44 protein-coding genes, 5 tRNA genes and 1 pseudogene are annotated in these 50,080 nt (G+C 64.8%); 18 read left to right on the top strand and 32 right to left on the bottom strand.

Features of this window, described 5'->3' with window-relative positions:
* Positions 1-245: 245 nt before the first annotated feature.
* The 6 genes from AB4061_RS33065 to AB4061_RS33040 form a co-directional block, all read right to left on the bottom strand.
* A complete protein-coding gene (locus AB4061_RS33065; RefSeq protein WP_441640399.1) occupies positions 246-1,976 on the bottom strand; it encodes an ABC transporter substrate-binding protein in 1,731 nt (576 codons plus the stop codon).
* A 147-nt stretch (positions 1,977-2,123) separates the two neighbouring features.
* Entirely contained in the window at positions 2,124-2,432 is a 309-nt protein-coding gene (locus tag AB4061_RS33060) for a DUF2160 domain-containing protein (protein ID WP_441640397.1), read from the bottom strand.
* Positions 2,433-2,444: 12 nt separating this feature from the next.
* Positions 2,445-3,278 (bottom strand): carbohydrate ABC transporter permease, encoded by an 834-nt coding sequence (locus AB4061_RS33055; RefSeq protein WP_441640396.1) that lies wholly within the window; start codon positions 3,276-3,278, stop codon positions 2,445-2,447.
* On the bottom strand, positions 3,271-4,164 hold the full coding sequence (locus AB4061_RS33050; protein ID WP_043347729.1) for a carbohydrate ABC transporter permease: 894 nt from the start codon (positions 4,162-4,164) through the stop codon (positions 3,271-3,273). Before AB4061_RS33050 ends, AB4061_RS33055 begins: the two co-directional genes overlap by 8 nt.
* Complete coding sequence (locus AB4061_RS33045; protein WP_441640395.1) at positions 4,161-5,267, bottom strand: ABC transporter ATP-binding protein; 1,107 nt, start codon at positions 5,265-5,267, stop codon at positions 4,161-4,163. Before AB4061_RS33045 ends, AB4061_RS33050 begins: the two co-directional genes overlap by 4 nt.
* A 1-nt stretch (position 5,268) precedes the next feature.
* Positions 5,269-6,369: an ABC transporter ATP-binding protein gene (locus tag AB4061_RS33040; protein ID WP_441640394.1), complete on the bottom strand. Its 1,101-nt coding sequence runs from the start codon at positions 6,367-6,369 to the stop codon at positions 5,269-5,271.
* Between the two features lie 156 nt (positions 6,370-6,525).
* Here AB4061_RS33040 and AB4061_RS33035 point away from each other — a divergent pair, with 156 nt between their 5' ends.
* Complete coding sequence (locus AB4061_RS33035; protein WP_441640393.1) at positions 6,526-7,293, top strand: DeoR/GlpR family DNA-binding transcription regulator; 768 nt, start codon at positions 6,526-6,528, stop codon at positions 7,291-7,293.
* Between the two features lie 115 nt (positions 7,294-7,408).
* On the opposite strand, the gene purU is transcribed toward AB4061_RS33035, so the two are convergent.
* On the bottom strand, positions 7,409-8,275 hold the full coding sequence (gene purU / locus AB4061_RS33030) for a formyltetrahydrofolate deformylase (RefSeq protein ID WP_043347737.1): 867 nt from the start codon (positions 8,273-8,275) through the stop codon (positions 7,409-7,411).
* Between the two features lie 29 nt (positions 8,276-8,304).
* Complete coding sequence (locus AB4061_RS33025; RefSeq protein WP_441640392.1) at positions 8,305-9,171, bottom strand: DUF4743 domain-containing protein; 867 nt, start codon at positions 9,169-9,171, stop codon at positions 8,305-8,307.
* A 102-nt stretch (positions 9,172-9,273) separates the two neighbouring features.
* Between AB4061_RS33025 and glpK the strand changes: the two genes are divergently transcribed.
* The 3 genes from glpK to AB4061_RS33010 all read left to right on the top strand — a co-directional run bounded on the left by glpK (position 9,274) and on the right by AB4061_RS33010 (position 13,116).
* The gene (glpK, locus tag AB4061_RS33020; protein WP_441640391.1) at positions 9,274-10,836 is read left to right on the top strand and encodes a glycerol kinase GlpK; all 1,563 of its coding nucleotides are present in this window, start codon (positions 9,274-9,276) and stop codon (positions 10,834-10,836) included.
* Positions 10,837-10,930: 94 nt separating this feature from the next.
* On the top strand, positions 10,931-12,535 hold the full coding sequence (locus AB4061_RS33015; RefSeq protein WP_441640390.1) for a glycerol-3-phosphate dehydrogenase/oxidase: 1,605 nt from the start codon (positions 10,931-10,933) through the stop codon (positions 12,533-12,535).
* A gap of 194 nt (positions 12,536-12,729) precedes the next feature.
* Complete coding sequence (locus AB4061_RS33010; protein ID WP_441640389.1) at positions 12,730-13,116, top strand: hypothetical protein; 387 nt, start codon at positions 12,730-12,732, stop codon at positions 13,114-13,116.
* Between the two features lie 296 nt (positions 13,117-13,412).
* Here AB4061_RS33010 and AB4061_RS33005 read toward each other — a convergent pair whose 3' ends face one another.
* Both AB4061_RS33005 and AB4061_RS33000 read right to left on the bottom strand, forming a co-directional pair.
* Positions 13,413-13,697 (bottom strand): hypothetical protein, encoded by a 285-nt coding sequence (locus AB4061_RS33005; RefSeq protein WP_043347749.1) that lies wholly within the window; start codon positions 13,695-13,697, stop codon positions 13,413-13,415.
* Positions 13,698-13,825: 128 nt separating this feature from the next.
* Positions 13,826-14,053: a hypothetical protein gene (locus AB4061_RS33000; RefSeq protein ID WP_441640388.1), complete on the bottom strand. Its 228-nt coding sequence runs from the start codon at positions 14,051-14,053 to the stop codon at positions 13,826-13,828.
* A gap of 218 nt (positions 14,054-14,271) precedes the next feature.
* Here AB4061_RS33000 and AB4061_RS32995 point away from each other — a divergent pair, with 218 nt between their 5' ends.
* The gene (locus tag AB4061_RS32995; protein ID WP_441640387.1) at positions 14,272-15,543 is read left to right on the top strand and encodes a serine hydrolase domain-containing protein; all 1,272 of its coding nucleotides are present in this window, start codon (positions 14,272-14,274) and stop codon (positions 15,541-15,543) included.
* Positions 15,544-15,634: 91 nt separating this feature from the next.
* On the opposite strand, the gene AB4061_RS32990 is transcribed toward AB4061_RS32995, so the two are convergent.
* From AB4061_RS32990 to AB4061_RS32970, 5 genes are all read right to left on the bottom strand, one after another.
* On the bottom strand, positions 15,635-15,919 hold the full coding sequence (locus tag AB4061_RS32990) for a hypothetical protein (protein WP_043347757.1): 285 nt from the start codon (positions 15,917-15,919) through the stop codon (positions 15,635-15,637).
* Between the two features lie 429 nt (positions 15,920-16,348).
* Positions 16,349-16,552 (bottom strand): hypothetical protein, encoded by a 204-nt coding sequence (locus AB4061_RS32985; protein ID WP_043347764.1) that lies wholly within the window; start codon positions 16,550-16,552, stop codon positions 16,349-16,351.
* Between the two features lie 82 nt (positions 16,553-16,634).
* Positions 16,635-17,876 (bottom strand): CaiB/BaiF CoA transferase family protein, encoded by a 1,242-nt coding sequence (locus tag AB4061_RS32980; RefSeq protein WP_441640386.1) that lies wholly within the window; start codon positions 17,874-17,876, stop codon positions 16,635-16,637.
* A gap of 170 nt (positions 17,877-18,046) precedes the next feature.
* The gene (locus AB4061_RS32975) at positions 18,047-19,024 is read right to left on the bottom strand and encodes a Bug family tripartite tricarboxylate transporter substrate binding protein (protein ID WP_441640385.1); all 978 of its coding nucleotides are present in this window, start codon (positions 19,022-19,024) and stop codon (positions 18,047-18,049) included.
* Positions 19,025-19,089: 65 nt separating this feature from the next.
* The gene (locus AB4061_RS32970) at positions 19,090-20,247 is read right to left on the bottom strand and encodes an acyl-CoA dehydrogenase family protein (RefSeq protein ID WP_441640384.1); all 1,158 of its coding nucleotides are present in this window, start codon (positions 20,245-20,247) and stop codon (positions 19,090-19,092) included.
* A gap of 204 nt (positions 20,248-20,451) precedes the next feature.
* On the opposite strand from AB4061_RS32970, the gene AB4061_RS32965 reads away from it, so the two are divergent.
* Together AB4061_RS32965 and AB4061_RS32960 are read left to right on the top strand one after the other, a co-directional pair.
* Positions 20,452-21,234, top strand: a complete 783-nt coding sequence (locus AB4061_RS32965; RefSeq protein ID WP_441640383.1) for an IclR family transcriptional regulator — start codon at positions 20,452-20,454, stop codon at positions 21,232-21,234.
* The gene (locus AB4061_RS32960; RefSeq protein WP_441640382.1) at positions 21,234-22,070 is read left to right on the top strand and encodes an IclR family transcriptional regulator; all 837 of its coding nucleotides are present in this window, start codon (positions 21,234-21,236) and stop codon (positions 22,068-22,070) included. Before AB4061_RS32965 ends, AB4061_RS32960 begins: the two co-directional genes overlap by 1 nt.
* A gap of 21 nt (positions 22,071-22,091) precedes the next feature.
* Here AB4061_RS32960 and AB4061_RS32955 read toward each other — a convergent pair whose 3' ends face one another.
* The 4 genes from AB4061_RS32955 to acs form a co-directional block, all read right to left on the bottom strand.
* Positions 22,092-22,472 (bottom strand): DUF5594 family protein, encoded by a 381-nt coding sequence (locus AB4061_RS32955; protein WP_441640381.1) that lies wholly within the window; start codon positions 22,470-22,472, stop codon positions 22,092-22,094.
* 506 nt (positions 22,473-22,978) lie between these two features.
* Positions 22,979-23,068 (bottom strand) — tRNA-Ser (locus tag AB4061_RS32950).
* A 62-nt stretch (positions 23,069-23,130) separates the two neighbouring features.
* Positions 23,131-25,182: a VC_2705 family sodium/solute symporter gene (locus tag AB4061_RS32945; RefSeq protein WP_441640380.1), complete on the bottom strand. Its 2,052-nt coding sequence runs from the start codon at positions 25,180-25,182 to the stop codon at positions 23,131-23,133.
* A gap of 93 nt (positions 25,183-25,275) precedes the next feature.
* Positions 25,276-27,258 (bottom strand): acetate--CoA ligase, encoded by a 1,983-nt coding sequence (gene acs / locus AB4061_RS32940; protein ID WP_441640379.1) that lies wholly within the window; start codon positions 27,256-27,258, stop codon positions 25,276-25,278.
* A 398-nt stretch (positions 27,259-27,656) separates the two neighbouring features.
* Between acs and AB4061_RS32935 the strand changes: the two genes are divergently transcribed.
* From AB4061_RS32935 to murI, 3 genes are all read left to right on the top strand, one after another.
* Positions 27,657-28,592, top strand: a complete 936-nt coding sequence (locus AB4061_RS32935) for a DMT family transporter (RefSeq protein WP_441640378.1) — start codon at positions 27,657-27,659, stop codon at positions 28,590-28,592.
* A 401-nt stretch (positions 28,593-28,993) separates the two neighbouring features.
* Positions 28,994-30,517, top strand: a complete 1,524-nt coding sequence (locus AB4061_RS32930) for a fumarate hydratase (RefSeq protein ID WP_183035092.1) — start codon at positions 28,994-28,996, stop codon at positions 30,515-30,517.
* A 96-nt stretch (positions 30,518-30,613) separates the two neighbouring features.
* Positions 30,614-31,426 carry a glutamate racemase gene (gene murI / locus AB4061_RS32925; protein WP_441640377.1) on the top strand — a complete coding sequence of 271 codons (813 nt, stop codon included), beginning with the start codon at positions 30,614-30,616 and terminating at the stop codon, positions 31,424-31,426.
* 21 nt (positions 31,427-31,447) lie between these two features.
* Here murI and AB4061_RS32920 read toward each other — a convergent pair whose 3' ends face one another.
* Positions 31,448-33,748 carry an AAA family ATPase gene (locus AB4061_RS32920; protein ID WP_441640376.1) on the bottom strand — a complete coding sequence of 767 codons (2,301 nt, stop codon included), beginning with the start codon at positions 33,746-33,748 and terminating at the stop codon, positions 31,448-31,450.
* A 448-nt stretch (positions 33,749-34,196) separates the two neighbouring features.
* Between AB4061_RS32920 and AB4061_RS32915 the strand changes: the two genes are divergently transcribed.
* The 4 genes from AB4061_RS32915 to AB4061_RS32900 all read left to right on the top strand — a co-directional run bounded on the left by AB4061_RS32915 (position 34,197) and on the right by AB4061_RS32900 (position 36,613).
* The gene (locus AB4061_RS32915) at positions 34,197-34,853 is read left to right on the top strand and encodes an energy transducer TonB (RefSeq protein ID WP_441640375.1); all 657 of its coding nucleotides are present in this window, start codon (positions 34,197-34,199) and stop codon (positions 34,851-34,853) included.
* A 29-nt stretch (positions 34,854-34,882) separates the two neighbouring features.
* Positions 34,883-35,620 carry a MotA/TolQ/ExbB proton channel family protein gene (locus tag AB4061_RS32910; protein ID WP_150983190.1) on the top strand — a complete coding sequence of 246 codons (738 nt, stop codon included), beginning with the start codon at positions 34,883-34,885 and terminating at the stop codon, positions 35,618-35,620.
* Positions 35,621-35,649: 29 nt separating this feature from the next.
* Entirely contained in the window at positions 35,650-36,063 is a 414-nt protein-coding gene (locus AB4061_RS32905; RefSeq protein WP_441640374.1) for an ExbD/TolR family protein, read from the top strand.
* Positions 36,064-36,280: 217 nt separating this feature from the next.
* Positions 36,281-36,613 carry a hemin uptake protein HemP gene (locus AB4061_RS32900; RefSeq protein WP_441640373.1) on the top strand — a complete coding sequence of 111 codons (333 nt, stop codon included), beginning with the start codon at positions 36,281-36,283 and terminating at the stop codon, positions 36,611-36,613.
* Positions 36,614-36,859: 246 nt separating this feature from the next.
* On the opposite strand, the gene AB4061_RS32895 is transcribed toward AB4061_RS32900, so the two are convergent.
* The 3 genes from AB4061_RS32895 to AB4061_RS32885 all read right to left on the bottom strand — a co-directional run bounded on the left by AB4061_RS32895 (position 36,860) and on the right by AB4061_RS32885 (position 38,345).
* Positions 36,860-37,267, bottom strand: coding sequence for a heme-binding protein (locus AB4061_RS32895; RefSeq protein WP_006158644.1), 408 nt, complete (start codon positions 37,265-37,267; stop codon positions 36,860-36,862).
* 196 nt (positions 37,268-37,463) lie between these two features.
* Positions 37,464-37,721: a hypothetical protein gene (locus AB4061_RS32890; RefSeq protein ID WP_441640372.1), complete on the bottom strand. Its 258-nt coding sequence runs from the start codon at positions 37,719-37,721 to the stop codon at positions 37,464-37,466.
* A gap of 282 nt (positions 37,722-38,003) precedes the next feature.
* Positions 38,004-38,345, bottom strand: a complete 342-nt coding sequence (locus AB4061_RS32885) for a hypothetical protein (protein ID WP_441640371.1) — start codon at positions 38,343-38,345, stop codon at positions 38,004-38,006.
* A 208-nt stretch (positions 38,346-38,553) separates the two neighbouring features.
* On the opposite strand from AB4061_RS32885, the gene AB4061_RS32880 reads away from it, so the two are divergent.
* Positions 38,554-38,640, top strand: a tRNA-Leu gene (locus AB4061_RS32880).
* A 48-nt stretch (positions 38,641-38,688) separates the two neighbouring features.
* On the opposite strand, the gene AB4061_RS32875 is transcribed toward AB4061_RS32880, so the two are convergent.
* Positions 38,689-39,792 (bottom strand): YeiH family protein, encoded by a 1,104-nt coding sequence (locus tag AB4061_RS32875; protein ID WP_441640370.1) that lies wholly within the window; start codon positions 39,790-39,792, stop codon positions 38,689-38,691.
* 124 nt (positions 39,793-39,916) lie between these two features.
* Between AB4061_RS32875 and AB4061_RS32870 the strand changes: the two genes are divergently transcribed.
* The gene (locus tag AB4061_RS32870) at positions 39,917-40,822 is read left to right on the top strand and encodes a LysR family transcriptional regulator (RefSeq protein ID WP_441640369.1); all 906 of its coding nucleotides are present in this window, start codon (positions 39,917-39,919) and stop codon (positions 40,820-40,822) included.
* A 23-nt stretch (positions 40,823-40,845) separates the two neighbouring features.
* Here the strand turns inward: AB4061_RS32870 and ybaL are convergent, their stop codons facing one another.
* The 7 genes from ybaL to uvrC all read right to left on the bottom strand — a co-directional run bounded on the left by ybaL (position 40,846) and on the right by uvrC (position 47,867).
* The gene (ybaL, locus tag AB4061_RS32865; protein ID WP_441640368.1) at positions 40,846-42,084 is read right to left on the bottom strand and encodes a YbaL family putative K(+) efflux transporter; all 1,239 of its coding nucleotides are present in this window, start codon (positions 42,082-42,084) and stop codon (positions 40,846-40,848) included.
* Positions 42,085-42,469: 385 nt separating this feature from the next.
* Positions 42,470-44,014, bottom strand: a complete 1,545-nt coding sequence (locus AB4061_RS32860) for a methyl-accepting chemotaxis protein (protein ID WP_441640367.1) — start codon at positions 44,012-44,014, stop codon at positions 42,470-42,472.
* A 430-nt stretch (positions 44,015-44,444) separates the two neighbouring features.
* Positions 44,445-44,518 (bottom strand) — tRNA-Cys (locus tag AB4061_RS32855).
* Positions 44,519-44,622: 104 nt separating this feature from the next.
* Positions 44,623-44,698 (bottom strand) — tRNA-Gly (locus tag AB4061_RS32850).
* Positions 44,699-44,776: 78 nt separating this feature from the next.
* Positions 44,777-44,852 (bottom strand) — tRNA-Gly (locus AB4061_RS32845).
* 167 nt (positions 44,853-45,019) lie between these two features.
* The gene (gene pgsA / locus AB4061_RS32840; protein ID WP_150983177.1) at positions 45,020-45,622 is read right to left on the bottom strand and encodes a CDP-diacylglycerol--glycerol-3-phosphate 3-phosphatidyltransferase; all 603 of its coding nucleotides are present in this window, start codon (positions 45,620-45,622) and stop codon (positions 45,020-45,022) included.
* A gap of 103 nt (positions 45,623-45,725) precedes the next feature.
* Entirely contained in the window at positions 45,726-47,867 is a 2,142-nt protein-coding gene (uvrC, locus tag AB4061_RS32835; RefSeq protein ID WP_441640398.1) for an excinuclease ABC subunit UvrC, read from the bottom strand.
* A 112-nt stretch (positions 47,868-47,979) separates the two neighbouring features.
* On the opposite strand from uvrC, the gene earP reads away from it, so the two are divergent.
* Both earP and efp read left to right on the top strand, forming a co-directional pair.
* Entirely contained in the window at positions 47,980-49,182 is a 1,203-nt protein-coding gene (gene earP, locus AB4061_RS32830) for an elongation factor P maturation arginine rhamnosyltransferase EarP (protein WP_441640366.1), read from the top strand.
* A gap of 126 nt (positions 49,183-49,308) precedes the next feature.
* Complete coding sequence (gene efp / locus AB4061_RS32825; protein ID WP_043347839.1) at positions 49,309-49,869, top strand: elongation factor P; 561 nt, start codon at positions 49,309-49,311, stop codon at positions 49,867-49,869.
* Positions 49,870-49,942: 73 nt separating this feature from the next.
* Here efp and AB4061_RS32820 read toward each other — a convergent pair.
* Positions 49,943-50,080 (bottom strand): annotated as a pseudogene (locus AB4061_RS32820) (IS4 family transposase); the annotation flags it as partial.

The following is a 50,080-nucleotide window of genomic DNA, read 5'->3' as shown; positions in this document are numbered from 1 at the left end:
TAGATAGATAAGCTGACCAAAAAAAACGGGGATTCCCCGGGTGATGCGCTGGATCCTCTTTCCTGCTTCAGCTTTTCTTGCTGGGGCGGAGCAGCGGCTTCCATGTCGTGAATATTATCTACTGGTAGATAGATAGTCAAGGGGTTTTTCAAGAGCCCGCGCTATGTCGATAGCGCATCACAAACCGCAGAAGAAAAAAAACGGTGGCACAAGGCCACCGTCCGCTATGCCATCGAGGATGGCGCTTACCGCACCTTCCCTTCCTTCCATGCCTGCAACAACTTGTCATAGGCGATGGTCTCGCCCTTCGGCTTCTCGTTGGCCAGCTTTTTCCATGGCGCGTGGTCGTCGGACAGCCACTTGGCGGGATCGCTCTTGGGATTGAGCTTGGGCGCGCAGTTCGTCATGCCGGCGCGTTGCAGCCGCCCCATCACCTGGTCCATTTCGTCGGCCAGGTTGTCCATCGCAGATTGCGGCGTCTTCTCGCCGGTCACAGCTGTCGCCACGTTCTTCCACCACAGCTGGGCCAGCTTGGGGTAGTCGGGCACGTTGGTGCCGGTGGGCGTCCACGCCACCCGCGCAGGGCTGCGATAGAACTCGATCAGGCCGCCGTACTGGGCCGCGTTCTTGGTAAGGTATTCGTGATGGATGTCGCTGTCGCGGATAAAGGTCAGGCCGGTGAGCGACTTCTTCAGCGATACCGTCTTGGACGTCACGAACTGCGCGTACAGCCAGGCCGCCGCGAGGCGGTTGGGATCGGTGTTCTTGAAGAAGGTCCACGACCCCACGTCCTGGTAGCCGTTCTGCATGCCCTGCTTCCAGTACGGGCCATAAGGCGACGGCGCCATGCGCCATTTCGGCGTGCCGTCCGCATTGACCACCGGCAGCCCCTTCTTGGTCATGTCGGCGGTGAACGCCGTGTACCAGAAGATCTGCTGCGCCACCTGCCCTTGCGCCGGCACCGGGCCGGCCTCGGAGAAGGTCATGCCCATGGCTTGCGGCGGCGCGTACTTCTTCATCCAGTCGATGTACTTGGTGAGCGCATAGACCGCGGCCGGGCTGTTGGTGGCGCCGCCGCGCGAGACCGATGCACCTTCCGGTGTGCATTTGTCAGCGCCAACACGGATGCCCCATTCGTCCACCGGCATGCCGTTCGGCAAGCCCTTGTCTGCCGACCCGGCCATCGACAGCCAGGCGTCGGTAAAGCGCCAGCCGAGCGACGGATCCTTCTTGCCGTAGTCCATGTGGCCGTAGACCTTCTTGCCGTCGAGTTCCTTGACGTCGTTGGAGAAGAAGTTGGCGATGTCCTCGTAGGCCGACCAGTTGGTGGGCACGCCCAGGTCATAGCCGTACTTCGCTTTGAACTTGTCCTGCAAGTCCTTGCGCGCGAACCAGTCGGCGCGGAACCAGTACAGGTTGGCGAACTGCTGGTCGGGCAGCTGGTAGAGCTTGCCATCCGGCGCGGTGGTGAACTTGGTGCCGATGAAATCCTTTACGTCCAGCCCGGGATTGGTCCACTCCTTGCCGGCGCCAGCCATGTAGTCGGTCAGCGGCAGGATGGCGCCATAGCGATAGTGCGTGCCGATCAGGTCAGAGTCGGAAATCCAGCCGTCATAGATCGACTTGCCGGACTGCATCGAGGTCTGCAGCTTCTCCACCACATCGCCTTCCTGGATGATGTCGTGCTTGACCTGGATGCCGGTGATTTCCTCGAAGGCCTTGGCCAGCGTCTTGGATTCGTACTCGTGGGTCGTGATGGTCTCCGAGACCACGCTGATCTGCGTCACGCCCTTCGCCTTGAGCTTGGCGGCAGCGTCCATGAACCACTTCATTTCAGCGAGCTGCTTGTCCTTGGCGAGCGACGACGGCTGGAACTCGCTGTCGATCCACTTCTTGGCCTCGGCCTCGCCAGCCCAAGCGGCGTGGCCGCAAGCGAGCGCCGCTGCGCAGGCCAGCGCCGTCATGCCCAATTTCACGTGCACCTTCATTGACGTCTCCTCGAGAATCCCCCTCCCTGCTCTTTGTCTGGGTCGCGGTCCGGGGAAGGTGCAGGCCGCTATGCCCATTGACGAAAAATCCGTCGCTTTATTCTTGTCGGCTCGGGTGCGCGATCCGCATTCGGCTCAGCCCTTGCGCATCACCAGGCCCAGCGCAAGCATCGACAGCACCAGGCTGATCCAGATCGAAGGTTCTTCCGCCAGCGAAAACCACGCCATCATCTTCTCGCCCAGGCCCACCCACGCCAGGTTGATCCAGGCCGCGCACATCAGGCCGATGAACAGGCGGTCGCCGCGGGTGGTGGCGATGGGCAGGAAGCCCTTGCGCTCCATGGTGGGAGCGCGCGTCTCCCACATCGTCATGCCAACCAGCATCACCGCGATGCTGACGAAGAACACGGCCACCGGTGTGGTCCATACCATCCAGTTGAACATGGCACCCTCTCCTTACACGCGGCCCATCGCGAAGCCTTTCGCGATGTAGTGCCGCACAAACCAGATCACGATGCCGCCTGGCACGATGGTGAGCACACCGGCCGCGGCCAGCACGCCCCAGTCCATGCCGGAGGCCGACACCGTGCGCGTCATGGTGGCAACGATCGGCTTGGCGTTGACCGAGGTCAGCGTGCGCGCCAGCAACAGCTCCACCCAGCTGAACATGAAGCAGAAGAAAGCGGCCACGCCCACGCCGGCCTTGATCAGCGGCAGGAAGATGGTGATAAAGAAGCGCGGGAAGGAATAGCCATCCACATAGGCCGTCTCGTCGATTTCGCGCGGCACGCCCGACATGAAGCCCTCCAGGATCCACACCGCCAGCGGCACGTTGAACACCAGGTGCGCGAGCGCCACGCCCAGGTGCGTGTCCATCAGGCCGATGGTGGTGTAGAGCTGGAAGAACGGCAGCAGGAACACCGCCGGCGGCGTCATGCGGTTGGTCAGCAGCCAGAAAAAGACGTGCTTGTCGCCGATGAACCGGTAGCGCGAGAAGGCATAGGCCGCGGGCAGCGCCACGGTGATCGCGATCACCGTGTTCATCGCCACGTAGATCATCGAGTTGATGTAGCCCGAGTACCAGGACGGATCGGTGAAGATGGTCTTGTAGTGCTCCAGCGTGAAATCGTTGGGCCACAGCGACAGCGTGGAAACGATCTCCTCGTTGGACTTGAACGACATGTTCAGCATCCAGTAGATCGGCAGGACGGCAAAGACCAGGTACACCACCAGGAAGACTGCGCGCCAGTAAGTGGCGCTTTGCTTGGCTTCACGTTTGGCTTCACGCATTGGGCATGTCCTCGCTGCCGGCGGTGCCCGCGCGCTGCATCCAGTTGTAGAGGATGAAACACATGAGCAGGATGATCAGGAAGTAGACGATCGAGAATGCCGCGGCCGGGCCCAGGTCGAACTGGCCCACGGCTTTCTGCGTGAGGTATTGCGACAGGAACGTGGTCGCATTGCCAGGCCCGCCGCCGGTCAGCACGAAGGGCTCGGTGTAGATCATGAAGCTGTCCATGAAGCGCAGCAGCACCGCGATCATCAGCACGCCGCGCAGCTTGGGCAGCTGGATGTAGCGGAACACCGCCAGGCGCGAAGCGCCGTCGATCTGCGCGGCCTGGTAGTACGCGTCGGGAATCGCGCGCAAGCCGGCGTAGCACAGCAGCGCCACCAGCGGCGTCCAGTGCCACACGTCCATCACCAGCACCGTGAACCACGCGTCCACCGCACTGCCGGTGTAGTTATAGGCAAAGCCCATGCCGGCAAGCGCCGCACCCAGCAAGCCGATGTCGGTGCGCCCGAAGATCTGCCAGATCGTGCCCACAACGTTCCATGGAATCAGCAGCGACAGCGCGATCACCACCAGCACCGCCGACGCCTTGACGCCCTTGGCCGGCATCGACAGCGCCAGCAGGATGCCCAGCGGGATCTCCACCGCCAGCACGGCCAGCGAAAAGCCGAGCTGGCGCAGCAGCGCATCGTGCAGCTCGCCGTCGCGCAGTACGGTGCGGAACCATTCGGTACCGACGAACACGCGCCGCTCGGGCGAGATGATGTCCTGCACGGAGTAATTGACGATGGTCATCAGCGGCAGGATGGCGGAGAACGCCACGCACAGGACCACCGGGATGACCAGCAGCCAGGCCTTCTGGTTGACGGGCTTCAGCGTGCTCATGCCACCAGCTCCTCGTTGACGTAGTAACAGGTATGACGATTGAACACGGACAGCCACACGGTCTCGCCCGCCCGCAGCGCCGCGCCCTCGTGGCCAAGCCGGCCGCGCACGGTCGCAGCGTGGCCGCCGGCATCCTGCACGGTGGCGGTGACCAGCCAGTAGGTGCCAATGTCCTGCGCGCGCTCCACGCGCGCGGGCACGGCCTGCGGATCGGTGCTCGCGGCCAGGCGCAGGTACTCGGGGCGCACGCCGACCTTGAAGCTGCCGGCAGCCTGCAAAGCCGTGGCGACGGTGGGCGCGAACTCCGGCATATAGCGCCGCCCGGCGATTTCGATAGCGCCATCGCGCCATGCCCCTGCCAGGAAGTTCATGCCCGGCGAGCCGATGAAGTTGCCAACGAAGGTATGTGCAGGGCGCTCGAACAGCGCATCGGCCGGCCCCACCTGCACCGCCCTGCCGCGCGACATCACCACCACTTGGTCGGCGAAGGTAAGCGCCTCGGTCTGGTCATGCGTGACGTAGATCAACGTCAGCCGGAACTCGTGGTGAATCTCCTTGAGCTTGCGGCGCAGCTGCCATTTCAGGTGCGGATCGATCACGGTCAGCGGCTCGTCGAACAGGATGGCCGACACGTCCTGGCGCACCAGGCCGCGCCCGAGCGAGATCTTCTGCTTGGCGTCGGCCGCCAGGCCGCTGGCGCGCCGGTCCAGCGATGCGGACAGGTCCAGCATCTCGGCCACGCGGCCCACGCGCTCCTTCACCTGGGCCGCGGGCACGCCGCGGTTGCGCAGCGGGAAGGCCAGGTTTTCGCCCACCGTCATGGTGTCGTAGATCACCGGAAACTGGAACACCTGGGCGATGTTGCGCGCCTGCGGCGTGGCTGCGGTCACGTCGCGGCCGTCGAAGGAGACGGTGCCGTGCGATGGCCGCTGCAAGCCGGAAATGCAATTGAGCAAGGTGGTCTTGCCGCAGCCGGAGGGCCCAAGCAAGGCGTAGGCGCCGCCGTCATTGAACGTGAACTTCAGCGGCAGCAGCGCGTAGTCCTCATCCGCTTGCGGATCGGGACGGTATGAATGAGACAGGTCGAGGTCGATGCGTGTCATCTCAGGCTCCCAGCTCGGCCGTGGCGGGGGCAACTTTCAACTGCCGGCTGGGCGCATGGATGCGCATGCCATCGGCGTCGAACAGGTAGAGCTGCGCGGGATCCAGATGCAGCGTGAGCGGCGCGCCCAGTTCCAGGTCGACCACCCCCGGAAACTGCGCCACCAGGTTGCCAACCGGGGAATCCATGTGCACGAAGGTGTCAGACCCGGACAGCTCGGCCAGCGCCACCCGGCCGGCCACCGGCACCGAGCCGGGCACGGCGTCCAGGCGCAGCGCACCGGCCCGCACCCCGACCGTTACCGTACCGCCTTGTTTCACTGCCCCGGGCAAGGGGACCACGACGCCGCCCGGCAGCGTGACCGCGCCGGCCAGCAGGTTGCCGGCCATCAGGTTCATGGGGGGATCGCTGAAAGCACGCGCCACGCGCAGCGAGGCGGGATAGTGAAAGACCTCTGGCGTGGGGCCGTACTGCAACAGCTCGCCGGCATCCAGCACCGCGGTATAGCCGCCCAGCAACAGCGCCTCGGCCGGCTCCGTGGTGGCATAGATCACGGTGGCATTGCCATGCGCGAAGAGCTGGGTCAGTTCCTCGCGCAGCTCTTCGCGCAACTTGTAGTCCAGGTTGACGAGGGGCTCGTCGAGCAGCATCAGCGGCGCGCCTTTGGCCAGCGCGCGCGCCAGCGCCACGCGCTGCTGCTGCCCGCCCGAGAGCTCGGCGGGAAAGCGCTCGAGCAAGTGCTCGATATGCAGGCGGGTGGCCAGCGCCCTCACCTGTCCATCGATATCCTTGGAACGCCGCAGCTTGAGCGGCGAAGCAATATTGTCGAAGACAGTCATCGACGGGTAGTTGATGAACTGCTGGTAGACCATCGAGACGTTGCGCTCGCGCACCGGCATGCCGGTCACGTCGATGCCGTCCACCTCGACACGGCCGGCACTGGGCCGGTCCAGCCCCGCCATGACCCGCATCAGCGAGGTCTTGCCGGCCTGGGTGGCACCTAGCAGGATGGTCACCGCGCCCGGCACGGGCGTCAGCGACATGGGATATAGATACGCCTGCGAACCTGCTTGCTGGGCGATGCCTTCCAATCTGAGCTGCATCGAGTCTCCGATTCCGAATGCCACATACATCACATATACCGCAATGATGCAAACGCACAAATCCTTGCTTCCCGCTCGTTTTAGAGCAAAAACGAAAATAAAACAATCATGCACTGCATCATTTGTTTTCGTTTGTGTTTGAACTAGAATGCCGGCATGACGCTAAATCCACGCCAGACCGCCCTGCTGGAAGAGGTTCGCAGCCAGGGCTTCGCTTCCATCGACGAACTTGCCCGCAAGTTCGGGGTGACCCTGCAGACCGTGCGCCGGGACGTCAACCTGCTGGCTGAAGGCGGCATGCTGGCGCGCTTTCACGGCGGCGTGCGGGTAGAGGGCTCCACGGTGGAGAACATTGCCTATCGGCAGCGCCAGGTGCTCAATGCCGAGGGCAAGGCCCGCATTGCGCGCGCGGTGGCCAGCGCCGTGCCCGAGGGCTGTTCGCTGATCCTGAATATCGGCACCACGGTCGAGGAGATCGCGCGCGAGCTCATGCATCACCGCGGCCTGCGCGTGATCACCAACAACCTGAACGTGGCGAGCATCCTGGCCGACAACCCCGATTGCGAAGTGATCGTCGCCGGCGGCGTGCTGCGCTCGCGCGACCGCGGCATCGTGGGCGAGGCCACAGTGGAGTTCATCAGCCAGTTCAAGGTGGATATCGGCTTGATCGGCATCTCGGGCATCGAGGCCGACGGCACGCTGCGCGATTACGATTTTCGCGAAGTGAAGGTAGCGCGGACCATCATCGAGCATTCGCGCGAGGTTTGGCTGGCGGCGGATGCCAGCAAGTTCAACCGGCAGGCCATGGTGGAACTGGCGCACGTCTCGGAGATCGACCGGCTCTTCACCGACGAGCCGTTAATGCCGCCATTCGAGAGCATGCTGGAAGAAAGCGGAGTGCGCTGTGTGGTCGCGCAGGCCTGAGAGCGGCCAGCCACGGCGCCGGCTCCCCTGCGGGCGAGGCGGTGCCGGCGCGGCTGGCGCCGGGCACCTGGTGAAGGACTTGCTTAGGGGCTTGCCTGGGGACTTGCCTGAGGCCTTACTTGAAGACGACGGTCTTGTGGCCGTTGAGCAGGATGCGGTGCTCAGCATGCCATTTGACGGCACGCGCCAGCGCCACGCATTCCACGTCACGCCCCACCGCGGTAAGCTGCTCGGGATCCATGCTGTGGTCCACGCGCTCGATTTCCTGCTCGATGATCGGGCCTTCGTCCAGCGCCGCGGTCACGTAGTGGGCGGTCGCGCCGATCAGCTTCACGCCACGGTCGTGCGCCTGATAGTAAGGCTTGGCGCCCTTGAAGCTGGGCAGGAACGAGTGATGGATATTGATGGCGCGGCCGGCCAGCTTGCGGCACAGGTCATCAGACAGCACCTGCATGTAGCGCGCCAGCACCACCAGGTCGATGTTCTGCTCGCGCACGATCTCGAACACCTTGTTCTCTTGCGCGGCCTTCTGCTCGGCCGAGGCGTTCATCATCGGCAGGTGGAAGAACGGAATATCGTACGACGCGGCAAGCTGGTAGAAATCACGGTGGTTCGACACGATGGCGGCGATCTCCACCGGCAGGCCGCTGGCCTTGGCGCGGAACAGCAGATCGTTCAGGCAATGGCCGATCTTCGACACCATGATCATCACGCGCGGCTTGACGCTGGCATCGAACAGGTCCCACTGCATGGCGAACTGATCGCCGATCGGCGCGAACGCGGTCTTCAGCGTGGCCAGGTCCGGGCCGCCGGCGGCCGGCGTGAAATGCACCCGCATGAAGAAGCGGCCAGTGAATTCATCGCCGTACTGGTCGGAATCGACGATGTTGCAACCGTGCTGGAACAGCAGGCCCGAGACGGCATGGACGATGCCCGGCTGGTCCGGGCAGGAAATGGTGAGAATGAATCCGGTATTGCTCATCGTGTGTGGTTTTGTCTAGTGCGCGCCGATCAAGGGCGGGGGATGCCGGGGGCGCTCCAGCCGCGGCGATTGAGCGCATCCAGCGTCACCAGGGTCGCGTCGACCGTCATGGCGCCATCCGCCATGATAGCAAGCAATGCCTCCGGCTCGATACGGCGGTGCTCGGCCACCTCCCCGTCGCGGTTATGCGGCACGAAATCCGGCGGCAGCAACAGGTCGTACACGTACACGGCCTCCCACTGCACGCCCTCGGGGATTTCACGCAGCACTTCGATCACGCCGTGCGCCTCGGCGCGCTGCGCCAGCACGGGCGCAATGCCCGACTCCTCGTCGCACTCGCGCACCAGCGTGGCAAGCGGATCACTGCCGTGCGGCATGCCGCCTGCCACCAGGTTGTCCCACATGCCGGGGTCGACCGCCTTGGCGGCGCTGCGCCGTGAAATCCACAGCGCACGCTCGCCGGCAATGACGCCATTCATGTGCGAGGCAAAGGTCAGCAGCCCCAGAAAGCGCGCGGCTGCGCGCTCGATCACCGCGAAGGCCGGCGCCGCGAGTTCCGGCGTGACGGCGAACAGCTCGTCGCGCCAGCCGCGCACATGGCCCGCATCCGCCAGCCAGTGCGCCAGTACCTTCAGCGCCGCGCTGCGCGTGCAGGCATCGCCGCAATCCGGCAGCAACGCCACGCTGCCATCCAGCGGCTCGCCCAGCACGGCCGGCACCGTATCCTGCGCGCGCAGGATAAGCGCATGCGCGCGCGGCAGCCAGCCCACCTGGCGCCCTGCCACGGTCAGCCGCAAATGCGCGCCGGCATCGAAACGGCTGCGCGCCGCCAGCGAGGCGGCAACGCGGGACACGACGGGGTTCTGGCTAGCGCAATTGGGCAAGGTATCGGACATGAAGGATCCCGGCGGCCGGCAAGGCACGCCTGCAATGGTCAGTGCAATGGTTAATGTAGCGGTTAATGTAGTGGTAGAAGCAGTCAATCCAGGACAAGACGCATGAAGCAAACCCAGCCTTCGGGCCTGCCGCAATTCGTGCTGGCGCTCGACCAGGGCACCAGCAGCTCGCGCGCGATCCTGTTCGATCACGCCGGCAACGTGGCGCGGGTCGCGCAGCGCGAATTCCGCCAATATTACCCGCACCCCGGCCACGTCGAGCACGATCCCTACGAGATCTGGCAGTCGCAGCTGGCGGTGGCGCACGAGGTGCTGAACGACGCCGGCGTCGCGGCCAGCCAGGTGAGCGCCATCGGCATCACCAACCAGCGCGAGACCACCGTGCTGTGGGACCGCCAGACCGGCGAGCCCATCGGCCGCGCGCTGGTCTGGCAGGATCGCCGCACCGCGCCGATGTGCGAGGCACTGCAGGCCRACGGCCACGGCGAGCTGTTCCGCGACAAGACCGGCCTGATCATCGACGCCTACTTCTCCGGCACCAAGCTGCGCTGGATGCTCGACAACACCGAGGGCGCGCGCGAGCGCGCGGCGCGTGGCGAGCTGGCGTTCGGCACAGTCGACAGCTGGCTGATCTGGCAACTGACGGACGGCAAGCGCCATGTCACCGATGTCTCCAACGCGTCGCGCACGATGCTGTTCAACATCCATACCTTCCAGTGGGATGATGACCTGCTCGACCTGCTGGACATCCCGCGCAGCCTGTTGCCCGAAGTGGTGCCCTCCAGCGGCGAGGTGGCGCGCACAGCGTTGCGGCTGTTTGGCACGGAGATCCCCATTGCCGGCATCGCCGGCGACCAGCAGGCCGCCACCTACGGCCAGGCCTGCCTGTCCCCGGGCATGGCCAAGAATACCTACGGCACGGGCTGCTTCCTGCTGATGAACACGGGATCGCAGCCGGTCACTTCGCAAAATCGCCTGCTCACCACCATCGGCTGGCAGCTGGGCGGCACCACGCCGCCCGCCAGCCGCACGCAGTATTGCCTGGAAGGCGGCGTGTTCATGGGCGGCGCCACCATCCAGTGGCTGCGCGATGGGCTGCAGATCATCAACAGCGCGCCCGAGGTGGAGCCGCTGGCGCGCCAGTGCGACGACACCGCAGGCGTGGTGCTGGTGCCAGCCTTTGCCGGCCTGGGCGCGCCGCACTGGGATCCGTTCGCGCGCGGTACGCTGGTCGGCCTGACCCGCGGCACCGGACGCGCGCACATTGCCCGCGCCGCGCTGGAGTCGATCGCGCTGCAGAGCGTGGACGTGCTGGACGCCATGCAGAAGGATGCCGGCATCTCGCTGGCTGAGCTGCGTGTCGACGGCGGCGCGTCGCGCAGCGACCTGCTGATGCAGATGCAGGCCGACCTGCTTGGCACGGCAGTGGTTCGCCCGCGCGTGACCGAGACCACCGCGCTTGGCGCCGCCTACCTGGCGGGACTGGCCACCGGCTACTGGAGCGGCGAGGACGAGATCGCCAGCCAGTGGCAGGTGGAGCATCGCTTCGAGCCCAACCTTAGCGCCGACGCGCGCGCGTACCGGCTCTGGCGGTGGCATCGCGCGGTAGAGCGCGCACGCGACTGGGCGCGGGAAGATGGCGCGCCACCGCACTCGGCAAATTGAGCGCGGGCTGAGCGCAGGGCACGAGCCACACAAGACAAGTACAAAAGTACGTACGAGCCACACCGCGACACGCATTCGCACCAAACAAGGAATCATGCAGACATTGCACCCCCCCATCCTGCCGCCCGACCGCGCCACCTTGCTCGCCACCCTCGAGCGCGAGCCGAAGTGGGATGTCATCGTCATCGGCGGCGGCGCCACCGGCCTGGGCACGGCGGTGGACGCCGCCTCGCGCGGCTACCGCACGCTGCTGGTGGAAGCCGCCGACTTCGCCAAGGGCACCTCCAGCAAGGCTACCAAGCTGGTCCACGGCGGCGTGCGCTACCTCGCACAGGGCAATATCAGCCTGGTGCGCGAGGCGCTGCATGAGCGTGGCCTGCTGGCCCGCAACGCGCCGCACCTGGTGTGGCCGCTCGGCTTCGTGGTGCCGGCCTACCAGTTGTTCGACCAGCCCTTCTACGGCATCGGCCTGAAGCTATATGACATGCTGGCGGGCGGCCTCAACCTGTCCGGCAGCCGCTGGCTCAACCACCGCGAAACCCTGGCGGCGGCGCCGACCCTGGCCGAGCACGTGGGCGGGCGGCCCCTGCGCGGCGGCAACCTGTATTTCGACGGGCAGTTCGACGACGCCCGCCTGGCCATCGCGCTGATGCGCACGCTGTTCGACGTTGGCGGCACGGCCATCAACTACCTGCGCGTGAGCGGGCTGTCGCAGCGCAACGGGGTGATCGACGGCGTCACCGTGAAGGACGTGCTGGGCGACGCCAGCTTCGACCTGAAAGCGTCCTGCGTGATCAACGCCACCGGCGTGTGGGTCGATGCCGTGCGCCAGATGGAAGACGGCCGCGCGCGCAGCATGGTGGCCCCCAGCCAGGGCGTGCACCTGACCTTGCCGCGCAGCTTCCTGCCCGGCGACCGTGCCATCCTGATCCCCAAGACCGATGACGGCCGTGTGCTCTTCGTCGTGCCCTGGAACGGCCACACCATCATCGGCACCACCGATACGCCGCGCAAGGACCTGCCGCTGGAGCCCCGCGCGGGCACCGACGATGTCGATTTCATCCTGGAGACCGCCACGCGCTACCTGTCGCGCGCGCCAACCCGTGCCGACGTGACCAGCGTCTGGGCCGGCCTGCGCCCGCTGGTCAAGGCCACCGGCGAAGCCTCCACCGCCTCGCTGTCGCGCGAGCACACCATCCTGGTGTCCAAGGCCGGCCTGATCACCGTCACCGGCGGCAAGTGGACCACCTACCGCAAGATGGCCGAGGACGTGGTGGGCACGGCCATCCAGCGCCAGATGCTGCCGGCCGCGCCCTGCGTAACAGCGGATCTGCCGCTGCACGGCGCGCAAGGCTTGCCCGCGAACCTGCCCGCGCCTGGCAGCGGCTCGCCGGACCGTTACTACGGCAACGAGGTCGGCATGCTGCACACGCTGCCCGGCAACGACGAAATGCTGGTGCCCGGCGCCGGGCTGACCGCCGCTCATGTGCGCTTTGCCGCGCGTTTCGAACTGGCTCGGCGGGTCGAGGACGTGCTGGCGCGGCGCAATCGCGCGCTGTTCCTGGAGGCTGGCGCCGCCAGCGCGGCAGCGCCACGGGTGGCCGCAATCCTGGCCGAGGAGCATGGCCACGACGCCGCGTGGCAGGCCGCCGAGGTGGAGAGCTTCCGGGCACTGGCCAGCGGCTATATGCTGTCCTGAGGGACGACACAGCCGAGCCTGTCTCATCTCAGCGTCCAGCCACCAGGCTAGCTAGCAAGGAAACCACAGCGCGCCGCCGGCCTACACCAACTGCCACGCGGTCAAGTAGGCCTCAAGCAGGTCATCGCCAGAACATTTTGGTGCTTGTGCCCTGGCCGAGCGATAATGCGGGTTATCGAATCAGGGAGAACACCATGGACGAGATTGATGATCTGTCCGATCTGCCGATGCCCCGCTTTATCTGGGGCTTCGCGATCTTTACGCCCAAGGGCGGCGAGGTCATGCATGACGAATTTGAATATCTGACCCACACCCGCGCGCCCCGCTTCACCTGCCGGGTGGTGGAGCTGGAAGACATGCCGGTCGACAGCGAGGAAAGCGGCATCGACGGGCGCATCGTGCATTACGAGGAGCCCGGCCGCCTGTTCTACATCTCCGACGCCGGCATCGCGCTGGTGAACTTTGAGCTGTTCGACAAAGTGCCGGAAAAGCAGAAGCTCAAGAAAATCTGCGATGAAGCCATCGAAAACTGGATGCTTCGCCGCGACTTCCTCGACTCGGAAGAAGGCGAAGAGGACTGAGCGCCCTTTGCACCACCCCGAGGCGATGACGGCCAGCACAGGCCGTGGTCCCTGGAGCGGTCCCCGCGGCCGCTCCGTTCCTTCCGCCCAGGCGTGCCTCGCCGAGCACTAAGCCCTTGCCCTCGCCGACACGGGAACGGCATCCGGGTGACAAGCCCTCAAAAACAAAACGCCCGCTGAAACCCAGCGGGCGTTTTGCTTGCTTCTGTTTGCTACGGTCCTGCATGCCACTGCGTTCGCGTGGACAAAAAAGCACAAATCAGTGCTTCATGGCCACCCGGCCCAGCGCGCTGCAATCAGGCTGCCGCGTCTTCCTGCGGCAGGCCGCGTTCCAGCGCTTCCTTCAGCAGGCCGCTCATGCCACCGGCATGTGCCGGTGCCAGTGCCTGCAGGCGCTTCACCAGCTCGGCATCCAGCTTGCACGCAAACGGCACCAGGCCTTGCTCCTGGTCGAGCCGGCGCTGTTCGCGGCGATCGACCTTGGCCGGGCCGGTATCACGGCCGGCACGGACTGCGGCGGACAGCTTCAGGCTGTTTGCGAGCTTCAACGCTTTGTTCTTTTCGAGGTCGGTCTTTTTCACGGCTTGTTCCGCTAGAGTCTGTCTGGGGCGGTATTGTACGCAGGTCGGCGGGAGAGCCCGCCTTTCCGACATGCACATGACGCGATGCATGCCTGGCCGGCACTGCATGGCGTCACCGCGCCAGTCCCCTACCGCGCCTCCCTCACCTCGATCAAATCCGCCGCCACCCGCTCGATCTCCGCATAGACGGGAAACGCCTCGTCGGGGCCGGTGCATCCGACACCGGTCGCGCTGGCTTCGTCCGCGCCCAGCGGATGAAAGACAAAGGCCATGCCTGGCTTCCACCTCGGGTCGTTCTTGAGGCTTTCATTGAGGATGGCCAGGTACTGGCTGCGAGTGAACACGTGTTTTGCCATCTTCACCTCCGATGATTTGTCGCGATCGTAATTTGTCGGGATCGTAGCATGGCGCGCGGCCCGATCCGGGTGAGCCTCGATACACGCGCGCCACGCTGCATGCCATGATCGCGTTGCTTTTGCCGCAATCGAGCCCTTCCCGATGCCACATCGGTGCCACACCGATGCTGCATCGATAAGACATTGCCAAGACAACGATAAGACAAAGGATGAGACAAATGATACGTAGCACTTTGCCGGCGCTGGCGGTCGCACTGCTGGCCGCCTGCGCGGCCCCAGCCAACACGCAAAATACCGCGCCGCTCACGACCGGCTTCTCCGCCACGCAACTGGACAGCATGAGCGCACGCGTGCGCGCCGATGTCGCGCAAGGGCGCATTCCCGGCGCCGTGTACCTGGTGGCCCGCAACGGCAGCATCGTCAACACGCAGACCATTGGCTGGCAGGACGCTGCGGCTAAGGTGCCGATGCGCCCGGACTCGATATTCCGCATCTACTCGATGAGCAAGCCGATCGTCTCGGTGGCGGTCATGATGATGGTGGAGGACGGCCGCATCCAGCTGGCCGACCCGGTGTCGAAGTACCTGCCCGAGCTCAAGGACCTGCGCGTTGGCGTGGAGAAGACCGACGCCGCCGGCAAGCCCGTGCTGGAACTGGTGCCCGCCCAGCGCGAAATGACCGTGCAGGACCTGCTGCGCCACACTTCTGGCCTGACCTACGGCGTGTTCGGCAAGTCGCTTGTCAAGGAGGAATACAAGCGGCTTGGCGTGGATGCCACCGAGCAAAGCAATACCGAGTTCATCGCGCGTCTCGCCAAGGTGCCGCTGCAGTTCCAGCCCGGCACCACTTGGGAATACAGCCGCTCCACCGATGTCCTGGGCGCCCTGCTCGAGCGCGTGTCGGGCCAGACCCTGGCCACGCATCTGCAGCAGCGGATCTTTACGCCACTGCAGATGAAGGACACCGGTTTCTGGGTTCCTCCGGCACAACAAGGCCGCATTGCGGAGCCCTTTGCCGTCGATCCCGACAGCAAGGTGCCGGTCGGGCTGATCGACGTACGCCGCGCCCCGAAGCTTGAATCGGGTGGCGGCGGCCTGGTGTCGACCGCGGCCGACTACTTCCGCTTTGCCCAGATGCTGCTCAATGGCGGCGAGATCGACGGGGTGCGCCTGCTATCGCCCAAGACGGTCGCCTACATGACGGCCGACCACCTTGGCATCATGGGCGCTCGTTCCCTGGCGCGCGGCGCGGCCTACCTGCCGGGACCGGGCTATGGCTTTGGCCTGGGCTTCGGCACACGTACGGGCACCGGCGAATCGGCCACGCCGGGATCGGTCGGGGACTACTACTGGGGCGGGGTCGGGGGCACCTACTTCTGGGTCGACCCGAAGGAGAAGACCGTGGCGATCTGGATGATGCAGGCGCCGGGGCAGCGCGAGTATTACCGCGCGTGGTTCCGGAACACGGTGTACAGCGCCATGACACCGTGATGCCATAACCCCGTGACAAAGCGCTGCGGTGGCCGCCCGCCGCCACCGCGGCCGCCGCGCCTGACCGCACCCCATGGCGCCCTACAGTACCCTACAGCGCAGCAACCGACTCGCCCGGCACCAGGCCGTTGATGATGTCCTCACCGAACTTCACGGCGCCGCGGCGGGCGGTGCCGATATTGTCCCAGGGCGCGGCGCTAAGGCGAAACACGCGCGAGCGCTCGGTTCCCGGCTCATGCCCCTCGCGGCAGATCACCACCGACGCGTTGAAGCTGCGATCCGGCCGGCGCTCGGGCCAGGTACGTTCCGCCTGGTGACGATAGATCAGCGGGTAGAGATCGAAGCCTTTGTAGCGGGTGAAAGGTCCAGTGTCCAACTTGCGCTCCCCTGTCGATGATGGATGGGTGGATGCGGCCAGCGCCGCGCCTCCACGGATTCGCCCCGCCCTGTTGCCAGGCGGTGGCGGGAATGCTTTCAGGTAAATTCAGGCCGCGTCAGTCTGCCGGCTGTATCGACCAACCCGGCCCCTTGCCGTTCTTGTCGCTCTCATGGCGCCAGCGGCAGCCGCAATCGGCACAGGTGTAAGTGGCAAAAGTGATCGCGGGCTGGCCACGCGGCTTGATGCGCTGCGTATCCGTCAGAAGCAGCCGGGGATGCCCCGTGCCACCCGTCGAGCCGGGCCGTATCTGCGCACAGGCCTCGCACATGCTCATCATCGCTCCCGCGCCTTGCGCTTGCGGTCAGCAAGCGGGCCGCTGTGCGCCGGCAGTGTCAACGCTGCGCTTTCCCATGGCGCGCGTAGCGGCTACTTGTCCGCCGCCATCGCCTTGAGCTGCGCGTCGCCAGCCACGCGCGCCGCGTCCGAGGTGGTGAAGGTATCGTCCGAAACAATGGTGCGCTTGACCATCTGCGCAGCGAAATCGACCAGCGTGATCACCCACACATAGCGCCCGGCCTGCGGCGCTGTCTGGACAATTGCCTGAAGATGCGGCGTGGAATCCTTAGCCATGATGCTCCTCCGGAGAATCGGATCAGGCCACTGTAGCACGAGTTGCGCACGCGGCTACCGCAACGCCGGTGCACCGCGCTTGTCAGACCACCTGTCGTTCGCGCAGCGTTTCCAGATCGGCCGGCGTCAGGCCAAGCTCGGCGTAGAAGGCCGCGCTGTGCTCGCCCACCGCGGGGCCGCTGCGGGGCGCCGGTGGCGCATGGCCGGAAAACCTCGGCACCATGCAGGGCGCGGGAATCGAGCCGAGATCGGGATCGGGCAAGCGGACGACCGCGCCGCGCGCCTGGAAATGCGGATCCTCCAGGATATCGACAATGGTGAAGATCTTGCTGAACGGGATCTCATGCGCGCCCAGCGCCCGCGCCACGGCTTCGTAGTCATGCGCGGCAAACCAGGTCTTGACGATGGCGTCGAGCGCATCGAGATGGCACACGCGCGCCGGGTTGCTGGCATAGCGCGGATCGTCGGCCATGGCAGGTTCGCCGATGGCATGGCAGAGCCGGCGGAAGATCGGGTCTGATGACGCCACGAGCGAAACCCACTGTCCGTCCGCGGTAGCGTACATATTCGATGGCGCGGTGTAAGTAGCGCGATTGCCCGCGCGCTGGCGCACCTGCCCCAGTTGCTCGTACTCCACGGCCAACGGCTCCAGCAAGCGGAACAGTGCCTCGGTGGCCGACAGGTCGATCTCGCGGGCGCGCGCCTCGTTGCCATGCGTGTGCGCGCGCCGGCTGTCGGCCACGGCAGCCGCGATCGAGAACGCACCGAACAGGCCGGCCACCATGTCGCCCATCGGATAGTTCATGTGCATGGGTGAGCCCGACGGATCGCCCGCTAGGTTGGTGAATCCGCTCATCGCCTCAAACACGCGCGCGAAGCCGGCTCGCCCCGCATACGGCCCGGTCTGGCCAAAGCCGGTCAGGCGCAGGATCGTCAGTCGCGGATTGGCCGCGCGCAAGGTCTCGGCGTCGAGGCCCCAGCGGTCCAGCGTGCCGGTGCGGAAATTCTCTACCAGCACATCGAACCGCGGCAGCATCTTGAGGAACAGCGCGCGTCCTTCCGGCTTGCGCACATCCAGCGTGATGCCGCGCTTGCCGCGATTGGTGACCTTCCAGTACAGCGGCAGCTTGCCCTTCACCGGCGCAAGCCCGCGCAGCGGATCGGTGCCATCGGGCAACTCGAGCTTGACGACGTCCGCGCCCATGTCCGCGCACAGCGTGCTGGCAAATGGCGCGGCGACTACCGTGGCCATGTCGAGGATGCGCACGCCGGCGAGCGGGCCGTTCTGCTGCGCGGCGCGCGCGTCTTGATCTATGTGGTTCATGCGGGTGCCCAGGCGATGTGCTGGTGTGATGGAAATTGGCTCAGGGCAGCGTGCTTAGAGGCTGTTTCAAAATGAAGCGAAGCGGTTCTGGCGAGGCGCGCGGCCGCAGACAGTACAAGTGGATCGGCCAAGGCCGCGCAACGACGCCAGCATCTTTTTGAAATGGCCTCTTAGTCGAGCGTGGTGCCGGTCGACTTCACCAGCGCGGCCCACCACGCCGTATCGCTGCGGATCAGCGCGGCGAACTGCTCGGGCGTGTTGCCTACCGGCTCCGCGCCGAGGTCCACCAGGCGCTTGCGAATCTGCGGCTTGGCCAGTATCTTCACGGTCGCATCATGCAGCTTGGCAATGATCGGGCGCGGCGTGCCAGCCGGCGCCATCAGCCCCTTCCACGCGGTCACCACGTAGCCCCGGAGCCCGGCCTCCTCGACCGTCGGCACATCTGGCAAGGCGCTGGCGCGCTTGTCGCTGGCCACCGCCAGGGCACGCAGGCGGCCCGATTGCACAAACGGCAGCAATGCCGGCATGTTGTCGATCATCAGCGTGATATGCCCCGCGATCAGGTCGGCCACCGCCGGGCCGCTGCCTTTGTATGGCACGTGCTGCAGCTTGATGCCGGCGGACTGGTTCAGCAACTCGCCGGCGAGTTGCGCCGTGGTGCCGTTGCCCGGCGAGCCAAAGCTGAGCTGCCCGGGCTTGCTCTTGGCATAGGCGATGAACTCCTTGAGGTTGTGCGCCGGCACCGACGGGTTGACCGCCATCAGGTTGTGCTCGCGCGCCAGCATCGTGACCGGTACGAGGTCTCGCAGGGGCTCATAGGACATGCGCGCGTAAAGGCTGGGGTTGATCACCGTGGGACCGGCCGCGGCCAGCARCAGCGTGTAGCCATCGGGCGCAGCCTTGGCCACCGCATCGCCGCCGATATTGCCGCCAGCGCCTGCCTTGTTCTCAACCACCACGGTCTGGCCGAGTTCTTCCTTCAATTGCTCGGCCAGCAAGCGCGCCAGCGTGTCGGTGGACCCACCCGGCGGGAACGGCACGACCAGGCGGATCACTTTGGCGGGATAGCTTGCCTCGGCCAGCGCCGGTTGCGCAAGCCCAAGCAGGGTTAGCAGGACGGAGCCCGCTGCAAGCAAGGTTTTCAACATGGTGTCTCCTTGAGGCAATGACGCCGCCTGGCAAGCTGGCCGGCGGCTGTTCTGCATATTCGTGATCAGCTCGCCGCGGCCTGCGCCAGCGTGCGCTTGGCGATATTGAGCTGGTGGATCTGGCTGGTGCCTTCGTACAGGCGGAACAAGCGTACGTCGCGATAGAAGCGCTCGATGCCGAAGTCCGCGATATAGCCGTAGCCGCCAAACATCTGCACGCAGCGATCCGCCACGCGCCCGCACATCTCGGAGGCAAAGTACTTGCACATCGAGGCTTGCATGGTCACGTCTTCGCCGCGATCGCGCTGGCGCGCCGTTTCCATGATCAGCGCGCGCGCAGCAAAAATCTCCGTCTGGCAATCGGCGATCATCGCCTGTACCAGCTGGAACTCTGCCAGCGGCTGGCCGAACTGCTGGCGCCCGGTGACGAAGCGGATCGCTTCGTCCAGCATGCGAATGGCCGGCCCGGTGCACAGCGCCGCCAGGTGGATGCGCTGCTTGTTGAGCACCTTCATCGCCGTGCGAAATCCCTGCCCGTCCTCGCYCCCGATCAGGTTGGCGCCGGGTACGCGGCAGTCGTTGAAATGCACCTCAGAGACCGGCGAACCCTCTTGCCCCATCTTGCGATACGGCTGCCCCGTGGTCAGGCCCGGCGTGCCGCGCTCCACGATAAACGCAGAGATGCCGGCGGCCCCGCCGCGCGCGGGATCGGTACGCGCCATCACGGTGAACAAGCCTGCAATGGGCGCATTGGTGATGAAGCACTTGGTGCCGTTGAGCACATAGTGGTCGCCGTCGCGCCGCGCGGAAGTCGTCAGCGCCGTGGCATCCGAGCCGGCCTCCGGCTCGGTCAGCGCGAACGCGCCGGTCAGCTCGCCACTGGCGAGCAAAGGCAGGTAGCGGCGCTTCTGCTCCGGCGTGCCATCCGCCACCAGCGCTTCCGAGCCAATACCGGTATTGGTGCCCACCCGCGCGCGGAAGGCCACCGAGCACTGGGACAACTCCAGCGCCGCCAGCACGAGTTCCTCGGTTGTCATGCCGGCGCCGCCGTACGCCTCGGGAATCGAAAAGCCGAACAGGCCCAGTTCGGCCATTTCCTTTACCAACGCATCGGGTATGGCATCGAGCGCGGCCACCTCGGCCTCGCGCGGCACCAGCCGCTCGCGCACGAAACGCCGCAATTCGGCCAGGAAGGCTTGAAAGGCGTCCGGTTCCCTGATCATCGGTCTTGCTCCATCCGGTAAGTGCGGCCGGGATCGGCTGCGTGGAAACCAGCGTAGCAACCCGTGCCTGAAAGGCGGATCGATGTTTCGCTATCTTGAACGCGAGGTGTGCCCGGAATGCCCGGCAATGGCTATGATGGATGCGTACCCAGCCCTGCGACGCAGCCCATGCGCCGCCTTTGAACCGCTTTTCTCCCACGCCAGATGCCGCCCCGCCCCCATCATCCGGACCCCGCCTTCGCCACCACGCTGGCGCACGGGCTAGCGCTGCTGCAGTGCTTTCGCGTGGGAGAGCCGGTCATGAGCAACAAGCAACTAGCGGAGCGCACCGGGCTTTCCAAGGCCACCATCAGTCGCCTGACATACACGCTGGCGGCACGCGGCCTGTTGCGCTACGACACCGATCTGCGCCGCTACCGGCTGGGCTCCACCGCGCTCTCGCTTGGCTACCCGCTGCTAGCCAGCCTCAAGGTCAGGCAGCTTGCGCGCCCGCTGATGAAGCAGCTCGCCGACGAAGTGGGCGGCTCGGTCTCGCTCGGCCTGCGCGACCGGCTGCAAATGGTCTACGTGGAAACCAGCCGCGGGCACGACGCCATCGCCTTCCGGCCCGATATCGGCGCATCGCTGCCCATGCTCCCCACCGCCATCGGACGCGCCTGGCTGTGCCAGGCATCCCCCGACGAGCGCGAGCCGGTGCTGGCGGCGCTACGCGCCAGCGACGCCGCGCAATGGCAGGCGCACGCCGCCGCGCTGGAAGCCGCGGCGCACGATTTCGCCACGCTCGGCTTTTGCCTGTCGCGCGGGGAATGGCAGCGCGATGTGCATGCGGTGGCCGTGCCAATGCGCGCCGAGATCGACGGCGAGGTGCTGGTCTTCAATTGCGGGGCGCCAGGCGCCAGGATGACGCCACGAAAGCTCGAACGCGAAATGGGGCCGCGCCTGCTGCGGATGGTCCGGCGCGTGGAAACGTCGCTGGGGATCGCGTGATGGCATCGGCGCCATCACCCGGCGCATCACCCGCCACATCGCGCGGCACGCCCGTGGCCGACGAGCGCGACACCGGCGACCGCCAGTTCGCCACCACGCTCGCGCACGGCATCGATATCCTGCTGGCCTACCGTCCTGGCGAATCCCTGCTCGGCAACAAGGAGTTTGCACAACGCACCGGCAAGTCGAGATCAGCCGTGGCAAGGCTCACGCACACGCTGACCGTGCTCGGCTACCTGCGCCGCGACGCCACGCAAGCCAAGTACCGGCTCGGTGCGCCCGTGCTCTCGCTCGGCTATCCTCTGCTGGCCAGCATGCATATCCGCCAGATCGCCCGGCCGCTGATGAAAGAGCTCGCCGACCGTGTGGGCGGCGCGGTATCGCTAGGCATGCGCGACCGCACGCAGATGATCTATGTGGAGACCGCCCGCTCCACCGACAGCCTTGTCGTGACGCCAGACATCGGCGCCGCGCTGCCTATGCTCACCACCGCCATCGGCAAGGCCTGGCTATGCAAGGCACCCGCCGAAGAGCGCGAAAGCGTGCTCAATCGCCTGCGCCTCCAGGACCCCGATGCCTTCCTGCGCTTCCAGCCACAACTCTCCCGCCTGCGGCAGGATTTCGAGGCCAAGGGCTACTGCGTGAACCGTGGCGAATGGCGCAGCGATGTCCATGCCTTTGCCGTGCCGCTGTTCCGGCCGGTGGATTCGCAATGGCTGATCTTCAACTGCGGGGTATCGGCACAAGCCAAGCCATTCGCCGCGCGCGAGCGGGAAGTCGCGCCGGGGCTGGTGGATCTGGTGCGAAACGTGGAGAGGCTGCAGGGCATGCGGTGAGATCGCCCGAACAGCTCAGTCTCAATGCTCGAAATCCAGCCCGCCAAGCAGCACGGTAGGGTCTGCCTGCGAGCGCGTCCCGAAATCGATCTGCCGGGGTGTTTGCCACGCGCGCATCTTGCCCGGCAGGGCCGCGAGATAGTGCTCGAATTTTTCCGCGCCACCGGCAGCGAACAGCGCTTCCACCTCGAGGCTGTCCCACGACAGGTAGACGTTCAGCTGCTGCGCGAACCGCCGCGGCTCATCGAACGGCTCGCCGGAAAGGCGGACGCGCGCGGCGCGGCCGGAGCGCTCGTCCGGCACCACCTCGACGTGAATGCGGCGCTTGAATAAATCCGCGATCGTCTGCGCAATCCGCGGGGCAAACTCCGTATCGAAACGCGCTGCAATGTCCTGGCTCACTATGTGTCTCATCCCGATTTTTTATCGATCGTAGCACGGCGCGTTTGCCGCGACGGCATCGGGAATACGCGTGGATCGCCACGTGCAGCAGAGCTCACAAGCACGATGGCCCGCCCGTATAAGCCGTCCATGAGAGCCACCAGCATCCCGCCATTAAACTCAGGTTGACCCCGACTTCTGCTGACCTATACTGGAGTCCTGCCGACTGAGACGCGCAGTAGCAAAGCGAAGGTAAGTGGCAGATGATCCTCTGGCCAAGATGGCAGTGAGATCGAGCAAGCCGATTAGGCTTGCAAGTCCGAACCGGATCCCAATGAGTTTGCCGACCCGGTTCGGCCCCCTACCCCTCCCCGTTCAACCGCGGGAAATAAAAGAGCACCTGCTACAGGTGCTTTTTTATGCGTGGGGAATCCGCCCGTGCCAGGGCGCAAGGCGCGCACGCTGCCCCTGAACCTGCCCCGGAAATAGAAAAAGCCCTTGAATATCAAGGGCTTTTTCCGTTGTTCTGGCGGAGAGACGGGGATTCGAACCCCGGATAGGTATTAACCTATACACGCTTTCCAGGCGTGCGACTTAAACCACTCATCCATCTCTCCAGCAAGTCCGCGAGTATATCAGAGTGTTGTTTCGCAAATCTAGTGTTTCATGATCGAAGGCCCTATCCGCGTCGCAAGTACGTCACGAGACGGTCGATCACCGGGGCGTTGCGCGGCGTCAGCAGGCTGACCAGGATGGCCACGGCAAAGCCGGCTGGCACGCCGAATGCGCCGGAAGCGATCGGGTCCACGCCGAACCAGCGATTGCCGAAAATGCCGGTCATGCGGGTAAAGAACGGGTAGTTGACGAAGATATAGTAGACCGCCACACCGAGTCCGGCCACCATGCCCGCCACCGCGCCCGCAGCCGTGGTGCGGCGCCAGAAGATCGCCAGCACCAGCACCGGGAAAAAACTGGACGCGGCCAGCGAGAAGGCCGCGCCGACGAGAAAGAGAATATTGCCGGGACGCAGCGAGGTGACGTAAGAGGCAAACAGGGCCACGCCCAGCAGCACGATCTTGGCGGTGGTGACACGCCGCTGGTGACTCGCGGTGCGGTCGACCATGTGATAGAAAACGTCGTGCGACAGCGCGTTGGCAATGGTGAGCAGCAAGCCGTCGGCGGTGGACAGCGCCGCCGCCAGCGCGCCGGCGGCAACCAGCCCCGAGACGACATAGGGCAAGCCTGCGATTTCCGGTGCGGCCAGCACGATCATGTCGGGCTGGATGAGGATCTCCGCCCATTGCACGATGCCGTCGCCGTTTACATCGCGAATGCCGAATACCGGCGGGTCGACCTTGCGCCATTGCACCACCCACTGCGGCAGTTCCGCGTATGGCGTGCCAACCAGGTGCTGGAAGAATTCGTACTTGACCAGCGCCGCGAGCGCGGGCGCGGAGACATAGAGCAGCGCGATGAAGAACACCGCCCACGCCACCGAGTTGCGCGACTCCTTCACCGAGGGTGTGGTGTAGAGCCGCGTCAGGATGTGTGGCAGGCTGGCGGTGCCCAGCATCAGGCAGAACACCAGCAACACGAAGTTCAGCCGTTTGGTCTTGCGCTCCGCCTCCGAGGGCGACGGATAGGGCTCGGTCGACGGCGTGGAAGGCTGGCTGCGCGCCAGAGCTTCTTCGCGCTGCTGGTTCCATTGCTGCTGGGCCGCCGCTATGTCACGCGGAAACTCGACCCGCTCGCGCTCCACCGTCTTGATCTCGCGCAGCGGGGCGTTACGCAAGCGCAGCTCCTGCAAGCGCGCGGACAGCGCATTGCGCTCGTCATCGAACGATTGCGGCAGCCGCGAGATACGGTCCTGCATCTGGATGGCCTGCTGACGATAGTACTCGCGCACGGCCTGCTCGGCCGGGTCGCGCTCGATGCTGCGCTCGCGCGTGTCGAGCTGCTGCAGCAGCGTGCCGTAGCTCAGCTGCGGCAGCGCCTGGTGATGGTGCTTCCACGCGATCATCGAGACCGTGACCAGGAAGGCCGCGATCAGCATGATGTATTGCGCAACCTGGGTCCAGGTCACCGCGCGCATGCCGCCAAGGAAGGAGCACACCAGGATGCCGGCCAGGCCGAAGAACACGCCGACGGCGAACTCCACGCCGATAAAGCGCGTGACGATCAGCCCTACCCCCTGGATCTGCGCCACCAGATAGACGAACGAACATAGCGAAGCCGCTATCACGGCGATCGCGCGCACCGGCATGTTGCCGCCGAGCTTGCCATTGCCATAGCGCGCGGCGAGGAAGTCGGGGATGGTGTAGCCGCCGTACTTGCGCAGGTAGGGCGCGAGCAGGAACGCGACCAGGCAATAGCCGCCGGTCCAGCCCATCACGTAGGCCAGGCCTTCGTAGCCCGACGCGAACAGGATGCCGGCCAGGCCGATGAAGGATGCCGCGCTCATCCAGTCGGCCGCGATCGCCATGCCGTTGAACAGCGCGGGCACGCGCCGGCCAGCTACATAATATTCGTTGAGGTCGGAGGTGCGGCAGATCAGCCCGATGCACGCATAGATGGCGATGGTGACGAACAGGAAGACGTAACCGAGCCAGAGGGCGTCGCCGCTGGAACGCTCCAGCAGGCCCATCATGCCGATAAAGACAAACAAGCCTATCGTGAACAAGCCGTAGTACAGCAGCAGCCGTCGGCGAAAGCGCGACTGTTCATCAGGCATGGGAGCAGTGGTTGGGCAGCCGGGTTGGGCGAGCAAGCTATCTGCCGGCACGCGCAAGGCGTGCCGGCAGGGGCGTATGACCGCGCTATCGCGTTATTGTGCCTGCTTCAACTGCTCCAGGATGGCGGGGTTTTCCAGGGTGGACGTGTCCTGGGTGATCTCTTCGTTCTTGGCCAGCGAGCGCAACAGGCGCCGCATGATCTTGCCGGAACGCGTCTTGGGCAGGTTATCGCCGAAGCGAATGTCCTTGGGCTTGGCGATCGGGCCGATCTCCTTGCCCACCCAGTTGCGCAGTTCGGCGGCGATCTGCTTGGCTTCTTCCTCGTTCGGGCGGGAGCGCTTGAGCACCACGAAGGCGCAGATGGCCTCGCCGGTCATGTCGTCAGGGCGGCCCACCACCGCGGCTTCCGCCACCATCGGGTTGGACACCAGCGCGGACTCGATTTCCATCGTGCCCATGCGGTGGCCCGAAACGTTGAGCACGTCGTCGATACGGCCCATGATGGTGAAGTAGCCGGTCTCCTTGTCACGGATCGAGCCGTCGCCGGCAAGGTACAGCTTGCCGCCGAGCTCTTCCGGGAAGTAGCTCTTCTTGAAGCGCTCCGGGTCGCCCCAGATGGTGCGTATCATCGAAGGCCAGGGCCGCTTGACCACCAGGATGCCACCGCTGCCATTCGGCACGTCCTGCCCTGTCTCATCGACGATGGCCGCGATGATGCCCGGCAGCGGCAAGGTGCACGAGCCCGGCACCAGCGGCGTGGCGCCCGGCAGCGGCGTGATCATGTGGCCGCCGGTCTCGGTCTGCCAGAAGGTGTCGACCACCGGGCAGCGCTCGCCGCCGATATTGCGGTGGTACCACATCCAAGCTTCGGGGTTGATCGGCTCGCCCACCGTGCCCAGCAGGCGCAGGCTGGACAGGTCGTATTGCTTGGGATGGATCTTCTCGTCGGCCTCGGCCGCCTTGATCAGCGAGCGGATCGCGGTCGGCGCGGTGTAGAAGATGCTGACCTTGTGGCGCGCGATCATGTCCCAGAAGCGGCCGGCGTTGGGATACGTGGGCACCCCTTCGAACACCACCTGCGTGGCGCCGGCGGCCAGCGGACCGTAGGCGATATAGGTGTGCCCGGTGACCCAGCCGATATCGGCGGTACACCAGAACATGTCGTCGGGCTTGATGTCGAAGCTCCACTTCATCGTCATCAACGCCCACAGCAGGTAGCCGCCGGTGCTGTGCTGCACGCCCTTGGGCTTGCCGGTTGAGCCCGAGGTGTAGAGCACGAACAACGGATGCTCGGCGCTGACGGGCTCGGCTTCGCAGGTCAGCGGCTGGCCGGCGGCGACATCGTCCATCCAGCGGTCGCGGCCTTCGGCCCAGTTGACCTTGCCGCCCGTGCGGCGGTACACGATCACGCTCTTCACGGCTTCGCAGCCACCCAGCGCCAGCGCTTCATCGGCGATGGCCTTGAGTGGCAACGCCTTGCCGCCGCGCATCTGCTCGTCGGCGGTGATCAGCGCCACCGCGCCCACGTCGACCAGCCGCTCTTGCAGCGACTTGGCGGAGAAGCCGCCGAACACCACCGAGTGCGTGGCGCCAAGGCGCGCGCAGGCTTGCATGGCTACGACGCCCTCGACGGACATGGGCATATAGATGACGACGCGGTCGCCCTTCCTGATGCCCAACGCCTTGAGGCCGTTGGCGAACTGGCACACCTGGGCATGCAGCTGGCGATAGGTGACCTTGGTAACAGTGCCGTCGTCGGCCTCGAAGACAATGGCCACCTTCTCGGCATTGCCGTTGTCCAGGTTGCGGTCCAGGCAGTTAAAGGAGGCATTGAGCTCGCCGTCCTCGAACCACTTGTAAAACGGCGCATTGCTCTCGTCCAGCACCTTGGTGAAGGGCTTGGTCCAGTGCAGTTGCTCGCGGGCGTGGCGCGCCCAGAAACCCTCGTAGTCGCGCTCGGCCTCGTCGCACAAAGCCTGGTAAGCCTCCATGCTGGGGATCGCAGCTTGCTTGGCGAACGACTCCGGGGGATTGAAAATGCGATGCTCCTGCATCACGGACTCGATGGCGGACATTTGTTTGTCTCCTGATATAGCGTGGCTGCCTGGCTGCGAACTTACGCTCGACGGCTTACTTAAACCTGACGCTGCCAAACCCAACCCGCGCGCATGCCGGCACCCGTGCGCCGGCTGCTGCAGCGCACCATGGCTAACGGCCTGGCACGGGGATGGATGTGCAGACTTCTCCATTAGGCTAGCACAGCTATAATGCCGCGAGCCCTATCCCGAACGCGGCGCTGCGGCATTGCGGTCCTTCGCCGACAGAAGTGCTCAGCGCAATGCGCCACCGCGAGCCACCGGCCATTACTCGCCAGGTCGTCGCCAAATCGTCGCCAAATCGCGGCCAGTACCGTGCCAGAACCAGGCCAGAAGCCGGCCAGATCCCGACCAAACAGCGCCRCCACCCAGACCCCGTGCCCATCCACGCCCTCTTCCTGATTGCCTCAATGGCCCTCGTCGGCAGCAATGTCGGGCTGGGCAAGGCCATCGTCGCCTACGTACCCATCCTGCTGTTCGCGCTGCTGCGCTTCGCCATCGCCATTGTGTGCCTGGCGCCCTGGTACCGGCCCGCGCGCATGCGCGCCGTCTCGCGCGGCGAATGGTTCAACCTCTTCCTGCAAGCCTTTTTTGGCACGTTCCTGTTCACGCTGCTGATGCTGGGTGGCGTGCGGCTGACCAGCGCCATGGCCGCGGGCGTGATCACCAGCACCATCCCGGCGACCGTGGCCCTGCTCTCGTGGCTGATCCTGCGCGAACGGCTATCGCGGCGCACGGTATTCTCGGTCTTGCTGGCGGTGGCGGGCATCGCGATGCTGAACGTGGCACGTGGCACGGACCATGGCGGCGGCAGCGCTGCCAGCATCGGCGGCGAGCATGCGCTGCTCGGCAACCTGATGATCATGGGCGCGGTGATCTGCGAATCGATCTACGTGATCCTCTCGCGGCGGCTGGCGCAAACACTGGCGGCCATCGAGATCTGCGCCTATACGCACTTGATCGGCGGGCTGCTGATGCTGCCACTGGGCCTGATGCCGCTGCTGCAATTCGACATGACATCGGTTCCGGCGAGCATATGGTGGATGGTGCTCTGGTATGCGCTGTCGGCCAGCATCTTCTCGTTCTGGCTGTGGATGAAAGGCGTGCGCCATGTGCCGGCACAGATGGCGGGCGTGTTCACTGCGGTGCTGCCGATCGCGGCCGCCACCTACGGCATTGTGTTCCTAGGGGAGACACCGGGCTGGCCGCACGGCGTGGCACTCGCCTGCGTGCTGGCCGGCATCGCGCTGGCGAGCTGGCCCGGGCCGCTGGCCCGCCGCGCGTGGCGCGCCAGCAGGACAGGCAAGGGCTAGCCCATTGAGGGGTTTCGGCCCAATGCCGGCATCACGAAACCGCGGCCACGGCTGCGGTTTTTTTCGCCGAAAGCCGGCGCTTTAGCAGCACGCCCTTGCGGGTGGTTCTTTATGCCTGCGTGGTGACGAAGTTACCAACGGTGTTCATCGTACCCTTGCCGCTGCTCAGGTTAGCCGAGAGCGTCTGCAGGAACGACTACGCCATTTCGCCTGCCCGTAAGGCCCTGTAAGGCAAGCGTGGCAGGCACGGGAAGAACTCCGCGGCAGGTGGCGCATCGGCCAGCCGTGCGCAGCGAAGCGCACCTGCACTCCTGTCGACAGCCGCATGCAGTCCGGCACCTCCCCCTCGCTAGGTGTATGATTTCGGGCTGAATTTCCCCTCGACTGTCCTCCCCACAAAAATGACTGTCATCAAACAAGAAGACCTCATCCAGAGCGTCGCCGACTCCCTGCAATACATCAGCTATTACCACCCGATGGACTACATCACCAGCCTGGGCCGTGCCTATGAGCTGGAGCAAAGTCCCGCGGCCAAGGATGCGATCGCGCAGATCCTGACCAACAGCCGCATGTGCGCTGAAGGCAAGCGCCCGATCTGCCAGGACACCGGCATCGTGACGATCTTCGTCAAGGTCGGCATGGATGTGCGCTGGGATGGCGCCACCATGGGCCTGTCGGACATGATCAACGAAGGCGTGCGCCGCGGCTACACCAACCCGGACAACGTGCTGCGCGCATCCATCGTGAGCCCGCCCGAAGGCGGCCGCAAGAACACCAAGGACAACACCCCTGCCGTGATCCACTACGAAGTGGTCCCGGGCAATACAGTGGACATCCAGGTGGCGGCCAAGGGCGGCGGTTCGGAGAACAAGTCGAAGTTCGTCATGCTCAACCCGTCCGATTCCATCGTCGACTGGGTGCTCAAGACCGTGCCGACCATGGGCGCTGGCTGGTGCCCGCCGGGCATGCTGGGCATCGGCATCGGCGGCACTGCGGAGAAGGCCATGGTCATGGCCAAGGAATCGCTGATGGACCCAATCGACATCCAGGACGTGATCGCTCGCGGCCCGCAGGACTGGATCGAGGAAATGCGCGTCGAGCTGTACGAGAAGGTCAACGCGCTGGGCATCGGCGCGCAAGGCCTGGGCGGCCTGGCCACCGTGCTGGACGTCAAGATCATGGGCTACCCCACCCACGCGGCTTCCAAGCCGGTCGCGATGATCCCGAACTGCGCGGCCACCCGCCATGTGCACTTCACGCTGGACGGCAGCGGCCCGGCCAAGCTCGAGGCGCCCGACCTGTCGGCCTGGCCGAAGGTCGAGTGGGCACCGAACACCGAGACCTCCAAGCGCGTCGACCTGAACACGCTGACGCCGGCAGAAGTCGCCTCGTGGAAGCCGGGCCAGACCCTGCTGCTCAACGGCAAGATGCTGACCGGCCGCGACGCCGCGCACAAGCGCATCGCCGACATGCTGGCCAAGGGCGAGAAGCTGCCGGTGGACTTCACCAACCGCGTGATCTACTACGTGGGCCCGGTCGATCCGGTGCGCGACGAAGCCGTCGGCCCGGCAGGTCCCACCACCGCTACCCGCATGGACAAGTTCACCGAGATGATGCTGGCCGAAACCGGCCTGATCTCGATGATCGGCAAGGCCGAGCGCGGCCCGGTGGCGATCGAGGCCATCAAGAAGCACAAGTCGGCCTACCTGATGGCAGTCGGCGGCGCGGCCTACCTGGTGGCCAAGGCTATCCGGCACGCCAAGGTCGTCGGCTTCGAAGACCTGGGCATGGAAGCCATCTACGAGTTCGACGTCAAGGACATGCCCGTGACAGTCGCCGTGGACAGCGAAGGCACCTCGGTACACAAGACCGGCCCCGCCGAATGGCAAGCCAAGATCGGCAAGATCCCGGTCGCTGCGCTGTAACGCGAACCACGCCGTGACAGCGACGCTGTCTGCAAGAGCCGGGTCATCCGACCCGGCTTTTTGCTACCTAACCTCTTGATTGCCTCGATCCCTCCTGTGAACAACGCACCCATCGGCATCTTTGATTCCGGCCTCGGCGGCCTGTCCGTATTGCGCGAAATCCGTGCCCTGCTCCCGCAGGAATCGCTGATCTATGTGGCCGACTCGAAGTACGCGCCCTATGGCGAGAAGCCCGAGCATTTTGTCGAGGCGCGCACGCTGCAGGTTTGCGAATGGCTGGTGGCCCAGGGCTGCAAGGCCCTGGTGATCGCCTGCAACACTGCGACCATGCATGCGGTGCAGACGCTGCGCGAAAAGCTGGCGTTGCCGATCATCGGCGTCGAGCCCGGCCTGAAACCCGCCGCCGCCGCCAGCCGCAGCAAAGTGGTTGGCGTGCTGGCCACGGGTAACACATTGAAGAGCACAAAGTTCGGCCGCCTGCTTGCCTCCCTGGAAGGCGAGAGCCGCTTCCTCTGCGAGGCTGGCGTCGGGCTGGTGCCGCTGATCGAGCAAGGCGATGTGGATGGCCCGGCCGTACGCGAGAAACTCACCGCCTACCTGTCGCCCATGCTCGAGGCCGGCGCCGATACGCTGGTGCTTGGCTGCACCCACTACCCCTTCCTGTCGGACACCGTGCGTGAGCTGGTGGGCGACCGTTTGACGCTGGTCGATACCGGTGATGCGATCGCGCGGCAACTTCGGCGCAAGCTGGCCGAGCACGACATGGCTGCAAACGCCGACGCGGTGCCCAACGACCGCTACACCTCGACCAAGGACGCCGCCCATCTGCGCGCCATGGCCGCGGCGCTGCTGCATGTGGATGCGCCCGCGGAAACCCTCGTGATCGAGCCCGCGCCGGCATTCGAATAAGGCATCGGCTCCCGCTTCAGGTCATTGCAGGAACCCCAGCGGCCGGCGCTGCCGCACATCCGGCTTGACGGCATGCTCCTGGCGCAACTGCGCCAGGAACTCGTCCGGCGTCAGCGTCTCGCCAAGCAGCACGCACTGACGCTTGACCGTGGCAAAGTCGCCCGGCGTCAGGCAATCCATCTTCGCCAGCTCCTCGCGCATGGTTGCATCCATGCGCTGCGGATCGGCATCCAGCGCTTCCTCGACGAACATCGCCGTGCGTTGCTCGGGCTTGAGCGGCAGGAAACGGATCTTGAACGAAAAGCGGCGCAGCGCCGCCTCGTCGATCCGCTCGAACAGGTTGGTGGTGCAAACGAAGATGCCGTTGAAGCGCTCCATGCCCTGAAGCATCTCGTTGACCTCGGACACCTCGTAATTGCGCACGGCGTTCTGCCGGCTTTGCATGAAGCTGTCGGCTTCGTCGAGCAGCAGGATGGCGCCGTCTTCCTCCGCGCGCGCGAACATCGCCGCGATCTGCTGCTCGGTTTCCCCCACGTACTTGCTCATCAGGTCGGAGGCGCGCCGGATCATCAGCGGTTGCTCGAGCGCGGCGGCGATGTGCTCGGCCAGCGCGGTCTTGCCGGTGCCGGGGGGGCCATAGAAACACAAGGTCCCGCGCTGCCGTGCCTTGAGCGCCTGCACGATCTTGCCGACCTCATAGCGTGTCTCCAGATTCAGGTAATCCAGGCGGTAGTGCGTCACCACCGGGCGCCCCTCCACTTCCGGGCGCAGTCCCATGGCGCGGTCGGCATGGTCAAGCTGCCGCAAGATCAGCGCCTCCACCGGCTCGGCCACGCCCGAGCCCGCCAGTTGCACGAAGCGCGCGGCCGATTGCACCTGCGCCGGCGTCAGGGTCTTGCGGGCGGCCAGCGACGCGATAAAGGCGTCGCTCACGTCCAGCGTGCCCAGGTGCTTGCGAATGATGTTCTCGCGCACCAGCGGGGGCGGGATCTTCAGCTCCAGGTGAAACTGGAAACGGCGCAGGTAGGCCGGGTCGATCTGGCGAATCGAGTTGGAAATCCAGATCACCGGGACCGGGTTCTGCTCCAGCGTCTGGTTGACCCAGGCCTTGCCGTTCACCGAGCCGCGCGGGTCCTCCTGGCCGAACAGGCTGGTGAGTTCGCGCGCGCTGCCCGGGAACACATCCTCGACTTCATCGAATAGCAGAGCCGTGCGCGGGCGGCCACGCAGGAACGCCTGCGACACCTGCAGCGAGCGATAGCGATCCTTGCCTGACAAGCTGTTGCCGTCGCGGTCCAGGCAGTCCACTTCGTACAACTCGCAGCCAGCCTCGCGCGCCAGCAGCCTCGCGAACTCGGTCTTGCCGGTGCCGGGTGGGCCGTAGATCAACACGTTGACGCCGCAGGCATGCTGCTGCGTGGCGTTGGCCAGCAGCGCCGACAGGTAGCGCGCATCGGTCTCCACGTGCGGATAGTCGCCGGTGCCAAGCGTGGGGGCGGCCGCCGGGCGCGTGAACACCGCCATCATCTCGGCTTCGTTCGCGTAGTTGCCAAGCAGAACATGCAGCAGCCGATCCGACAGGCGCATCAGGTCGCCCAGATCGGTCACGCTGTTCTCGGGCAGCGGCTGCTCGATCAAGTTGAGGGTCTCCAGGCGCGAGCCGGGCCGCAGCGAGATCGCCACCGCGGCCGGACTAGCGCCGGTCAAGCCGGCGAGGATCTGGAAGGCTTCCTGGCTGTGCGCCACCTTGCAGTCCACCATCACCGCGCGCAGGTCCCGCTTGTACTTTGCGAGCGCCGCGTACAGCAACAGCTTGCGCTCGTGCTCGGGCAAATCCAGCACATGGCTGAGCATGTCGATGTTACGCACCAGCAGCACGCGCTCGCCATCCAGCCGTGCTGCCAGCGCCGCCGCCGACGCGTCGAACACGGCGAACATATCCTTGGCGTGATGCTTGACGTACTCATCCAGATAGTAGAACAGCGCGCTCTCGTCGAACGCGCTGTTCCATTGCCCGTGCCGCTCCAGGAATTCTTCGGGCGTGAGGCGGGCGGCGCCTTTCCAGGCCGGCATATCGGCGCAGCGCGCGGCAAGGAAGCGCTGGACGCGCAACACCACACCATACGGCCACACCATCTCCTGGGCGCTGACGGTCAGGATGTCGTTGATATTGCTGCGCAGGTTGAATCTGGGCCCCAGCGAGCACACGACCCGCAGGGCGAACTGGGCGCACATCCAGTCGAGCGCGGAGGTGCATGGCGAGCCGGTCGCAGCACGCAGGAGGGTCGAGCGGTCGTCGTCGGCGAAACGGGTGAAATCCATGGCCTGGTCCTCTCGCACGGGGGGCGCCGCGGCCAGCGCGGCAAAATGCTCGAATGGCTCGGTTGGTTCGTCTTTTTCCTATGCTAGCGCGCTTTGTGGCAGATCGGGCATTGCCGGCAACCCTGTGCCGTGCGAGAGCGCGCATTTTGTCGCAGCCACGGGAAGCCATCGCCAAATCGGCGTATAAAGACGGCTGCGCGGCAGCGATTCAATGCATTGCACAAAATGCCACCAAATAAGAATCATTATCGTTTATACTGGCGACCTGACACGCTGCCTCGAGAGCGGCGCTCCCACCGGCATCACTGTTGAAGGAGCGTTTATCATGGAATTGCTGCTTAGCTTGCTGGTCGGTTGTGGCATCTCGCTGATCCTGTTCTATCGCAAATAGGCCCTATCGCTAATAAAGCCGGCGCCGCGCCAATTCGCCGACATCTGCTGTTTTCTCATGTTCGATCAACGTTTTTTCAAGATCACGCTCGCCGTCCTGCTGTTCCACGCCGGCCTGCTTTACCTGATCCAGAGCGGGCTGGGGCGCAAGATCACGGAGGCCGTGATCTCGCCCGAAGTCGTCGCCCGCATCATCCCGCTTGAGCCACCCCAAAAACCCGCCGTAGAGACGCCAAAGCCCAAACCGGAAACCCCGCCCAAACAGGTGAAGGTCACCACACCCAAGCCTGCACCGCCGCAACCGCGCCCCACGCCGACGCCGGTGGCATCGCTGCCGCCTACGCCCAATGCCGTGGAAGCGCCGCCCGCGCCGCCTGCCCCGCCGGCACCGCCTGCGCCCGCCCCCGAGCCAGCCGCTCCTGTGTCGGCAGCGCCACGCGCGGTCGGCATTGGCGAGATCCAGTGCAGCCCGCCGCAGCCAACCTATCCGTCGCAATCGCGCCGCATGGGTGAAACCGGCAAGGCCGTGGTGCGTCTGACTACTGACGATACCGGCAAGGTGGTCAAGACCGCGGTCGTGACCTCAAGCGGATCCTCCAGGCTGGATCAGGCCGCCGAGGACGCGGTGCGACGCATGCGCTGCAAGCCCTATCTGGACAACGGTCGTGCCGTGGCGGTTACCGCCCAGCAGCCGATCGGGTTCGAACTCAACTGATTTCAATACCGACCTCACCAGGAACCAACATGCAGGACCTCGGACTTTCTCACCTCTGGACGCAAGGCGATTTCGTCATGCGTGCCACCGCCATCATTCTGCTCATCATGTCGCTGGCTTCGTGGATCGTGATTCTCACGAAGGCGTGGGACCTCTTCCGGCTCAAGAAGATGGCGCATGGCGCCGAAAAGCAGTTCTGGCACTCCGACGATTTCGACCACGCCCTCGAAACCCTTGGCAGCAGCGAAGCCAACCCGTTCCGCACGCTCGCCATGACCGGCAAGGAAGCCGCGCAGCACCATCGCGCCAGCCAGCCGCAGCTGCACGACGTGATGGACATCTCGGACTGGATCACCCGCTCGCTCAAGAGCGCCATCGACGAGGCCGTTGCACGCATGCAATCGGGCCTGGCCGTGTTGGCATCCGTCGGCTCCACCGCGCCTTTCGTTGGCCTGTTCGGTACCGTATGGGGCATCTATCACGCGCTGATCAACATCGGCGCCTCCGGCGTGCCGACCATCGACAAGGTGGCAGGCCCGGTGGGCGAGGCGCTGATCATGACCGCCTTCGGCCTGGCCGTTGCGATCCCCGCCGTGCTCGGCTACAACGCGCTGACCCGCGGCAACAAAGGCGTGATCTCGAAACTCAACCGCTTCGCCCACGACCTGCACGCCTACTTCGTCACCGGCGCCCGTGTGCGCCCGACCAGCGCCAGTGCGCGTGCCACCGATGACAACGGTGTGCGCCTCGCAGTCAAGAATCAGTAAGGCCGCAGCACGGCAACAAGGAAGTCATCATGGCATTCGGCACCCTCGACTCGGACGATGACGAAGTAATGAGCGAAATCAACATGACGCCGCTGGTCGACGTCATGCTGGTGCTGCTGATCATCTTCATCATCACCATTCCCGTGATCAACCACACGGTCAAGATCGACCTTCCGCGTGCAACCAACACGCCCAACGATCCCAAGCCGCAGAACATCAACCTGGCGATTGACGCCAACGGCAAGATCTTCTGGAACCAGGCTGAGGTGGACGAGCCTACGCTCGAAGCCAACATCGCCCAGGCCGCGCAGCAGCAGCCGCAGCCTGAACTGCATCTGCGGGCCGATCGCGACGTGCGCTATGAGCGTGTGGCGGAAGTCATGGCAGCCGCGCAGCACGGCGGCTTGGGCAAGATCGGGTTCATCACGGAACCCAAGCATTAGCGTTGTTCGCGCCGTGCCCTTTGGGCCGGCGGCGCAGCATCGACAAAAAGGGCACTCCATGGAGTGCCCTTTTTGTTTGCGCTAGCCCGTCCGGCACGATTAAAAATCCCCATTGTAATGATAACAATTCTCATTTAAGATTGGGCCAACTTGAACCCGGTCGTGACCGCTCGCAGTCCCGCGTAGCCGCCACGGACCACCGGACCGGAGCCCGCCCATGAGCACCCTGACCCTGCCGCTGTCGCAACCGCATGAAGTCACCCGTCGCCGCCTTTCTCTGCGCCGGGTCGAAGTTAATCCCAACAAGGCTGCGCAGGCGCGGCGCGAAAGCCCAGCCAGCGCGGCGATCGAATCGATGAAATCTGCTGTAGCTGCCCTGCCCGCCCGGCTCGAAGCCCTGGTGCGCGACAACCTCCCCGCAGCGCCCGCAGGGGATGCGGTGCCCCTGGATTCGCTGATGCGCGGCGCCAACCTGCTGCCGATCCTGCATAACGGCGAGGTCTACACGCTACGCATCACGCGCTATGGCAAGCTGATCCTGACGAAGTAACCGTGCCCAGGCGCGCACGCGCCAGCACAAGCCATGCCGTGGGAAACCATCGTGGCAACCATGTAACGCTGTACGGGATTTCGATGCAAGAAGGGCTACCGGAACCGGCAGCCCGATGCCAAAGCCCGTCGATAGGCTTCAGCATCATGGAGCACAAGCGATTCGCTCCGCAGTCGGCAGGAGGTGCCTGGACAGTGAGCCACGCTCACTGCCAGCACCACGGCCGCCGCTGTTTGCTAGCGAGTATCAGACGCCCAGGGCGGCAATGCCCGCACGCGCAATCTGTGCGTCTTCGGTCGACTTCACGCCCGACACGCCAACTGCACCCACGACCTGGTCATTGACCACGATAGGCACACCACCTTCCAGCATGCCTTGCAGCACCGGCGCGGTCATGAAAGAGTGACGGCCGTTGTTGATCATGTCTTCGTAAACCTTGGACTCGCGACGGCCCAGCGACGACGTGCGTGCCTTTTCGGTGGCGATGTAGCTCGAAATCGGTGCAGCGCCGTCCAGGCGTTGCAATGCCAGCAGGTGACCACCGTCGTCCACGATGGCAATCGAAACCGCCCATTGGTGATTCTTGGCTTCCAGCTCGGCTGCGGCCAGTACCTTCTTCACATCATCTGCCGTCAGCACGGTTTTTTGCTGCATACCACTCTCCTCGAAGATCATTTCAGTGAGCCGGAAGTATAGCGCCACGGCCCTTGGCATGACCATGCCGCCACCGTCCTGGCACCTGCCCGCAAAAAGCAAAAGACCCGCTCGAGGCGGGTCTTTCGATGATTCACGGCGTTACCGGATGCGGACGGCCGAAGCCCTCAGGGCTGCAGGCTTGTGTCCGGCAAACTCAGGCTCCGTCGCTGAACTGGTCGCGGCGATCGCCAACCTTGGCGCCGTCGGTGAACGGATCCACCTTGCGTGCGCCGTCGGTGTACGGGTCAACCTTGCCGATCTTGGCACCATCGGTGTAGGGATCAACCTTGCCGATCTTGGCGCCATCGGTGTAAGGGGCTGCCTTGGCAATACCGGCTGCAAAGGCGGAGGCGGAGAGTGCGGAGAGGGCGGTCAGGGCTGCGATCGCCACCAGGCTGTTTTTGATCTTCATGGGCGGATCCTCTTGGGAATTAGGTCGTGCTGGAGGGGCGCCGGATGATGAAGCATTGCGGAATCTTGTCATCACGGCGTCACAGCAGCAGTATAGGTGGAAACCCTAATAAGAATATGAGAGACGGTTTGACCTGTCTCTTCAAATTTTTTGACCCTACCGGTAACAGTGGAACCATGTCCGGATTGCCGCCTACAGTTTGCCTCCCAAGGCTGCGCCTGAAAAACGAAAGGGCCCCGCAGGGCCCCTTTTACCAACCTGCGCGAGGCAGGTCGTTCATGCTTATCGCCAATGGCGGCCATGTCCGGGGCCGTAGTAGCCCCGCCCATAGTAGCCGCGACCGTAGTAGCCACGGCCGTAGTAGCGCGGGCCGTAATAGCCAGGCCCCGGACCGTAGTAGACCGGAGCCGGCTGCACGATAACCGGCGGCGGTCCATAGTAGACAGGGGCAGGTGCCATGACCACGGGCGGCGCGGCAATATAGGCTGGCGGCGGATAGTACGCCGGGCCGCCGACCACAACGCCAGGCACCCCAATCGCCACACCAACGCTCACATGGGCCATTGCCGCACCGGATGCCAGCGCCCCAAGCAAAGCGAGTCCTGCGAGCCACCAACGTTTCATGATCCTTGCCTCTTGCAAATGCGTTATTCGATAAGAGTATTGTAGGTTCCTGGAAAATTGCAGGTGAAACCGAGAACGTTACATTGTTACCAGGAGTAACAAACGACACATATACACGCGGCCTCCACCCACCTGACTGCCCACGGTGCAAATCCCGCGCGGAGCTTGCATCACCGCGCCCAACCGACCACAATATCGGGCTTGCCGTGCGGCCGTGGAGAAATTGGTAGACTCAGCAGACTTAAAATCTGCCGCCTTTACGGGCTTACGGGTTCGACCCCCGTCGGCCGCACCAGCACCCACCCTCCCCGGCGGCACCCTCCCCTGTCCCGGTATTGCGCACTCAGGCCACCGCCGCACACAACAGCGCGCCACCGCACACCAAGAATACAAACAGCAGGCCTGCCAGCACCAGGGGCTTGCGCCCGGCGCGCAGCAAGGTGCCGATGCGGGTGTGCAAGCCAATTGCCAGCATCGCGCAGGCAAGCAGCCAATTGTCGAAGGCCAGCAGAGCGGGCTTCCAGTCCTGGGGCACAAGGCCCGCCGAATGCACGGCCATCACCGCCACAAACCCCACCGCAAACCACGGGATCGCCTTCAGGATGGCACCCCACGGACGCCCGCCCGCCGCCTTCTCGCCTTTGCCTTCTTCCTCGAGCCCGATGCCGGCCTTCGGCCACAGCGCCAGCACCAGCAAGAGCGGGCCCAGCGCCAACACGCGCACCATCTTGGTCACCACGGCGGCATCCGCGGTGGCATCGCTGACCATCTTGCCCGAGGCGATGACCTGTGCCACCTCGTGCAGCGTGGCGCCAGTGTAGATGCCGAATGTGCGCTCGCTGATGGCAAGGTGCCAATGCTGCGTGGCCAGCTCGAACAGATAGGGATACAGCAGCATGCCAGCCGTGCCGAACAGCACCACCGTGGCCACGGCAACGGCCGTCTGGCGGTCGTCGGTGCGCACCACCGAAGCCACCGCGATGGCCGCCGCGGCGCCACATACGGCGCTGCCCGCGCTGACGAGGATGGCTTCCCGGCGGCTTAGTCCCAGCAGAGAAGAACCGATCCAGATGCCTAGCAGCATGGTCGAGACCAGCATGGCCAGCGGCACCAGCACGCCTGCCAGGCCCAGGTCGGCAATCGCGCCGAATGTGAGACGCAGGCCATACAACGCCACGCCGAGGCGCAGCAGTTGCTGACGCGCCAGTTGCATGCCCGGCGCAAGCGGGGTGAGCCAGCGTTGCGGCAGCGTATTGCCCGCCACCATGCCGGCGAACATGGCCAGCGTCAGCGCGCTCATGCCGAGATGCGAGACCGCCGGGTGCGCCGAGAGCACCATGGCCAGCCAGGCAATGAAGCCCAGCGGCACCAGCGTCAAGACCCGGGTCGGCCACGAGGGAGGTTCGGCGCCGAGATTGGCAACTGCGGACGATTGAATGGAAGACATGGCGGGGGTCCTGCCCGTAACGCCGGGGGGCTTCGGGGCGCATATTGAATATGTCCGAAGCGTACTTAGCAGGCGGAAATCTGTAAAACAGGTAATATCGCTATACATTACCTGTTTTACAGATATGACTCATCGCCCGCTCCGCCTGACCCTGCGCCAACTCTCCGTTTTCGTCGCTGTGGCGCAGCACGGCAGCACCGTGGCTGCGGCCGATGCGCTGGCCATGTCGCAATCCGCGGTCAGCGCCGCACTGGCGGATCTAGAGGCCACGCTGGGCGGCGCCCTCTTTGACCGGGTCGCGCGTCGCCTGAGCATCAATGAGACCGGCCGGCTGTTTTTCCCGCGCGCGCTGTCGCTGCTGGACCAGGCACAGGAACTCGAGCGCTTCACCGTGCAACCCGGGGTGCAACTGCGCATTGCCGCCAGCAACACCATCGGCAGCTATATCCTGCCGGGCCTGCTCGCGGGCTTTCGACATGCGCAGAGCGGGCCCTGCGCGCTCGACATGCGCATCGGCAACACGCGCGAGGTCCTGCAAGCGTTGCTGCATTTCGAGGCGGACATCGGGCTGATCGAGGGCACATGCCACGAGCGCGACCTGCGCAGCGCCCACTGGCGGGACGATGTGATGGTGGTGGTGGTCAGCCCGTCACACCCGCTCGCAAGCTACCCTGGCAATCTGGCCGCCTTGCGCGACGCCGACTGGGTCGTGCGCGAACCCGGCTCGGGCACGCGGGAGATCATCGAACAGCGGCTGGCACCACTGCTGGGCGAGTTGCGCTTCGCGCTGGAGCTGGGCAACTCCGAAGCGATCAAGCGTGCGGTGATGAGCGGCTATGGCGTGAGTTGCCTGTCGCTGCAGGTGGTGGAAGACGAATTGCAGCGCGGCACACTGGTGGCGCTGCGCGATGGCCTGCCCGACGTGGTGAGGCCGCTGCATCTCGTGGTTCACCAGGACAAATACCCTACGCAGGGCCTGCTAGCCTTTACGGAGTATCTTCGCCGCGATGCCGCGGCGACCAGCCAGTGAGCGGCACGGGCCGCTGCATGCACTCATGCGGGGTGGGGATCCGCTTCGCCCGCATGCTTGGCGGTATAGCGATCGAGCAGGTGGAACAGCAGCGGGTTTAGGACGATGGACAGCAATGCGCCTGCCAGGATCAGGGCGTGGCCCCGCTCAGGCAGGATCTTCAGATAGACGCCGAGGCCCGCGAGGATAAAGGAGAACTCGCCGATCTGGGCCAGGCTGACCGCGATGGTCATGCCGGTACGGGTGGAATGCCCGAACACCCGAACGATGCAAAGCGCAGCGAGCGATTTGCCCACCACGATGATGAACAGCGTGGCCAGCACGCCCCAGGGGTCGTTGATCAGCACCATCGGGTTGAACAGCATGCCGACCGAAACAAAGAACAGCACGGCGAACGCATCACGCAGGGGCAGCGACTCCTCTGCCGCGCGGTGACTGAACTCCGACTCCGCCAGCACCATGCCGGCAAAGAATGCACCAAGCGCAAACGACACGCCGAACAGCGAGTACGCGCCAAAGGCCACGCCGAGCGCCGTTGCCAACACCGCCAGACGGAACAGTTCGCGGCTCCCGGTCCAGACGATGCGCTCCAGCATCCAGGGAATAAAGCGACGGCCGATCACCAGCATCACCGCGACGAAGGCGGCCACCTTGCCCAGGGTAGCGAACACGGCGAACACGATGTCGCCCGAGTCCGGTGCCGCCGCGCCTGACGCCGTGGCATCTGCGGACGGCGTAAGCAGGCCCGCCAGCGCCGGCAGCAGCACCAGCGTCAGCACCATGGCCAGGTCTTCCACGATCAGCCAGCCCACCGCGATCCGGCCCTGCGGCGACTCCACCAGCTCGCGCTCCTGCAAAGCCTTGAGCAACACCACGGTGCTCGCCACCGAAAGTGCCAGCCCGAAGACCAGGCCGGGCCCCCAGTCCCAGCCAAAGCCCCAGGCCGCGCCCATCCCGAGCAAGGTAGCAATGCCGATCTGTACCACCGCCCCCGGAATGGCGATCGTTTTCACCGCCATCAGGTCTTTGAGCGAGAAATGCAAGCCAACCCCAAACATCAGCAGAATCACGCCAAGCTCCGCCAGTTCCGGCGCCAGCGCCTGGTCCGCGGTGTAGCCCGGCGTATACGGGCCGACCACGATGCCCGCGCACAAGTATCCGATCAGCGGCGGGAGCTTTAGCCGGTTGGCCAGCGCGCCCAATATAAACGCCAGGACGAGACCGCCGACGATGGTGCTGATGAGCGGGGTAGCGTGATGCATGCGTTCTGGGTTCCTCGTGCTTGGCCATGGCGGCGGTGACTGGACAACCCGCCCGCCCCCAGCGGCCGTATGGCGGGGACCACAAAGCGACCTCTGGGCAGCGCTGCGGCGTTGAACGCCGGGCACAGGCCGAGAGGTACCGCACTGATTGAGGGAAAACGGGAACGGGAGTTTTACGGCAGCCTGGAGGCGAAAAGCGCGGCATGAGTCCAAGCGGACGACGATGGCACGCCGTTCAGGTCGGATATCCCCTGAACGCCCCGTGAAGACTACAACATGGAATGTAACACGATCACCACAATGGCAAAGCGCGGAATCGGGGCAAGATGTGCCCCCATCGCCGCGGAAGCTCGCCGCCGCTGCGCCATCCCGCCACCCTGAAGTCCTACCTCCCGGCCAACTGGAACGTCGCCACGGTATCGCGCAGCTTGTCGGCCTGCTCTTCCAGCGATTGCGCGGCCGCTGCCGCCTGCTCCACCAAAGCCGCGTTCTGCTGCGTGACCTGGTCCATCTGCCCGACGGCCTGATTGACTTGCTCGATCCCGGTGCTTTGCTCGCGCGAGGCTGCGGCAATCTCGCCGATGATGTCGGACACGCGGCGCACGGCCTGACGAATCTCACCCATGGTCTTGCCCGCATCCTCGGCCTGCGCCGAGCCTTGTCGGACCGTGTCGACCGAGGTGTCGATCAAGTCCTTGATTTCCTTCGCCGCGCTGGACGAACGCTGAGCCAGGCTGCGCACCTCGCCAGCCACGACCGCAAAGCCACGGCCCTGCTCGCCAGCGCGCGCAGCTTCGACCGCAGCGTTGAGCGCCAGGATATTGGTCTGGAACGCGATGCCTTCGATCAAGGTCGTGATCTCCGCGATACGGGTGGAACTGGTGCTGATCGCGCCCATCGTCTCCACCATCTGCTGCACGGCCGTGCTGCCATACTCGGCCACATCCGCGGCGGAATCCGCCAGGCTGCTGGCCTGGCGTGCATTGTCGGCATTTTGCCGCACCGTCGCGGTCAGCTCCTCCATGCTGGCGGCCGACTGCTCCAGCGACGCGGCCTGCTGCTCGGTGCGCGTGGACAAGTCAGCATTGCCCGCCGCAATCTGGTGGGCAGCCGTGCTCACCGAATCGGTCGACAAGCGGACTTCACGCAGCGCCGACGCTACGCGCTCGATCAATTGGTTGAAGGCGACCGCCGTGCGTCCGATCTCATCCTCATTGCGCACCGAAGCGCGGCGATCGAGGTCCAGCGACTTGCTCACATAGTGCAAGGTCTGCTCGATCTCCGCCAGGCTGACATGGATGCGCCGATAGAGCGAATAGCCCATTGCGCCCGTGACAAGAAAGCCGCCGGCAATAATCGCCGAAAAGATCGTCAAGGCTAGCGTGTACGCCTTGGCGTTGCTCGAAACCAGTTGCTCGCCCAGACCCGCGTTATACGCCACGTGCTCGTTGATGGCGGTACGCAGCGCCTTGGCCGCGACAAAGAGCGAGCCCCCCATCAGCATGCCCCGCGCGCCTTCTGCATCGCCGGCAGCAAACCGCTCCAGGAAGCGCCCCCGCTCCGCGCGATACTGCTTGATCGCGGCGCGATCCGCCTCCAGCAGCTTGCGGTCGGTCTCATCGGAGATATCACTGCGCTCGTAGTGCGCGACTGTGTCGTCGAAAACCTCGTCCGCCTTTGCCAAAGCCGCCACCGCCTCCGAGCGGCTGCTCGCCTCCGGGGACAAGGCATAGTGGTAGAGCGAAACGCGCATGGTACTGACGGTATCGCGCAAGTCGCTCAGCGTGCGCACGCTGGCGAGCGTGTTGTCCTTGAAGTAGGTAAAGCGCTCCTGCGACTCGCGGAGTTGCCAGATGCCGCCGACTCCGACGGCAAGCATGGCAAGCAGGGCCAGCGACAAGGTGCCTAACAGGCGTTGAGTGATGTTCATGGCGCAATGTCGGCGCGCGCGAAGGCGCGCACCGATTCTCCAATAAAGGTGGACGATGAAATGACGCCCGTGGGCAACGGGAACGGGGTCAGGCAGTCTGTTTTGGAAGCGCGCTTGCAACAATCTCGGAATCCGGAGAGCCGTCTTTTGGACGACCCTCACACCCGCCTTTACGGCAGCCGCGTGAATTGCTGAAGCAAAATTGGGAAATAACGCAAAAATAGGCGACGATATTAGGACTTGTCCTAAAAATCGAAGAGGATAAACGACAAAAAAGAGTCGAGATACGCAATCGGGCGAAAATTTGAGGGGAAAAAAGAGGGGGAAGGAGGAGGGAGGAGGGAGTTGCCGGTGCGGATGGCACCGGCGATCGGATCGCCAAAAAGCAAAAGCGCCACCGGTTAGGGTAGCGCTAAGTGCTTGAAGATACTGGAGGCGGGGGTCGGAATCGAACCGGCGTACACGGCTTTGCAGGCCGCTGCATGACCACTCTGCCACCCCGCCGGGTGACGGCTGCTGGATTGTAGCCGCATTCGCCAGACCCTGCCGGGTTGCGCTTGCGCACTACCATCACAAACAAAAAGGGAAGCGGTGCTTCCCTTTGGGATTGGAGCGGGAGACGAGGCTCGAACTCGCGACCTCAACCTTGGCAAGGTTGCGCTCTACCAACTGAGCTACTCCCGCATTTACTACTTTGACTACTCTGCGTGCCAACCTGGAACCACAAAAACACACCGTGGACTTCCAAATTTAACCGAAACCTGGAGCGGGAGACGAGGCTCGAACTCGCGACCTCAACCTTGGCAAGGTTGCGCTCTACCAACTGAGCTACTCCCGCAGGATCCTGCTAACTTCTTACCCAAAACACAGCTTATGTGCCGATACTGCTCACATCTCGCTACATTCTTGCTGCTTTTCGCTTCGTTCGGTTTGTTTCGTCAGAAGCGAGAACAGGATTATTGCAAATCAGCGGCGTGGTCGTCAAGCATATTTTTCATCGAATCATCACTTTTGTGCGGTGGCCTCGCCACTTAGGCCACTGCGCTCGCGAATCTGCGGCCACGCCAGCTTCATGTAATAGAACATCGACCACAGGGTCAGCACCGCCGCCACATAGATCAGCCATGCGCCCAGCACGGAAGCATCGACGATGCCGAGCAGGCTATCGTTGAAGAGCAGCAGAGGGATCGCGATCATCTGGAAGGTGGTCTTGAGCTTGCCGAGGAAATTCACCGCGACGCTCTTCGACGCCCCGATCTGCGCCATCCACTCACGCAACGCGGAGATGGTGATCTCCCGGCCAATGATCACCAGCGCGATCAGGTCGGCCACCCGGCCCAGCGCCAGCAACGACAGCAGCGCGGCCGCCACCATCAGCTTGTCGGCCACCGGATCGAGGAAGGCGCCGAAGGACGAAGTCTGGTTCCAGCGCCTGGCCAGGAAACCGTCCAGCCAGTCGGTGACCGCGGCCACGATGAAAAAACCGGCTGCCGTCATGTTCTTGGCATGCATGGGCAGCCATGCTTCGGGCAGGTAGTACACGCCCACCACGAGGGGAATCATGGCAACACGGAGCCAGGTCAGCAGGATCGGTATATTCAGCGGCATGGGGGCTCGGAACGAGACGACGGCAATGGGCAACGCCGAGATTGTCGCCTATTTCAACGATGGCCGAGCATTTCCTGCCACATGGGCGTCGGATTTGGCCGGATCAATGTAGCTGCCGATAGATTTCCTCAGCCAGCGCGTGCGAGATGCCATCGACGCTGGCCAGTTCGTCGATGCTGGCCGCGACCACCCCGCGCAGGCCGCCAAAGCGCGTGAGCAGCTTCTGCCGGCGACGGGCGCCGACGCCCTCGATCTCCTCCAGCCGCGAGGTGTTGCGCACCTTGGCGCGGCGCGCGCGCATGCCGGTAATGGCAAAGCGGTGCGCCTCGTCGCGAATCTGCGCCACCAGCATCAGCGCCGCACTGCCCTGCCCCAGCTCCAGCGAAGGACGGCCATCGGCGAAGATCAGCGTCTCCAGCCCGACCTTGCGGCCCTCGCCCTTGGCCACGCCGACCAACAGCCCGATATCGAGGCCAAGCTCCTCGAACACCTGGCGCGCAACCTCCACCTGGCCCTTGCCGCCATCGATCAGCACCACGTTCGGCACCAGCGCCAGCGCACTGGACGCCCCCGCCTCGCCGCCTTGCTCGCCCCCCTCGGGGACGGGCTCCTGCCCCTGCGCCTGCTCCAGCATCTCCACCAGCTTCTGGTAGCGTCGGGTCAGCACCTGACGCATGGCGGCGTAGTCGTCGCCGGGCGTGATGTCCTGGATGTTGTAGCGGCGGTACTCCGCGTTCTGCATCTCATGATGGTGGAAGACCACGCAAGACGCTTGCGTGGCCTCGCCAGCGGTGTGACTGATGTCGAAGCACTCGACCCGCAGCAACGCGAGGTCTTCCATGTCGATGCCGATCGTCTCGGCCAGCGCCCGCGTACGGGCCTGCTGGCTGCCTTGCTCAGCCAGGCGGCGTGACAGCGCCAGCTCGGCGCCTTTCTGCGCCATCTCGAGCCAGGACCGGCGCTGCCCCTGCGGCTGGCGCACCAGCGTGACCTTGCGCCCCGCCTGCATCGTCAATGCCTCCAACAGCGCCTTGTCTGGCGGCAGGTGGCTCACTACCAGGATCGGCGGCACGGCCTGGTCCAGATAGTGCTGCGCCATGAAAGCGGACAATACCTCGGCGGCGATGCGCTCGACCGGTATGCCGGCCGGACCGCCGGGCGCTGCCGCGCCTTCGCCAGCCGCAACGCCCGGCTCGATCGCCGCGCTGGCACCGGCATCGTCGTCCTGGTGCCCGACAATCATCGCGCCCTCCTCGACGTGCGCCGGGAAATAAGCCTTGTCGCCGAGATGACGGCCGCCGCGCACCATCGCCAGGTTGACGCACGCACGGCCACCCTCCACCGCCACTGCAAGCACGTCGATGTCGCTGGACTGCCCAACCTCCTCCACGGCCTGCCGCTTGAGCACGGTGGACAGCGCGCCAATCTGGTCGCGCACCGCCGCCGCCTGCTCGAACTCGAGCCGCCCGGCGTGCTCTTCCATCTTCGCCTGCAAGCCTTCGAGCACCTCGTTCTGACGGCCTTGCAGGAAGCGCGCCGCGTTGCTGACATCGCGCGTGTAATCCGCCTCGCTGATGGCGCCCACGCAAGGCCCGGTGCAGCGGTGGATCTGATGCAGCAGGCAAGGCCGCGTGCGATTGGCAAAGACGGTGTCCTCGCAGGTACGCAGCTGGAACACGCGCTGCAGGATCTGCATGCTTTCCCGCACAGCGCCAGCGCTGGGGAAAGGCCCGAAATACTGATGCTTGCGGTCGGTGGCGCCGCGGTAGTAGGCCATGCGCGGGAAGCGATGGCTGGTCAGCTTGACGAACGGATACGACTTGTCGTCGCGGAACAGGATGTTGTAGCGCGGCGCCAGCGCCTTGATCAGGTTGTTCTCCAGCAGCAGCGCCTCGGCCTCGGTGGGCACCACCGTGGTATCGATGCGCACGATCTTGGCCACCATCATGGCAATGCGCGGCGACAGCAGCGTCTTGTTGAAGTAGCTGGAAACGCGCTTTTTCAGGTCGCGCGCCTTGCCCACGTAAAGGACATTGCCCTGGGCATCGAAGTAGCGGTAGACCCCGGGCAGGCCGGGCAATTGCGCAATCACGGCCTTGGCGTCGAACGGCGCGTCCGGCACGGGTTCGGCAGGTGCCGCGCAAGGGGCCGCCGAGGACGCTTCGGTCGGCTGCTCGGGTAGCCCATCCGGCTGGGCGGAGGCGGGCGCGCCCTGATCGTGGGGTTCAGGTTCCTGCTGGGACATCGGTAGCGAATTGACCGTGGGTTGGCTGGTGGCGCGCATGCCCGGCGGGGCCATGGCGCAACAAGCTCTAAAATCGCAAGTTTAGAGCAAATCCTCGCGGAGTCCCGCCACCATGCCCACTCAGCCCGATCGCGCCATCCGCTCCTGGGACATCTTCTGCACCGTCATCGACAACTATGGCGATATCGGCGTCTGCTGGCGGCTGGCACGCCAGCTGGCCCAGGAACACGGCCACGCCGTGCGCCTGTGGGTGGACGACCTGGCCAGCTTCGCGCGCCTTGCGCCTGGCCTCGACATCGCCGCCCCAGAGCAAGTGCTTGCCGGCGTGACGATTCGCCCGTGGCAGCGCACGGACCAGGAAAGCGCCCAGGAGAGCGCCGCGCGCTTCGCGGGGGTCACGCCGCACGACGCGGTGATCGAGTCCTTCGCCTGCGACCTGCCGGCCGCATTCCTGGCCGCCATGGCTGCATGCGAGCCCAAGCCGGCCTGGATCAATCTCGAATACATGAGCGCCGAACCCTGGGTCAGGGAACACCACGGCATGGCCTCGCCCCACCCGCGCCTGCCGCTGATCAAGTATTTCTTCTTCCCCGGCTTCGAGCCCGGCACGGGCGGCCTGCTGCGCGAAGCCATGCTCGGCATGCAGCGCGAGCACCTGCGCACCAGCCCCGCGGCCCAAGCGGCACTCTGGCATCGCCTTGGCTTCCAGCCCATCGACGGCGCGCTGAAAGTCAGCCTGTTCGCGTATGCCAACGCCGCGTTGCCGGCGCTGCTCGCGCAATGGCGGGATGGCCCGGAGCCCGTCCAGTGCCTGGTCCCGGCCGGCCTGGCGGCGCAACAGGCAAGCGAATGGTTCGGGGCGGCCGGTTGCATGCCCGGCAGCGCCTTCGAGCGCGGCAACCTGACCGTACAGGTGGTGCCCTTTGTGCGCCAGGAGCACTACGATGAACTGCTCTGGCTATGTGACCTGAACTTCGTGCGTGGCGAGGATTCGTTCGTGCGCGCGCAGTGGGCCGGCCGGCCCTTTGTCTGGCATATCTACCCGCAATCCGATGCGGCGCACATGGTCAAGCTCGATGCCTTCCTGGCTTTGTTCCTGCAGCGGCTGGAACGAAGCGGTCAGACTGAGGTTGCCAATGCACTTTCCACCTTCTGGCACAGCTGGAATAAGGATGGTGAATCACCTGACTGGTCGCGCCTGCGTGCCCATCTGCCCGTGCTGGGTGCGGCCACCGAGCAGTGGCAGCGCAGCCTGCAGCACCTTGGCGACCTGGCCGCAAATCTCGCGGCCTTCTGCGAAAATCGGGTAAAATAGCGGGTTATTTTGATGGTGACCAGGCCGGAAGACGGAAACGCCCCGCGCAAGCTTGCGTGCAGTGTGTCGGCAGAGCGCCTTCGCCATACCGAATTCCGAGACATTCTTTTTCAGGAAATAGTTCAGATGAAAACCGCACAAGAACTCCGCGTCGGCAACGTATTCATGATCGGTACCGACCCGATGGTCGTGCAGAAGGCTGAGTACAACAAGTCGGGCCGCAACTCCGCCGTGGTCAAGATGAAGTACAAGAACCTGCTGACGGAAGCCCCGGGTGAATCCGTCTTCAAGGCTGACGACAAGTTTGAAGTCGTGATGCTGGAACGCCGCGAATGCACCTACTCGTACTTCGCCGACCCGATGTACGTGTTCATGGATACCGACTTCAACCAGTACGAAGTCGAGCAGGACAGCATGGGTGACTCGCTGAACTACCTCGAAGACGGCATGACCGTCGAAGTGGTGTTCTACAACGACAAGGCCATCTCGGTGGATATGCCGACCACGCTGGTCCGCGAGATCACCTACACCGAGCCGGCCGTCAAGGGCGACACCTCGTCGGGCAAGGTGCTCAAGGGCGCCAAGATCAACACCGGCTTCGAGCTGCAAGTGCCGCTGTTCTGCAGCATCGGCGACAAGATCGAAATCGACACCCGTACCGGCGAATACCGCAGCCGCGCAAACTAAGCGCAGCTGATTCGCCGCCATCCGCAGCGCGGGTGGCGCAACGGAAAAAGGGCAGCTTCGGCTGTAATGCCGTTCAGTTAAGGTCCCTATTGAGGAAGCGAACGGCATAGCGTGAAGGGCGGGACTTGACGACCCGGTCGCATGAGCGACCGGGTCGTTTCACATTGGGCAGCGACTTTAGGCGCTCGCGTAGGCGCTGCAGGCAGGCGGG

The sequence above is a fragment of the Cupriavidus sp. YAF13 genome (genome assembly GCF_052113425.1).
GTDB lineage: Bacteria > Pseudomonadota > Gammaproteobacteria > Burkholderiales > Burkholderiaceae > Cupriavidus.
Note: the sequence above shows the minus strand (reverse complement) of the source record. Positions and strands in the feature narration are given on the sequence as shown.

What these genes read in the sequence shown, in the direction of transcription:
- AB4061_RS33000 (WP_441640388.1), bottom strand. Translation starts at nt 14,053, where the DNA reads ATGGCAAAACACGTGTTCACTCGCAGCCAGTACCTGGCCATCCTCAAT.
- AB4061_RS32930 (WP_183035092.1), top strand. Translation starts at nt 28,994, where the DNA reads ATGACTGTCATCAAACAAGAAGACCTCATCCAGAGCGTCGCCGACTCC.
- AB4061_RS32985 (WP_043347764.1), bottom strand. Translation starts at nt 16,552, where the DNA reads ATGGCTAAGGATTCCACGCCGCATCTTCAGGCAATTGTCCAGACAGCG.
- purU (WP_043347737.1), bottom strand. Translation starts at nt 8,275, where the DNA reads ATGAGCAATACCGGATTCATTCTCACCATTTCCTGCCCGGACCAGCCG.
- AB4061_RS33015 (WP_441640390.1), top strand. Translation starts at nt 10,931, where the DNA reads ATGCAGACATTGCACCCCCCCATCCTGCCGCCCGACCGCGCCACCTTG.
- pgsA (WP_150983177.1), bottom strand. Translation starts at nt 45,622, where the DNA reads ATGCCGCTGAATATACCGATCCTGCTGACCTGGCTCCGTGTTGCCATG.
- AB4061_RS32870 (WP_441640369.1), top strand. Translation starts at nt 39,917, where the DNA reads ATGACTCATCGCCCGCTCCGCCTGACCCTGCGCCAACTCTCCGTTTTC.
- AB4061_RS32965 (WP_441640383.1), top strand. Translation starts at nt 20,452, where the DNA reads ATGCCGCCCCGCCCCCATCATCCGGACCCCGCCTTCGCCACCACGCTG.
- AB4061_RS32885 (WP_441640371.1), bottom strand. Translation starts at nt 38,345, where the DNA reads ATGAAACGTTGGTGGCTCGCAGGACTCGCTTTGCTTGGGGCGCTGGCA.
- AB4061_RS32900 (WP_441640373.1), top strand. Translation starts at nt 36,281, where the DNA reads ATGAGCACCCTGACCCTGCCGCTGTCGCAACCGCATGAAGTCACCCGT.
- AB4061_RS32895 (WP_006158644.1), bottom strand. Translation starts at nt 37,267, where the DNA reads ATGCAGCAAAAAACCGTGCTGACGGCAGATGATGTGAAGAAGGTACTG.
- AB4061_RS33010 (WP_441640389.1), top strand. Translation starts at nt 12,730, where the DNA reads ATGGACGAGATTGATGATCTGTCCGATCTGCCGATGCCCCGCTTTATC.
- AB4061_RS33035 (WP_441640393.1), top strand. Translation starts at nt 6,526, where the DNA reads ATGACGCTAAATCCACGCCAGACCGCCCTGCTGGAAGAGGTTCGCAGC.
- AB4061_RS32905 (WP_441640374.1), top strand. Translation starts at nt 35,650, where the DNA reads ATGGCATTCGGCACCCTCGACTCGGACGATGACGAAGTAATGAGCGAA.
- AB4061_RS33050 (WP_043347729.1), bottom strand. Translation starts at nt 4,164, where the DNA reads ATGAGCACGCTGAAGCCCGTCAACCAGAAGGCCTGGCTGCTGGTCATC.
- acs (WP_441640379.1), bottom strand. Translation starts at nt 27,258, where the DNA reads ATGTCCGCCATCGAGTCCGTGATGCAGGAGCATCGCATTTTCAATCCC.
- AB4061_RS33040 (WP_441640394.1), bottom strand. Translation starts at nt 6,369, where the DNA reads ATGCAGCTCAGATTGGAAGGCATCGCCCAGCAAGCAGGTTCGCAGGCG.
- AB4061_RS32860 (WP_441640367.1), bottom strand. Translation starts at nt 44,014, where the DNA reads ATGAACATCACTCAACGCCTGTTAGGCACCTTGTCGCTGGCCCTGCTT.
- AB4061_RS33025 (WP_441640392.1), bottom strand. Translation starts at nt 9,171, where the DNA reads ATGTCCGATACCTTGCCCAATTGCGCTAGCCAGAACCCCGTCGTGTCC.
- AB4061_RS32875 (WP_441640370.1), bottom strand. Translation starts at nt 39,792, where the DNA reads ATGTCTTCCATTCAATCGTCCGCAGTTGCCAATCTCGGCGCCGAACCT.
- AB4061_RS32910 (WP_150983190.1), top strand. Translation starts at nt 34,883, where the DNA reads ATGCAGGACCTCGGACTTTCTCACCTCTGGACGCAAGGCGATTTCGTC.
- AB4061_RS32915 (WP_441640375.1), top strand. Translation starts at nt 34,197, where the DNA reads ATGTTCGATCAACGTTTTTTCAAGATCACGCTCGCCGTCCTGCTGTTC.
- AB4061_RS33055 (WP_441640396.1), bottom strand. Translation starts at nt 3,278, where the DNA reads ATGCGTGAAGCCAAACGTGAAGCCAAGCAAAGCGCCACTTACTGGCGC.
- efp (WP_043347839.1), top strand. Translation starts at nt 49,309, where the DNA reads ATGAAAACCGCACAAGAACTCCGCGTCGGCAACGTATTCATGATCGGT.
- ybaL (WP_441640368.1), bottom strand. Translation starts at nt 42,084, where the DNA reads ATGCATCACGCTACCCCGCTCATCAGCACCATCGTCGGCGGTCTCGTC.
- AB4061_RS32995 (WP_441640387.1), top strand. Translation starts at nt 14,272, where the DNA reads ATGATACGTAGCACTTTGCCGGCGCTGGCGGTCGCACTGCTGGCCGCC.
- AB4061_RS33060 (WP_441640397.1), bottom strand. Translation starts at nt 2,432, where the DNA reads ATGTTCAACTGGATGGTATGGACCACACCGGTGGCCGTGTTCTTCGTC.
- earP (WP_441640366.1), top strand. Translation starts at nt 47,980, where the DNA reads ATGCCCACTCAGCCCGATCGCGCCATCCGCTCCTGGGACATCTTCTGC.
- AB4061_RS33045 (WP_441640395.1), bottom strand. Translation starts at nt 5,267, where the DNA reads ATGACACGCATCGACCTCGACCTGTCTCATTCATACCGTCCCGATCCG.
- uvrC (WP_441640398.1), bottom strand. Translation starts at nt 47,867, where the DNA reads ATGTCCCAGCAGGAACCTGAACCCCACGATCAGGGCGCGCCCGCCTCC.
- AB4061_RS32960 (WP_441640382.1), top strand. Translation starts at nt 21,234, where the DNA reads ATGGCATCGGCGCCATCACCCGGCGCATCACCCGCCACATCGCGCGGC.
- AB4061_RS32980 (WP_441640386.1), bottom strand. Translation starts at nt 17,876, where the DNA reads ATGAACCACATAGATCAAGACGCGCGCGCCGCGCAGCAGAACGGCCCG.
- AB4061_RS32945 (WP_441640380.1), bottom strand. Translation starts at nt 25,182, where the DNA reads ATGCCTGATGAACAGTCGCGCTTTCGCCGACGGCTGCTGCTGTACTAC.
- AB4061_RS32890 (WP_441640372.1), bottom strand. Translation starts at nt 37,721, where the DNA reads ATGAAGATCAAAAACAGCCTGGTGGCGATCGCAGCCCTGACCGCCCTC.
- AB4061_RS32920 (WP_441640376.1), bottom strand. Translation starts at nt 33,748, where the DNA reads ATGGATTTCACCCGTTTCGCCGACGACGACCGCTCGACCCTCCTGCGT.